The organism is Methylobacterium hispanicum (genome assembly GCF_022179285.1).
In the GTDB taxonomy this organism is placed as follows: domain Bacteria; phylum Pseudomonadota; class Alphaproteobacteria; order Rhizobiales; family Beijerinckiaceae; genus Methylobacterium; species Methylobacterium hispanicum.
Genome location: NZ_BPQO01000004.1, coordinates 1 through 57,671, shown reverse-complemented (window position 1 = coordinate 57,671; position 57,671 = coordinate 1). Strand labels below are relative to the sequence as shown.

Sequence of the window (57,671 nt, the reverse complement as noted above, 5' to 3'; positions counted from 1 at the left end):
GTCGAGGCCTCGCCGCCCCGGTACACGGGACGGAGCCGCCCGAGGAACTGCGACTGCTCCTCCTCCCGGTACTGCCGCTGCACCATCCTGGCCCACCGGCCCGGATAGCGCGGCACCTCGATCCTGACGTCGTGCCCGGAGCGCATGTGCACGAGCATGTCGTCGGGCGGCACGCGCAGCGCGTTGCCCTGGGCGTCGAGGCCGTTCCCGAAGCGGTCGAACGGCTCCTCGGGCGCGTCCTCGTCGTATGTGAGCGCCGCCACGACGCCGTCGACCACCCAGACGGGGGGCTCGAGGCGGCCGAACGAGATCGCGGCGTCGTGGTGCTTGGCGAAGTCGAGGCCGCGCACGGCGCCGTAGTGCATCCAGTCGACGTTCTCCGGCGACTTCCAGCCCGTGTTGATCAGGCGCCGCGCCTTCATGGTCGAGCCCGCCACGACGCGGCTGTGCCCGTACATGGCCGAGATCAGGGATATGGCCCGCCGGACCTTGGCGAGACGGCGCGCGCAGTCCTGCACGATCGCCGGAGCCGCTCCCCGCCCCGGCAGGAGCTTGGAGGTCGCATAGGTCGAGTCCGCGATCGCGACGACGCGCACGTTGAGGTCCCGGACGACGGCGACGTCCGTCTTCCGGTCCTCGGCGCCCGAGCGCGTCCAGATCCGGGCGATGATCTCGGGCTGGGCGGAGGCGTCCAGCAGGAGAAGCGGCTTGTCGATCCAGTTCGGCTCGGTCCGCCATGAGATGCGGACGTAGTAGCGGGGGCTGCCGTCGGAACCGGACTCCTCGATGCGTTGGATGCGCATGTCCCGAGCGCCCTTCGCCCTGTCGCGCCAGACGAGCATGCGCAGGTCCTTGTTCAGGCCTTCCTGCTCCTCCAGCAGGGCCCGCTCGGTCTCCGAGCCCGGCTCCGCCCGTCCCAGCTCCGCCTCGATCGCCGCGAGGCGTGCCTCCCAAGGGGCGCGACGCGCCTCGGTCAACTCGCGGTGCACCCTGTCGACCCGGGCAGCCTCCAGCCGCTCGGACACGATCTGCCAGAAGCGGTGCTCCTGCTTGATCCCGACGCCGGTCGGGCGCGAGCAGATCTCGGCGACCTGATCGAGGTCGAGGTCGGGGGTGATGAGCCGCCCGACGTCGAAGGCGGTGCTGCAGCAGCGCACCGCGCACTTCACCCACTCGTCGGCTTCGGGATGGCGCAGAAGGGCCGCGACCGGGTCCTCCGACCTGTGGGCGACCAGGGCGTCCATGACGACGTCCACGGCGCGCCGGCGCCCCTCCAGGATCGATTCCGGGTCGACCTCCTCCTCGCGCTCCTTTCTCGTCAGCTTCGGGGTCGGACGCTCCTTCTGGAGGATGCCGAGCTCGAAGCGGTCCGTGTGCAGGAAGAGATGGTGGACCCGCTCGTCCGCAATGACCGCCCGGACCTCCTTCAGCTCCTCCGGCAGGGGAAGCGCGAAGAAGGCGTGGGGCAGGAACACCACGTCCATCTGGCGGATGCGGAAGCGCTGCTCGATGGCCGGGCACGGCTCCTGGTGGTTCACGGCCGGATGGAAGTCGCAGTACTTCGTCGTGCGGTCGCCCGCCGGACCGCTCTCGGACGAGCAGAAGCCCGCCGTGCCGATCCCCGCCCTGGCCGCGAGTTCGACCTTGTCGCGCATCATGCAGCCGGCCTGGATCTTCCCCTTGTAGATCATGCACCGGAGCTTGAGGTTCCTGGCTTGGCCCATGAGCTCGGCAAGACGCGACTCCGCGGCGTCCTCCTCGATCAGGCCGAGATCCGACGCCTCCCGTCGCAGATCCGCGACCGAGGCCGAGGGGTCGAGCCCGAGGATGTGCGCACGCTGCCGGAGTTCTTCGATGTTGGCGTAGGTCGGCAGCATGAACACGATCGGGCAGCGCCCGACGACCTTGTCGCCGTTCTCGTCGACGTACTCGTAGTCCTCCGCCACGCGTGGCCCGAGAAAGCCGCCCGTGACGTCCGGATCCGGCCGCTCCGTGCCGTCCCGCGCGATGAATTCCAGCGTCTGCGAGGTCTTGCCGGCACCCGTGGGGGCCTGGATGAGCGTCAGGGGCGCGCGCCGCTGCTCGGGAGGCAGATAGATCGCGTCGAAGAATTGCCTCAGGGTTCCCTGGATGCCCTGCGTGACGGCCGCGCCGGTCTCGCTGCGGTCGGGGCGCAGGGCGCGCGCGGCGGCGGATCCCTCGACGCCTTCCGCGACGCTGATCGGCAGGGCCGTGCGGCCCTGGGCCTTCGACGGATCCAGGCTGGCCGCGGGCTTGGGGAGGAACGACAACGGGTCGCGGGAGGCTCGCGCGCCGCCCCGTGGGGCCACGGCCGAACGTCCGATCACGCGCCCCGGCCTCTTGCGCTCGGGCGTCCAGGGCTTGAGTTCGCCGCGACGCAGCTTCTCGATCGTGTAGCGGACCTTGCCGCGGGCTTCGAAGGTGAGGCGGGTGGCCCACTTCCCGTCCACGACGGCGTTCTGTTCGAACTGCTCGACCACGATGGCCGTCAGCCGCTCGAGGCCGCCCTCGGCGAGCGCGGCCTCGGCGTTCATGGGAACGATGGACCATGCGAGGTGGCGCAGATACTCCTCTCGGCCGTCGCTGATCCGGCCGTCGGAATCCTCGACCCAGTTGGCCGCCCCGTCCGCGCTGCGGCGCCGGCGGGGGACGGTGAGCTGCGTGGTCTCGTCGAATTCCAGGACCACCTCGCCCGCCTGGAATCCCGCGCCGCGCGCGAAGGGATGCAGCACGTCGACGGCGTCGATGAAACGCTGGACGTCCTCGGCGGTGACGGCCGGAAGATCCTCGGGCCGCGTCGTGAGCGGCGTGCCGGCCTCCCAGCTGAAATTGCGGCCTGTCCGGTGGTGGCGACCGTAGATCGTCACCGATTTCGCGTAGTTCAGGATGTCGAGGCCCTGCTCCCGCCCGCGGCCGGTGGCGTCGCGGAACTTGAAGGCCGTGCGGTGGAGCTTCTGCGCGTCCTCGGGCGAGGCCCATCGGAAGAACAGCGCGACCTTCGGCGCATTGCCCACGCGCCTGAGCGGCGTGGCGCCGAGGATGTCCTCCGCCAGCCGACGGATGTCGTAGCTGAGGAGTTCGTCGAGGACGTCGACGTCGACCGAGAACGCGTCGCCCGAGCCGCGGCCGAGCACGAGGGCCACGTTGTGGGCGGGGCACCAGCGGATCCAGTCCTCCAACGCGTCCGGCCGCGGCAGCCGCTCGTCGAGGCGGTGGTCCTCCCGCCACTTGATCACCTCGCGGCGGATGCGCCCCGGCAGGCGTCGGTCGCCGTAAATCTCCTGGGGATAGACCGCCCAGCCGTTCGCCACGAGATCGCGGGCGACGTCGCCGAAGATGGTTTCGCCAAGCGCGTAGGATTGCGAGACGGAGTCCGGCTGCGCGTCGTCCTCGGCCAAGCGGACGGCGCCGAGGGCGGCGAGGCGGCGCTGGACGATCGATCCCGAAGGCAGGCGCGAAGGTTCAGACACGGATGGCGGCGCAGGGTCTCGAAGGAATGAATCAGCGCGTGCATCGTGCACGCCGGGCCGCGAGGGTCAACCCGACGAGGGCGTAAGGGTAAACGAAGGAATGAATTTGACCCTTGAAGCGTTCGGATCCCCCGGCCGGCCGCGGCAACTCCTCCTGCCGGACAGCGGTCGTCGTCGGCCCGTCTCGGCCCAGGTCGACGCCCTTCGGTTCTTGCCGGCGAAAGGCTTCCTCGCCGACACGCCGTGGCGCATGCACGCACGCCTCGGCCCCGGGAGATTTCGGCGACGATGGCGCCCTGCGTGGCGGCAAGCCGTGCCGATGCGCTCGATCCCGCTCCCGCCCGGGGCGAGGCGGCGCGCGCGGAAAAGCCTTACCCGGACGGCTTCGGTACCGCCGCCAGCGCTATTGGCCTCCGTCTCGGTCTACAGGCTACGCGGTGCATGGTCCGTCTCCGCGCGCTCGACCGGCCGACCGCGCATCGCCGTCCGGGACGGGATGGCCCAGGGCGCGCACGCGACACTTCGTTCCTTGTCACGATCCTCATGGCCTGTCGCCGCCGGCGAACTTGACCGTTGCTTCGCTCGGACCGACAACGGCCGCATGCTTCCGAAGCCGCCGCCAGTCGCGATCCTTCGTCCGCCTCAGGCGACGGTCGCGCCGCGCCCCGCCGCGCCGCCCCGCGATCCCAACGCGCCGCAATCCCTGTCGGGGGCTGAGGCCAGTCTGATCTTGGACATCGACGGAGGTCCGCTGGGCGCTCCGGCGGAGTGGATCCTGCGCCGGGCCTTCTATCTCGCGAACGCCGCGCTCGGCGCGGCGCCCGCCTTCTTCCAGCAGGCCGTCGACGACTACGGTGCCTTCATCCGTTGCCGCCCCGTCGCGTGGTGCCACGGCGAGAGCCGCCTCGACCCGGCGCCACGCGTCTACCGCGCGCTGCTCGGCGACCCGCTGGGCTGGTGGGATCTCCAGGACAAGCTGCCCTTCGAGCCTGTGGCGACCGCCGCCGGCCGCCTTCTGTCGCTGCGCGGCTTCGACGACGACGATCCGGGGCTTCAGGCGGCCGTCGACCAGATCCTGGGCCGGATGACGCCCTGGCAGACGTTCGCGGCTGAGAACGCCTCCGACATCTACGAACGGCGGATCGAGATCTACGGGGCGCTCGGCGTCGACCCGCCGCAGGCGGGTTCGGTCGAGCGGGAGATCGTGGACGAGTTCTTCGTCGAGGTCGTCCGCGCCGTCGTCCGCCCCGCCAAATCGGCCTCGACGGAGCGGGCCTACGACGTCTCGGACGTTCGGCACATGGCGATCGGCGGCGTTATGCGCGCGCTGACCTGGGCCGGTACGCCGGTCCTGTCCGACCGGACGGATCTGGAAACCGAAACGGACGGGCAGACCGCGAAGGCGGAGGTCGAGGCCGAGCCCGAAGCCTCCTGGGCCGCCCCCTCCCCGGCGATCTGACGGGCGCGGATCCTTCAGTTCGTCAGCAGGATGCGCATCGACGTCGGCGAAAGCACCTCGACCGCTTTTGGATCGAGGGACAATCCGGACCCCCACCCCTTCGCGCTGAAGGGCTGACAGCTGAGCGGGTACTCGCCGTGGTTTGGCTTCTGGTCGGGCGCCGTCCACTGCCGGCATAGCATCAGATCGATCTTGGCGACGTCCTCCGGCTTCATCCAGGCCTTCCACGATTCGACCGGCGTCGTCTTGTCTACGAGACGGACCCAGACCGTGTTCGCCACCTTGGTGCGGACGTTCCTCGGGATAGGGCTCTCCTTATCCAGAACGTAGCGGTCCTCCAGCAACTCGGTGACGGAGCACTTCCAGAACTCATAGAGCTTGATCGTGGCGCCCGGCACGACGAAGGTACGCCCATCGGCGGTCCTGACCGTGGTCCGGCCCGACGAGCCGTGCCACTCCTCGTGCTTCACGATCTCGACCGCCTCGCCGTAGGGAACCAAGTCGTCCCCATGCACCCAGCGGTCCGGCCCGATCTGCTTCCAGGTGTGCGCCATTCCAATGCCCCGGGGGCCGTTGCGCATGACGATCTCGCTGTCGGCCCAGACCCACCCCTTCTTCCCGGGCAGGGCTGCGAGATCCTTCAGGGCGTTCGAGGGCTTGCACTCGCTCTCGGCGGCCGCAGGCGAGGCTGCAAATAGGATAGCCGCGGCAAACCCCGCCAATCCGGCAACTGTTCTGTTCATCGGTCTGCCTGACATCCGCATTCTGGCTTAGCGTAGGGCCGAGACATAAAGGAACAGGGGCGCCGATCATTAAACTTGCCTGCAATCGGCCCATGTGGGCCAAGCGCCGGCCGCGTCTCAGCCCAGGATCATGCCTACTGCCGGGCCGCTTCGGCAGGCGGACGGAGAATGCCCAGATCGATGCATTTCTGGCGGCCGATCAGGTCGATCACGGCGTCGGCCTGCCTGGACGACAGATGGAAGCTTTCGTCGGAGGGGTGTTCCGCCGCGATCAGCGATCCCAGTCCGCTCGTGACTATGTCGCAGCTGACGCCGTTTTCGATCAGTCCGTCTATTCCCTCGACGACGACCTTCCTGGGAATGATGCAATCGGCCCCCAGCAGAATCCCGTTCGAGGCGGCGGACGCCGAGATGGCGACGGCCTGCCTGACGGAAGCGTTCATCGATTTGTTCGGATAGCTTTGGGTCTGTCTTGCCACGAACTGCCTCGACGGCTTGATGACCACCGAGTTCATCCGGGATATGTTGTTGACGAACGCGTTGATGACTGCCCTTTCCGGATTGTCGCCGGGCGATCCGGAAAGCGTGGCCTGATGCTTCGCTCTGGAAGCAGGGGCGGGGCCGCGTTCCGAGCCGCCGCCGGGGGCTAGGTTCGTAAGCGGACCGCCCTCATGAAGGCGACCGATGGCCTTGATCAGTTGCGTCTCTCGTTCGTGCGCGGAAGCTTCCGTGCCGTGGCATGAATCGATCTCATAGGAGATGCCAAGGCCGGCGGATAGGATCGACCGAATGACGTTCAGTTTGTACGCGTTGCTTCTCCGGTCGTTGACGTGCCTCGCTTCGTTCTCGTGATTGAGGATCCGAGAGGTGCTGCCTTTCCCGACATAGAACGGGCGTCCGTCGGGTCGCCTCAGAACATAGACGTAGTAGCCGGTTCGCGATTTCAGGAAGACCTTGCACTCGGACTTCGAGCCGAGGAAAAGCTTTCCAGTCTCCATGGTATCGCCCCCCGCGCCCGGCCGAGCCTGCGGCACGGCCGCCGAGCCTGGCGACGCCGGCGCGGCGGCCGTCGTGCGTGCTCGGGAACCGCGCCAGACATAAGCCGCTAGGAGGGGATGCGCGAGAGGACGCTGCGGCTCACGGGCGCGGCGTCGTCGAGGCCTGCCGGGGCCTACGCTGGTCCGTCCAGCCGTGCCGGGCGGCCGCTTCGAGCAGGAGCACGCGGGCCGGCGGGTATTTCGCTGCGAACCGCGCCCGCATCCCCGAATCGAGCAGGGCGAGGCGTCCCGGGCTCGAGTCGTCCTCGATGTCGGAGATCTTGACCAGAATCGCCGGCAGGCTCGCGGTCGCGCAGAGCTGCTCGATCCATTCGAGGTACGGCACGCGCCCCTCGAGCTTGGCGAGGGCCACGAGTCCCTCGACCACGACCGGGGAGAACCCCTCCCGTGCCAGATCCGCTGCCGTGTAGGGTGTGTCCTCGAGAACGTCGTGCAGCCACGCGATCTGGGCCACGACGTCGACGATCCATTCGTCCGTTCCGTGGGGCAGCTTGTCGTCGGCCAGGATCGCCACCCGCTTCAGGTGGCGCCAGTAGGGCAACCCGTCCTTGTCCTGCCGTCCCTCGTGGACGATCCGGGCGAAGGCCTCGGCGTCGCGCGCCGTCCGCCGCAAGGGAGGCAGGACCAGCGGCCGCGGCGCTTCCCCCTCCCCGCCTCTTCCTTCGCTCGCGGCGCCGCCGGCCATTCGGTCTCCTCCCACGTCCGCCCGCCGCTCCCCGGAGTCAGGACGCTCTGGCGATCATCGCGTCGTCGATCTTGATCTGCACCCGCGGCTGGGCGTTGAACTCGTCCACGGCGACCCGGCCGAGAACGTCCACCGGCAGGCCCTCGCTCGCCGCCAGGGCGTCTCCGAGGCGGGTGCCGACGGCGTTGAACAGGATCGCCTCCGTCGAGCCCGCCGGGCCTTCCAGCAGCAGCTTCACGTGCCGCTCCTTGAGGATCCGCACGCGCCGCGCGACGCCGCCGACCACGGCGACGGACGGCTGCTGGTTGCCGGCGCCGTAGGGTGCGAGCGCCTCCAGAGGAGCGATCGCCTCGACGGAGGCCGTTCCCGCCTCGGCCACGACGTCGACCTCGGTCGGCGGCCGCTCGAAATCGAACGCTTCCGCGCAGACGAAGCGGCGCAGCTCGTCCAGACGTCCCGCCTCGATCGTGAGGCCGGCGGCCATGCGATGACCGCCGCCGGCGATCAGGATGCCCTGCTCCCGGGCGCGGATGATGGCCGTACCCACGTCGAAGCCGTCGACCGAGCGGCACGAGCCCTTGCCGAACTCGCCGACGACCACGGCGGGCTTGTCGGTGGCCTCGCGGACGCGTGCGGCTACCAAGCCGACGATGCCCGGATGCCAAGCGGCATCCTCGATGACGATCACGGGATCGGCCGCGAACTCGGCCGACGCCGCCCGGGCGACGGCGGCCTCGACCATCTCCTTCTGCATCGCCTGCCGCCGGGCGTTGAGTTCCCGCAGGCGCTTGGCGGTATCGCGCGTCTCGTCGGGATCGTCAGACGCGAGCAGCAGGGTACCCAGACGCGTGTCGTCGATCCGGCCGGCGGCGTTGATGCAGGGTCCGAAGACGAAGCCCGCCGTGCGGGGCGTGAACACCCTCTCTCCGGTCTCCTCGACGAGTGCCCGGATGCCGGGGTTGCGGTCGAGCTTGGGCAGTCCCTGGACCACGATGGCGCGGTTCAGGCCGGTGAGAGGGACCACGTCGGCCACGGTGCCGAGGGCGGCCAGTCCGACGAGATCCATGGGGTCCGGCGCCAGGATGCCGAGCTGCTCGAAATAGCCCTCCGCCCTGAGCAGGCGGTTCAACGAGACTGCGAGCAGGAAGGCGAGACCGGCGGTGCAAAGGTCGGTCTGGCCCGAGACGTCGTCCGGCCGCTTGGGATTCACCAAAACGGCGTCCGGCAGCGGAAGGGTGCGGCTCGGCTCGTGGTGGTCGACCACCACGACGTCCATCCCCCTCGCGCGGGCATGCGCGATCGGCCCGTGCGCGAGCGTGCCGCTGTCGAGCACCAGCAGGAGCGTCGCGCCCGCCTCCGCGATGGCGTCGACGGCGCCGGGATTGGGGCCGTACCCTTCGCGGATGCGGTCCGGGATGTAGTACACCGCGTTGGTATGGCCGGCCGCGCCGAGCCAGCGGAGCATGATCGCAGTCGATGTGGCGCCGTCGACGTCGTAGTCGCCGAGCACGCCGACGGTCTCTCCGCGCCGGACGGCCTGCGCGATCCGCGCCGTCGCCTCGTCCATGTCGGCGAGCGAGCTCGGGTCCGGCATGCTCGTGCGCAGCATCGGCTTGAAGAAGGTGTCGAGGTCCGATGGGGCGACGCCGCGCATCAGCGCGATCTGCTTGGGCAGGAACAGCGGATCGTCCGCCTCGACGTCCGCGAACTCGTTGGGCACGCTCCAGCGGTTTCCGCGCAGGGAAACCGCTGCCACGTAGGGATAGGGCGGCGCACCCTCCTCCGCCAAGGCGGGGCGAGCCGCCGACGGCGGAGGCGGCGAAGGGCGGCGGATCTGGGCTGCTGCGGTCATGGCCGTCGCGGACGTTCCGTTCATGGGTCTCAGACGCCCTCCGCGGGCAGCGGGGTCGGCCGGACCGGGCGGTTGCGCCAGCCGATCCGGTAGGCGGGATCGCACCGGTCGGCCATCTCGAAGAGGAAGGGCGAGGCGAACTGGGCCCGGGCGAAGCGCTCGTCGGCGTAGCTGACGAGGCATTGCCGCATGGCCCGCGTGACGGCCACGTAGAGGAGCCTGCGCTCCTCCTCGACGTCGGTGGACTTGTGATGGGGGAGCATGGCGAGCTCGGCGCCGACGACGAACACCGTCGGCCATTCGAGCCCCTTGGCCGCATGGATGGTCGAGAGGACGACGGCCTCCTCGTCGTCGCCTGCGGTCGAGGTGCCGGACGAGGCCTCCACGTGCTCGAAGAAGCGGGCGTAGGTGCCGCATTCCGCCGCCTCGATGGCGGCCTGTTGGGCCGCCTCGATCCAGAGCCCCGTCCGGTCGGGCGGGAGGCCTTCGGGCACGAGGTTCGCCACGAGGTTCGAGGCCGGCTCCGCGGCGGAGGCCAGCGGCGCCCCCTTCATCGTGTGGAGGAACGCGCCGATCCGGCGCTTCCGCGGATGCTTCTCCAGCGCATCCCGATCCTCGCCGGAGGCGGATCCCGATGCGACCCGGAGGACGGACACGAACAGCCGGACCTCGGGCAGCGACCAGAAGCTGCCGATCCCGGAAAGCCTGACCGGGATCTTCTCGCGCGACAGCGCGGCCTGGACCACCGGCGCGAGCGAGCCCGAGCGGAACAGCACGGCGACGTCGCGCGGTCGGACGCCGCCGCGCAGGCGACGGGCGATGGCCTTGGCCACCGCGGACGCCTCCTCGCGGTCGTCCCCGAACCCGGCGATGTGCACGCCGTCGCCGTCCTCGGGCTCGACCATGGGCAGGATCGTCTTCTCGACCCGCACCGTGTTCACCGTGACCACCGCATTCGCCGCCGCCGCCACCGCCGGGGTGCAGCGGTAGTTGCGCGCGAGCACGTAGCGTGTTCCCCCGCGGAAGCGGCGGCCGAAGTCGGTGGCGTAGCGGACGTCGGCGCCCCGCCAGCCGTAGAGCGCTTGGTCGTCGTCGCCGACGACCCAGAGGTTGCCGCCCTGCCCCACCAAGGCCTCGAGCAGCGCGATCTGCAGCCGATTGGTGTCCTGGAACTCGTCGACGAGGACGTGCCGGAACCGGCGCTGAAGGAACGAGCGGACGGCTTCGTCCGAGCTGGCCGCCCGAACGGTCGCGATGATGAGGCGTGGGAAGTCGCAGACGCCCCGCTCCGCCAGTTCGCGCTCGTAGGCGGCATAGATCTCGGCGGCCTGGACGAGATCGGGCGTCTGGCGCCGGGCGGCCTCGGCCGCGGCTTCCGCCGGAGAGACGAGACGATCCTTCCAGCGGGAGATCATGTCGGCGAGGTCGGCGTACTCGCCGTGCCACGTCAGGCCCGTATCCTTCAGGAGCGCGATCTGGGCGTCGCCGGCGACGATCTGGAAGTCCTTGGGCAGCCCGGCCCGCGCATGGAACCGCCGGAGCAGCCGGACGCAGAGCCCGTGGAACGTTCCCACGAACATGCGGGCGAGTTCGGTCTCCGCGATGTCGCCATGCGCCTCCACGAGCCGGGCGCGCACCTCCTGGGCGGCCTTCACCGTGAAGGTCGAGATCAGGATCGACTCGCGCGGAACCCCGATGCGGTGCAGGTGGAGGTGGCGTCCGATCAGCGTGCGCGTCTTGCCCGAGCCGGGGCCGGCGATGACGATGGCGGGACGCGGTCCCGCATGCGTCGCCGCGCGCATCTGATCGTCGTCGAGCTGCAAGGTTGATTCCTTCCAGAAGGAACGATCGGCCGATCCTCCGCATCCGTCAACGCCGGGGTGGACGGATGCTTAAGGAACGACCACTCGGAAAAGGCGGATGTTCGGTTCAGCCGGCGCGGGCTGCCTCGCGCACCGGCCTGCGGGGCGGTTCCGGCTGCGTCATGCCGCGGCTCGCCGCGGCCTCGGGCGACAGCTCGAGGACGATCCGGTCGATGATGCCGTTCTTGACCTCGTCGCCGATCTTGCCCTGCTCGAAGGCGTCCTTCAGCCGGCGGGCGATCTCGAGCTTGGCGCTGCCGGTCCTGAAGCGCGCCGCGAGGCGCCTGCGGGCCTCCTTCGGGCCCAGGATCGCGTAGAGCCGCTGCCTGAGCTCCGAGTCCTCCGCGGTCGTCGAGAAGGCCCAGGCCTCCACGGGCGAGAGCGTGTTGACGAGCATGTGCTCGTGCTGGCCGTCGCGGAGCTGGATCTTGACCAGGAACGGCGCGCCGCCGGGGCCGGGACCGTTGAGGTGGTGCTTGATGATCGTCTCGGCCGTCCGCGAGAGGTCGAAACGCTCGGCCACCTCGCGGGCGTTGCCGGCGTTGGCGACGCCCATGATCCAGATGCCGGTGGCGACGTTGATCATCTCCCGCGGGAAGTCGTCCAGCAGCTGCGACGCGAGCACGATGTGCACGCCCCATTTGCGGCCCTCGCGCATGTCGATCATCACCTGCTCGCGCACCTGAGGGGCGACGCTCGTGCGGTGGAACTCGTCGTAGACGAGCCGCTTGGGGGTCTCGCGGATGCGTCGGATCCGCGAGCGGTGATGCTCGCGGTACAGGTCGGGGATGAGGTTGACGATCTCCTCGTTGAGATAGAAGTCGCGGGCCGTGGCGTAGCGGGCCAGCATGTAGCTCATGGCCGTCGACTTCGCGGCGAAATCGCCGACGCTCGGTGCCACCTCGTCCAGGTCGAGGGACACCACGCGGGCCGCGCCGATGTCGAACCGCGTCGGCACCGTGAGAAGCGGATAGGCGGCCGAGACCGCGGTGATCATGCGGGCGAACACGTCGATGACCTTCTCGCCCGTCCCGATCATGGCCGTGCCGAAGTTGTTGACGATGCGGTCGTCGCGCAGGACGAGCTGCAGGTCCTCCAGGAGCGGCACCGCGCGCCGCTGGGCGAGAATGGCCTCGCGCTCGGCGTCGCGCTCGAAGAGGGCGTCGACCACGTCCCACCACGTGAACCCGCCGCCGGGCACGATGATGCCGCGGCTGCGCAGCGCCTCGTCGACCTCGAAGTCCTCGCCCTGGACGTATCGTTTGGGTGCCGAGTTCGCGATCTTCTTGTCGTCGAAGCGCGCGTAGACCTCGTCGACCACTCTGGCGGCGATGTCGGCGAGGCCTTCGGGCGAGTGGTCCGACCCCACGGGCGTGCCGAGCAGCGAGAGGAAGTTGACGAGGAACGCCTTCTCGTTGGGCAGGGGGTAGCGGCAGCCGAGCTGGGTGTCGAAGGGATTTATGGCGTAGTCCTTCGTCATCCGCAGGCGGTGGTAGGCGACCTCGTGGCGCCGTTCGATCGGCAGCGCCTCCTTGAGGAGCGAGATCAGGCCGGACGACGAGCGGCCGATGTCGATGATGGCCACCCGCGGCAGCATCTGGCCGCCCGTGCCGGTGGTCGCGGCCGGCGACAGGCAGGTCGCGAGGCCGGTCGTGTTCAGCCACACGCTCTTGCCTTTGCCGGGCGGCGCGAAGACGAGATCGATGAACGCGTCCTGCTTCTCCGTCCCCGGCTGATAGGCCCAGGGGCGGCCGTCGCCCGTCCGGAAGAGCACGGATCCGAAGGGCCAGGGCGAGGCGTCCCGGTTCCAGGGCAGCATCCGGATCACGTCCTGGAGCGGCGGGACGCCGGCGGGCGCGGTCGAGGCGATGTCGAGGCCGAGCGCGGAGGACATGACGCACGCCAGCGGATCGCCCGACAGCTGGGAGGCCTCGCAGTACCCCCAGCCTTCGACGGCCCGCTTCAGCCTGGACGAGCGGTCCTCGATCAGGCGGAGGTCGTCGGCCGGGGCCCAGGTCGCGAACGAGATGCGCATGCGGCAGACGACGAGGCCATCCTCGGCCACGAGCGCCTTGAGATCCTCGATCGCCTCGCGGATCGCCCGGTTCTCGCGGTTCGTGAAGGTGAAGATGGCCGCCAGGAAGCTTTTGACGCCCAGCATCGACAGGCCCTCGCCCTCGATCAGGGCCGAGAACCGCCAGGGCATCTCCTTCGAGACGTTGCCGTCGATCATGCGGCCGAGCAGGTAGGCGAAGTTCTGGACCTCTTGCGGACCGACCGCCATGTCGACGCCGGCGAAGTTGTAGGCGCCGACGCGCACGATGCGCGGGTTCACCCGTTCGGCCTCCCGATCGAAGATCTGATCGTCCAGTCGGGGCCAGAGATAGTGGCTGGCGTCGGTCGGGGAGAGGTCCGGACGCCTGCGCGGCACCGGCCCGCCGGGCAGGGAGGGGAGCCAGCCCGAATCCGTGAGATCGGGGTAGATGGAGGAGCGGACCGCCTCGATGGCCACGTCGGCATTCAGGGCCTCCGCGCGGATGCCGACGTTGCCGAGATCCGTCATGAGCGAGTCCACGAACGACTGATGGCGCGTCACGAGCGCCCGCACCGCCCGGTTGATGTCCTGGGCTTCGGCGAAGGTGGGCCATCCCTTTGGCGGCCGGGTGTCGATCTTGGCACGTTGGAGCTCCTGCTTCGTCAGGATCGAGAGCCTGGTCCAGAGGACGAAGTGGAAGCCCTCGGCCACGACGTAGTTCGGCAGGTGGTTCTCCTTGGCATCGAAGACGTCCTCGAAGTCGAGGCCGAGCGAGGAGGCCACGTTCCGCGGAGCGCGCATCAGGTTCCGGACTACGAGGCCCGACAGGTCCGGATCGCGCGCGAACCAGACCTGGAGCGCGTGCCCAGGCCTTCCGAAGTACGGGCTGAGCTGGACCGTCAGGCGCTCGATCAGGTGCTCCAGCTCTTCGTCGCCGAGGATCTGACGCACGCCGTCGATGCGCAGCACGGTTGCGAGGGAACCGTCCTTGGCGACGATCGTGTGGCCGCCCTCCGAGGTCTCCAGCTGGGAGAAGGCGGTGAGCGGCTTGCGCGCGTAGCTCGATGCGATCGAGCCGATGGTGCCGAGTACGCTGGTCAGACCCATCAGGGGCGCTCCGGATCGAATGTTCGCAGGTGCCCCGACCGTTCGAGCGCGAGGGACAGATCCATCGCGTCCAGGGCGTCGGGAAGAGCCCTGTGGTGGCGCCGGGGCGGACGGCCGAGAAGGCCTGCGCAGGCCTCGTCCAGGGCGAGATGCCCTCCCCCGCGCACGGCGGCCCCGGCCGCGGCCGAGGTGCAGGCGAACTCGCGGCCGGGCCCGAAGGGGTCGGGCGAGCCGAACGCGATCTCGATCGCCACCATCGTCGCGTCGAAGGGAACGAAGTGGATCGCGATGCGCCCCGCCCCGGCAAGGAACGCCCTGAGGCGTCCGAAAGCCTCCGCCGCCGGGATTCCTTGGCGGCGCGCGGCCGACACGGTGATGCCGTGAAGGTCTCGCATCTCCATCGGGATGGTGAATCCGTCCGGCCGCAGGAAGCTGCGGAAGGTGTCGACCACCTCGCCGTCGGGACGGTAGAGCACGCAGCCGATCTCGACGACCCGCGGCTGACGGGGATGTCGTAGCGGCAGGCCGGGCGCGGGCGTCCCCGTCGTCTCGGTGTCGAACGCGGCGAACATCAAGGAACGTGTTCCGGCCTCACGAAGGAATGACCGGAACGACCCTACCCCGATAAATCCGGTCGGCAAAGAGGATCCATGCCTTCAGCCGCCGAAGCCGGGGCCGGAGGGAGGTGCCGGACGCGGCAGGACGATGCGCGGGACGGCTGGGCGGACCGCGCGCGCCGGCTCGGGCCGGACGGCGGCGGCATCCGGAGCGGCTGCGGGCGCGGAGCCGGGCAAGGGATGGACCCTGACGCGCGGCGGTCCTCCCAGGGAGGCCGGCACGCCGGCCCCGGGCACGGACGGCGGGACCACCCTGGGCGGCGTCGAGCTCCCCGGCGTCACGGGGACGGCCTGGGCCGGGCGCGCGGCCTCCCGCCGGGCCGGCGCGAAACCGCACTCGAGCGCGGCCCGCTCCACGAACTCCGCGAGTCGCGTCCAGCGCAGATCGGATGCCCGCCGCGATACGGCGTCCTCGAGGGCGCTCCGCTCCCCCACGACGAAGAGCAACTCCTCGGGGCGCGTCCAGCCGGTATAGAGGATCGTACGGTCGAGCATGCCGGCATGCGCTCCCGATGCGACGATCACGGCCGCGGTCGCCTGCGAGCCCTGCATCTTGTGGATCGTGCAGGCGTAGGCGAGGATCAGCTCGCGCCAGCGCGAGACCGGGTGCTCGACGATCTTCGGACGCGCTCCGGCAGCGTCGGGGTCGAAGGCCACCTTGATCACCCGGCGCTGACGGCCCTCGGTCGAACGGTCCTCGACGCCGACGATGGTTCCGACGTCGCCGTTGAAGACGTCGTTCTCCTCGTCGTTCCGCGTCGCCATCACACGGTCGCCGACCCGCGGCAGGGGCATCTTGGGATCGTCCCGCGGCCCGTGGAAGACGCCCTCGATGGCGCGGCCCCCGGGATTGAGGGCCGCCGAAAGCCGGGCGTTCAGGTCCCACGTACCCGCCGGGCCGGGGGCCTGCGGGCTCATGACCGCGACGTCGCGCGCGGGATCGAGACCGAGCTGGGTCCGCATCGGCCCCGTCACGAGCCGGACGACCTCGTCGGCGATGCCGGACGCGTCGTGCTCGTAGAAGGCGAGACCGCCCCGGACCTTGTTGTCCATGAACGGCACCTTGCCGTCCTTCACCGTGCGGGATTCCCGGGCGATGCTGGACGTCTCCTCCTGGCGGTAGATGTTCGCGAGACCGACCGACGGAACGAGAGGACGGTTGCCGGTCCTGGCGGACAGCAGGTCCGCCAGGACGTTGCCGGCCCCGACGGAGGGCAACTGGTGCGGGTCGCCGATCAGGACGAGGCGCCCGTCGGGCGGAAGCGCGTCGACCACCGCGGCCATCGTCTGGGCGTCGATCATCGAGGTCTCGTCGACGAGCAGAACGGTGCCGGCCGGCAGCGGATTCTCGCGGTTCACGCCGAACATGCTGCCGCCCGTCCTCTTGTCCTCCCGGGCGAGCAGCCGCCTGTGCAGGGTCGAGGCCTTCCGCTTCGTGGCGGCGGAGGCCCGCTTGGCCGCCTTTCCGGTCGGTGCCACGAGATCGATCCGGCGGTGGCCGAGGTCCTCCAGGACGGCGATCAGCGCTTCGGTGACGGTCGTCTTGCCCGTGCCGGGCCCGCCGGTGAGGATGAAGACCTGGGACAGCGCGGCGCTGCGGACCGCCTCGCGCTGGACGGCGTCGAAACGGGCGAACTTCCGGTTTCCGGCGAAGACGCGCTCGATCGCCGCGGAGACGCGTTCCGGCGCGTGCGCGGGCGGGACCCGCAGCATGTCCACGATCCGGCGCGCGACGTAGGCCTCGGCCACGAGCATCTCGGGCAGGTGGACGACGAAGCCTTTCGGAGACCGGTCCACGCGTACCGGTCCATCCCTGCGGCCCGCGGCCGCCAGGAGCCAGTTCTCGACCTGCCCGGTCGTCCCGGCGTCCCGGCCGAGCAGGGCCGCGGCCTCCTCGCTCGCCCGGACGGCGGGCAGCCCCGTCGATCCCTCGCTCCGGGCCCGGTCGAGTGCGGAGAGGACGGCGGACTCGATGCGGCGCTCGTCCCCGGGCGGGATACCCATGTCGGAGCCGAGCTTGTCCGCGTTCGGAAAGCCGACGTCGGGGACCCGCGAGACGACGTAGGGGTTCTCGCGCAGCACCTTCCAGGTGTCGTCCTTGTAGGCCTCGAGGATGCGCCCGATCGCGTGGTCGTCGACGCCCGCCTTGGACATCGCCACCACCGCGCGGCGGTTCGAGAGCCGGCGTGCCCAGTCCGCCAGGATGAACCCGCGGAAGCGCGCCGGGTCGGACGTGATCCCGGTCAGGATCTCCGGGTTCTGCTCGGCCTTGCGGCAGGCGGCGGCGCCGTGCGCCTCGACGAACGCCCGGATCGAGGCCGGCGTCGCGCCGTGGCGGCCGGCCTCGAAGATGCGCGAGAGGAAGACGACCGCACCGTCCCGCGTGGCGGGCAGGTCCGGCTTCACCGATACGGCGTTGAAGATGTGCTCGGTCCTGCCCCTGAAGACGTTCGGCCGCCACTCCCCCCGGGCCAGGAACCAGTCGCCGACCTCAAGCGCGAGCGAGCGCGACGAGGCCTTCGCCTCGACCATGCCGCCGGCGGTCTCGTAGCGGACGACGTAGAGGCCGCTGCCGCCCTCCTCGGGCTTCTTGCGGACGTGCGTGACGATGCCGGCGATGGTTTCCATGCGGGTCCGGTCCTTCAGGGCTCGGCCGAAGGTTCGTTCCGTTCTGACAGCGGAGCACGAAAATCGAAAAGGTCGGCCTCAGACGACGCCGACCGCCCGCAGCACGGCCGCGCCGACCGCGCCCGACGCCAGCGCCGGCCCGTAGGGCGTCCAGTCCATCCCGGACCGGCGCATCGGGATTCCGTAGGCGAGGACGGCGCCCGCCGCGAGGATGAACATGCAGAGGGCCGGCATGGGACCGAACCACGCGGCCGCGGCAGCCGACAGCGCGACGTCCCCGCCCGACATGGCATCGACCTTGAAGACCCATCCGCTCAGCGCGAACACGCCTCCGACCAGAGCGAAGGCCAAGAACGCCCCTTGGACGCGCAACTGCAGGTCGGGCTCCAGGGGAGACGCGAGGAGGCCGCCCCAGAAGAGCGCGAGGCTCGCCCATTCGGGGATCTGCTGGGTGGTGAGGTCTACCCATCCGGCCACGACGCCGGTCCACAGGATCGCGAGCACCGCGGCGGTCGCCGGAGTCGGGCCCATGGACAGAACCAGGACCGCCGAGGCGAGGCCCACGGCGGCTTCCGCGAGCGGATAGACCGGATCGACCGCCGTCCTGCCGCAGGGGCAGCGCCCGCGCTGGGCGAGCCATCCGACCACGGGAAGCCAAGCGAGGGGCGGAAGCGGCTTGGAGCAGGCGTCGCAGAAGGACGGCGGGAAGGCGAGGCCCAGCGTCGGGTCGGCGTCCTCCACGAGCCCCCAGCGGTGCGGCAGGCGCCATGCGGCGAGGCCCGCGAAGGACGTCAGGGCGGCGCCGAAGACGGCGGCCAGGAGCGCGCTGAGAAGCGGGAACTCGGCGAAGAGCTGGACGAGGTCCGGCATGGTCATGCTGCCTGCGGCTGCTCGCCCGTCGGCGACTTGGCCGACTTCGCCGCCAAGGCCGTGCCCATGGCGACGAGGTGGCTCGCCCTCTCGCGGAAGTCCTTCACGATGTCGGCCACGGGATCCCTGGTCTCGAACCAGCGCTGCCGCGCCACCTCGTCCATGGCCGCCGCGCGCTGGACCATGAGATCGGTCTCGCGCTCGTAGACCGCGCGCATGAGCCTGGAGAAGTGCTTGACGAGCGATTGCAGCACGGTCCGCGCCTCCGCTTCGGGGCACTCCTCCACGACCATCCTCGGCAGGTTCTCCTGCGCGGCGTCCACGACGGCCTCGAGCAGGCGCCGCTGCAGAGCCGCGGGGTCGGCGGCGCGGAAGTCGTAGGGGAGCGTCTGGCAGGCCATCAGGGAAGAGGCGGCGACGAAGGTCAGCGCGACGGAGACGTTCGGAGAGGCCTGGGCGCCCCGCCCGTAGGGGCTGAAATCGAAGCGGCCGTCGGCGAGCCGCAGCACCGCCACGATGGCGCGCGCTTCGAGCGTCGCGTCGACGGGAGCGTCGAAACCGAGCCAGCGCTCCACGACGTACTCGACGACGTCGGGGCGGATCATCCGGATCGCCTGCTCGCTCGCCCGCTGGGGCGGAACGTCCTCCATCATGGCCACGACGAGCATCGCCACGTCCCTGGCGGTCTCGCCGATGCGTGCCGCATGGTCGTAGAAGTCGCGGTCGCCCGTGCCGATGCCGCGGCGCGCCATGGCCGAGAAGATCGCGGCGTTCTGGTTCAGGAACTGCTGCAGGCTGATGCGGAACTCGCGCGCCCGGCGCTCCGCCTCGTCGGCGTCGGCCTCTATGCCGCCCTTGTTGGAGAACCCCACGGCGGACCCCTCAGAAGTTGGTGGCCGCGCGCACGTCGGCGTCGTCGGCGATGCGGTGATCGAGATCGTTCCTGCGCAGGAAGCGGCGGAACAGGTTGTTGACCGCCTCGAGGGCGATCTCGTCGCCGGAGATCGTCCGGCGCACCGCTTCCGAGAGCGACAGCATCAGCACGAGGGGCGATTTCGAGGAAAGACGGGCCACGCGGTAGCCGAGCAGGGCCTCGTCACCGTCGCTGACCAGCTGGATCCGGAAGCCGCTCTTCCCGCGGGCGCGCGCCACGACCGGGGCCGCGATGTCGCTGGCCGCGACCAGGAAGGCGGGCAGGAAGAACTGCGGATGGGCGAGATCCGCAGGATCGACCGCGATCGAGCTGATCCGTGCCGGACGTCCTCCGGTGGCGTGTGAGACGACGGCGGCCGCGAAGCGCAGAAGCCTCTCGTCGTCGACCTTCGGAATGGGTGCCGGCGAGAGGTCCCTCTCGAAGGTCTCGAGGGACCTCTCGTCGCGCCATGCCTGCTGCTGCGGCGTGATGTCGTTCGGCACGTAGGGGGATCCGCCCGGAACCGGGGACAGACGATCCATGGCCGCCTGGACGCCGTGATCACCGATCGGGAGAACCGAGAGACGGCCGATCGCTTCCAGGAGGGCGTTGCCGAGATCGTCGCCCGAACCGGTGACGACGCGTTGGCCGGCGTCGCCGCGGGGGCGGCCCGGCGCGTGGACGATGCCGACGACGGAGTCCGGGCGCGCGCCGAGCTTGGCCGCCACGGACGCGGCCGCGGCCGCGGCGATCGCGTCGACGTCGCAGACGCCGCCGTCGGAGCGCACCCAGACCTCGCGCACGGGATCGTGGCGACGCCGCAAGCCCGGCAGCACGATCAGCGCGAACACGCCGCTCTCGGGATGGAGGATCACGCCGGGATCGTCGCCGCGCGGCTGCACGACGACGTGGATGTCGTCCAGGAAGTCCTCGGCGGCGAAGAGCGGCTCCCGCATCTCCTCCGCGAGATCGGGCAATGGGCGTGCGGGTACGAAGCGGGCCATATTCCGGTCTCCCCAGACGACTTGCCAGAAGGAACGAATGGAAGCAACTTCGCCCTGTTCCTTCGACAAGTGCAAGCGGAAAAGCCAATGAAGTCGGCAGCCATCGGACCCGAAGGCCGCATCGCGACCGCCAACGGCATCGAGGACTGCCATCCCTTCGAGCTCTGGGTCGCAGGGTGTCTGCGGGACGGTTCAGTCACGTTCCACGGAGACGACGTGGTGCTCGGCGAGAAGGCCGCAGCCCGCTTCGCGCCAGGCGTCGACCGCCAGAAGAAGATGGCCGTGCTCGGGGTCGTCGAGCGCGACGCGGAGCCGATGCGCGCCATGCCGTGGACGTCCGCGGCGCTCCTGGCGGGCATCGAGGGGCGCGAATGGATCGCCCTCTCGGCGAAGGACGCGCGGATCGGGAACGCGAAGGAGATGTCGCCCCGCCAGATCCGGCTCTTCATCCCGTTGGATCTCGTCGTCTACGAGGCCATCAAGGAACTTCCGGACGGCCGGATCGAGCTCGTTTCCCTGCCCGTCGCAGACGGCCGCGTGGTCGCGGAAGGCCGCCCGATCCTGACGCTGCCGTTCAAGAAGATCCGCGCCTGACGCCTGCTCGAAACCAAGAGGGCGGACGTCGCATCGACGTCCGCCCTCTTGGACTTTGGGTCGCATCTCGTTTCGTGTTCAGCTCATTCCGAGAGCCTGCATGTAAAGCTCGAGGATCGCTTCTTCTTCCTGGCGCTCGGCGTGATCCTTCTTGCGGATCCGCAGGATCTGACGCACCGCCTTCGAATCGAAGCCGCGGCCCTTCAACTCGGCGAACACGTCCTTGATGTCGCCTTGAAGGCCTGCCTTCTCTTCCTCCAGACGCTCGATGCGTTCGATGAACTGTTTCAGTTCGTCGGCGGCGACGCCCTCCGAGGACGACACGTCCCCTGCCTTCGGCATGCTGTGTGCGTTCATGATCTACTCCTTCGAGATCGGTCGATCCAGGTCGTCGCGCCGGCGCGCCGGCGCGGATTTCCGGTGTCCCGCGAAGAACTCGCCGGATCCGCGACGGGCCAGCCTGGGCGGATCCGTTCCTTCCCGGAGCGGTGGGGACACATGACGCCCTCGGCGGCGGCGTGTCAACATTGAATGAAGGAACGGATCCCGGATCACATGCGGGTCGGTCGCGGTACGAAGTCCGGCGCCGGCTCGATCGTGGGCTCCACCCCCTGGGGGGCGGCGGACGGCGCGGCGCCCGGCGCCGGGGCCGGCGTGAAGGCCGCCGCCATGCCGGGGCTCTTCAGGCGGACGGCCGCGACGTCGTGGGCGTCGGCGGGAAGCGCTCCGTCGATGAGCGTCGTGCCGCTCGCCGGCAGGACGCTGAGGGTCTGTGTGCGCACGGTTCATTCCTTCGCGAAGGGTTGACGGATGGCCATTTGCATGGTCGTCATCCAGGATGGCACGGGCCCACGAAAGGATCGAGGGCCCCGGGAGAATCCATGAGCGCCCTGCTTCTCGGCGACAAGGAAATGGCGCACTGGTTCGAGACCAGGCCGGACTTCGTTCGCTCGGCGTTGACCGAAGACTTCCGCAGCGGATCCGTCGACTACACCGCCCTGTCGGAGAAGATCGCGGCCACCCGCATCGAGGACGCCCACCGCCTCGTCGCCGCGGAGGCCGACCTCTTCCGCGAAATGGGGCGCGCGCGACGTCTCCGCTTTCTGGCCTGGGCCGCTCAGCGGTCCATCCCTGACCGCCCCTCGGCCTGGGCCCGCATCTTCGAGAAGGACGAGGAAGGCGAGGACGGATCGGGGGCCAACGACGTCGTCGATCTCTTCGTCGACGACATCCGGGCGATGCAGGGGCCGCTCGCCGCCCTCACGGTCAGGCTGATCGGCGACGTCGAGAACGTGAGGATCGTGTCCCGCGCCGCCCAGGACATCGTCGAAGCGCCCGCCCCCGCAGGAGGAACGCCGTGAGGAAGATCGCCGCCCTCGCCCTCGTCCTGAGCCTTCTCGCCGGTCCCGCCCTCGGCGAAGGCGGATGCGACGCCTCCGTCCGGCAGGCGCAGGATCAGGCCCGCCGTTCGTACATCCAATCGCGCGCCGCCATGGCCGATTCCATGTTCTCCCGACGGAGCGGGAGCTTCAAGGACATGAGCTGCATGGAGAAGCTCTTCTCCCTCGGCAACCAGAATCTCGACATCTTCTTCCAGCCGCCTTCCATGCAGTCGCTGCTGCAGTCCGTGATGACCATGGCCTGCCAAGCGGGGTCCCAATACATCAATCAAGCACTCGGCTCCTTCATGGGGCAGGTCGGCGGCGGCGGCGGCGGGATCGGCAACATCCTGGGCGGCGTCGCCGGCGGGGGGGGCGGGATCGGATCGCTCCTTTCGGGAGGCAGCATGAGCGGCATCACCGGCGGGGGCCTGAACCTGCGCATGGGCACCGGACCCGGCGACGGCGGTCTCTCGTCCGTCAACATGCTCCAGTACAGCGGCCTTGGAGGCGGCTACGGAGGAACGGGGTCGGCGACCGGCGGCTACCGGGATCTGCTCCGGTGAGACTCCCCGCGGCACTTCTCGCTCTGCCCGCGCTCCTGGCGGCACAGGCCGCGCTCGGCGCCCCCGAGCCGATCGCGCTCAAGGACGACCGGACGTCCCGGGAACGCCCGACCGCGGAGGTCCTGATGTCCCGCGAGATCGGCGCCGCCGTCGGCGCCCGGGTCGAGACGGCGATGGTGGACGTCGACGGCAACGGCGTCGCGGAAGTCGTGGTCCGGATCACGCATGCCTCGACCTGCGACCGCTCCCGCCTGCACTGCCGCACTGCGGTCTTCCGCCACGATGGCCGCGAATGGCGCCGCGTGCTCGACGTTCCCGCGCGCACGCTGTCGCTCGGTGACGCGAACGGGCGCGGGGAGCGCTCTCTCGTCGTCGACGAGGACGAGGTCCGCAGCCTGCAATCCGGGAGCTACCGCATCGACGCGAAGGCTTCGGGAGCCACCCGGATCCGCTTCGCCGCCGCCACGGGCGCGAAGGCGCGCGAGATCGCCGCGCTCTGGGGCCCCGGCGCCGTGCGCCTTCTCGACGCCAAGGCCGACCTGCAGGTCCTGGCGGGGACGGCCGACCTCGACGGGCGGAACGGCGCCCAGCCCGTATACCGCCTGGAGGGCGGCGCGGCCTGCGGACTGGTCGGCTGTCCCATCCGCGGAGTCGTGCGCAGGGACGGACGGGAAGGGATCGTCCTCGAAGGGTTCGCCAGCGGGGACGTCTGGGTCATGGGATCGGGCCGCGAAGGCGTGCGCGCGATGGTGCTCGAGAGCACGGGCGGAAGCGTCGCCTACGCCTTCGACGGGCGCCGCTACGTCGCGGACGGGCCGAGGAGGTAGGATGAGGCATTCCCTGGCGATCGTCGTCTTCGGGGCGGTTCAGGCCATCGTGCCGGCCGCCGCGGACGATTTCGGCACGCGGCTCTGCGCCAGCGTCGCCTGCAGAGGCGCGAGCGCCGAGAACGCCGCCGTGGCGCCGACCTGGAGCGCCCTCAAAGCCCTGGGGACGGACGGACTGCTCGGCTCCACCTTCTCCGGAACGAGAGTCGACGCCGCCGCGCTCGTCGCGGGTGCCCGCGTCATCGGTCCGCTCGAGATGGACCGGGTCATGCGGGGCGCGACGATGGATCCAGGTCTCGCGTCGGTCGTGAAGACCGCGATGGACTCGGTCTCCGGCACGGACATCGGCTCGGTCACGGGCCGGACGGGCGGAATCGCCGCGGTCGCCGCGGCGGCGGAAACCGCGGCGCCCGGCGCGTCGGGAACCTCGGCGATGAACGCGGACGGGGATTCCCCGCCAGGCTGCGACTCGAGGGTGTCGCAGATGATGGTCCAGGCCTCCTCGAAATACGTCGAGGACATGGATCAGATCGCGCGCTCCGACATGGGGTTCACCCGCAAGGACGGGAAGGGCGCCCAGCCCTCCTACGAGAGCGAGGTCGGCAACAAGAGGCCGTTCCAGGGCGGAGGAAGCATGGGCGGCCTCTCATGCCTCTCGAACCTGTTCTCGCAGGCACGCGTGCTCGACAACCTGTTCCGGCCGCCGACGATGCAGAGCCTGATGAACCAAGTCCAGAACATGACCTGCGGGCCCGCACTGGCCGCCATCGGACAGGTCAACCAGACCATCAACCGGGCCGTGTTCGGCACCGCGAGCATGGGCGGGTTCTACCCCGGCGCGTTCCTGAACTCCATGGGCGGCGGCCTGAACGGCGGCGGCATCGGGGGGATCAACATCCAGAGCCTCGCGGGCGCGGCCGGAGGTTCGGGCTTCGGCGGTCCAGGCTACGGCGGCACGGGCTACGGTTCGAACGGCGGCTACGCCGTCCTGTTCGGACGCTGATCGAGAGGCTGACGCGATGAGAAAGCACCTCACCCTGACGATCCTCGGCCTCCTGGCCGCGGCCGCCTCCATGGACGTCGGGCCCGCACGCGCCCAGGCCCGCTGCTGCGTCCAGTTCTACGACCATCAGAACGCCGACGGGAACCGGGACCAGATCATCGACAGCTTCACGAAGCAGATCAACGCGATGCAGCTGGCCATCATCGAGGCGATGCGCCTCGGCACCGGCCAGCTGACGGGCAACCTGCGCGAACAGTCCACGGCCCGCGCGAACATGGCTGACGTGCAGGACGACCGGGCGGTCGTTGGCAACATCGAGAAGGCGCGGCTCGACGCGATCCGCGAGGCGGCTTCGGGAGCCTCCAGCTGCAACGTGATCACGTCGGCTGCGGGCGGGACGCTCGGCGCCAAGCTCACCCAGGCGGTCGCAGCGCAGGCCCGGGACATCAAGGACTTCAACCTCGGCCGCAACGGCATGCCCAGCGCGCAGGGCACGGATATGGGCATCAAGGCCCGCATCGACCTGCACTGCTCGAAGTTCGCCTCGCCGATGGACGTCAGCTCGGGGCTCTGCCAATCCGGCGGCAACTCGCAGATGGCCGACGCCAACCAGAACATCGCCGAATCCCTCTGGTACTCGGAGGATGGAACCTCCCGCACGTTGTCGAAGGAACGGTCGGAAGCCGCCAGGGCCTACATCATCAACGCCGTCGCCCCCGTTCCGCTCGGCGGCCTGCCGGAGAACGCAGCCCGCTCGCAGGCCGGCCGCGAGGCGGCGGCCGCGCGCATGGAAGCCGCCGCGCGCGACTCCGTGCCCGCGGCCATCCTGTCCGAGCAGCTCGCGCGGCGCGAGGGCAACTACGGCGGCCAAGCGAACGGCACGGGCGGGAACATCGAGACTTGGGCGAAGGAGACGGCCAAGCGCGTCGTCGGCTACGGCAACACCGATTTCAAGAACGGCGTGTCCTGGCTCGACTACTTCGAACTGCGGTCGAAGGGGTTCTTCTTCGACACGACGCAGAACGTCGCCACCCAGGGGTCCTCCGCGGGGCAGGCGATCAAGGACATGGGCCTCGCCGTACAATGGATGGCCTATCAGAACTTCGAGATCTGGTCGCAGCTCGAGAAGACCAACGCGACTCTTGCGACGATGCTGTCTATCCAGCAGGAGCAGGCGACCGGAAGGTCGCGCGTGATCCGCTAACGAAGGAACGGCGCCATGGGCTTCGGCAAAAGCAACGCCCTCGCGGACGAGGCCCAGGACGACTACGTGGAGGAGCCTTTCGAGGCCCCACTCCCATCGCTCGCGACCGTGCCACCGGCCTTCGAAAGAACGGGCGTCGCGCCTGGGGAGGGGTCGAACGACGGCGAGATCGAGTTCGCTCCTTCGCTAGCCCCCGCTCGCCCCGACGATGCCGGCGGCGCCGTCATGAGTCTTGCCGATCCGGCGGCCGCCTCTCTGGAGGCCCGCCTCGGCGAGGCGTTCGCGGAGCAGGCCGAGGCCACGCTTCCTGCTGCCGCTCCGGTTCTGCCCCAGCCCCCCTCCCCCCGCATCCAGCCGCCGTCCACCGGCACGGCGCAGTCAACCGCACCCGCCGATTCCGCACCCCCCTCCCCTGCCCTGGCGGACGCCCAGGCTCCGGACGCTTCGGACGACCTGCCGCTCTCGGCAGACCAGCGACGGCTCTTGGACAGCCTCGGCGGCGAGGAGCGCGAGGAGCTTCGCTCGAAGCTCCGTCAGGAACGGGAACGGCTGGAGGCCGAGCGCAGGCGTCTCGATGCCGACCGCAAACGCATCGAGGCTGCCGGACCGGCCACCGGCCTCGCGGCCATCGCCCACATGGTCTTCGGCGCCCGCAACAAGCTCGACCGTCGGCAGGCGGACTTCCAGGCGCGCGAGGTCTTCCTGCAGACCGGTTTCGTCGGGGAGAACTACTTTCGGCTCAAGCAGCGCGGCTTCGTCCGCACCGCTGCCGAGGTCGCGACCAGGCAGGCCGAGCTCGGGGGAGCCGTACGGTCCTACAACGACGCCTTCGGCTCGACCGAGCCCGGTCGCCGTTACCTCGACAGGATCGAGCGCCTCGTCGCGGGCGGCATGCAGCGCGATGCGGCGCAGGCCTTCGTCGCGGAGGGCAACGTCGTGGGCGCCAAGGAGGACGCGGAGGCCGCCGCCCGCGATCCGCGCGTGGCAGCCGCTCGGAACGCCATGTACGAGACCGCCGGCAAACTCGAGAAGACCGCGGCCAAGTTCGGGACGGACTTCGAACTCCTGCAGCGGACCTTCCCCGACAAGCTCGACGCCGGCGGCACCGCGGATGTCGTCAAGGCGTTCGAGCGCATCGCCAGGGAAGCCCCGAAGCCCGTCGCCGAGCCCGGCGTGCCCTCCGACCGGACGCTCGAGAAGCGCCTCGCCAAGATGGCGGAGGGGATCAGGGAACTCGTCGAGGCCGTCACGAGGATGATCCAGTCGCTCATCCGGCCGAACGCCTGAGGAGCGATTCGTGGCAGACCTCTTCGTCATCGAGGCACCGTTCAAGGCCCAGCTCCTGGAGGGCATCCTCCGGGAACTGCGGATCGACGCGAAGGTCCAGGCCACGCGAGGTCACTTCATGGCCATGCCGGGCAAGCTGCGGCCCCTCGGCATCGACGCGCGCATGCGGGAGTTCATGCGGGTCCCGGCCAATCCCGAGGTCTTCATGCGCCTGCGCGACATGGCGCGTGCCGCCGACAACCTCTACATCGCGACCGACGCCGACCAGGAAGGCGACGTGATCGCCTGGGACGTCTACGAAGCGACCCGCGACATACACCCCTCCCCTGCCCGCGTCCGTCTGAGGTCCATGGACCACGCCTCGATCCGCGAGGCCATCGCGGGCGCCGGTCCGGTGGAGAAGGCGGCGGCGGTTCCGGGTCGCGCCAGAGGTATCGTCGACCGCCTGATCGGCAGCGTCTTCGGATCGCCCGAGGTGCCGGCCGGCCGGGTCTCGACGGCCATTCTGGGGCTCGTGGCCTCGACCCAGCCCTCGACGACGAAGGTGAGACTTGCAGCCCCGTCCAAGGATCGCGGCAGGCCATGGCTCGCCGAGTTCGATCTCGCCCCTCCCCTGGATCCGCGCACTGCCGAAAGGCTCGCGAAGCTCGCACTGCCGCCGCTCGGATCCCGGGGCAGCCCAGTCCTCCATCCGACCAGACCCTCGCATACCGGGGACATCCTCGTAAGGGCGGGCGACCGGCTCGACCTCTCGCCGACCGAAGCGGCCGCGAGTCTGCAGCGAAGCTACGAGGGCGGCCGCATGTCCTATCCCCGCGCGGGCTCGCGGGGCATGACGCCCGAGACCGCCAAACAGATCGCCGGCATTTTCCGCAAGAGCGGCTGGAACGCGGTCAAGACCGAGAACTACGCTCCGCGGGGCGAGGACGAGACCCACGAGGCGCCCCACCCCATCGGTCCGGTCGACCCGCGTCTCAACCCGGCCCGTCTCGGACAGGACGAAGGCGTCCGCACGCTGGTGGCCGCCGACCTCGTGAAGGCCGGCATGGAGCATCGGCGTGAGACGGCGTTCGCCCAGGATCTCGCTCCCTTTCTGCGGGCGCAGGGCATCCCGGGCGAGATCGCGGACTTCGTCGCCGGCCTGCGCCCGGATCGCAGCGGGGCCTCCGTATCGTGGCACCGCGAGCACGGCCCCGCCTACCCCGGCCAGGAGGTCTGGGCGGGGTCCGGCATCGAGCGCAGACGACCGGACACCGTTCTCCTGGAGGCGATCGTCGCTGCGGGCCTCGGCCGTCCGTCGACTTGGCCCCGGCACGTCGCGACCTTCATGGAGCGTGGTCTGGCGGACGCCGATCTCAAGCTGACGTCGAAGGGCCGCGCATGGGTCGAAGCCAGCTTCCCGCCCCTGCTCGATCCCAGGCTCTCGGCGGCGATCGAGGTCGCGTGCGAGCGCGTCGACCCGTCCTTGTTCGACGATCCCGACCGGGAGCCCTGGGAGGTGATGGTCGATCAGATCGTCAATCTGCTGCCCCCCTCCGTACGGGATCCGCTTCGCCAAGCCGTCGCGCACGAACCGCCGCGCCAGCGGATCGACTGGATCGAAAAGCTCGACGCGAGGCCCGACCTCGTCGAACGCCTCACGCAGTACGTGAACCGGCCCGAATACGCTCCCGAGGCCTGATCGGTGGAGGGCAGGCCCACGGCCGGCTGGACAGCTGTCCAGTGTCCGGGGCGTGACCGCTTTCCTTTCGGGGTTCGTCGAATCCCGCGTTTCGCTCCCATCCGCCCTTAAGCGGGTCCCCCTATCCTGGGATGCGGGCGAAAGAACCGAGCCACATGTGTCGAATGTCGCGTATCCTGGCCGGGGGTTGCATGCTTCTGCTGGCTCTGCCAGCCGCAGCCGAAGCTCCGCCCGACGGACCTGAAACTCCCGCCTGGGCGGCTGAGGCGTGCCGCTATGCGGCAGCCATCCCTCCGGAAAGGATCCGGGACTTCACCATCCGGGATGGAGTCCTCGACGTGGACGGAGACGGGCGTTTCGAGCGCCTGACTGGCACCTCCGCTCTCGGCACGATGGGAGGCGAGGCCTGGGAGGCCGCCGACGACGCCGATCGGCCCTTGCAGTGGGAGGATGCGGACGACGTCGGTCCCGATTTCGGCCAGCGCTGGCTGCCCTTCCGGGGAAGGGCCTTCCTGCTCGGGTTCGTAGAGGAGGCGGCCGGATATCTGAAGCGCCTGTCCTACGTCGGGTCCGACGGCCGGTTGCACGCCGGATGCTCCTTCCTGACCAAGGTCGAGAGCCTGCTCGTGGCGACGACCCCCGGCTTCGAAGCGACGTGCGACGCGATCGAATCCGGCAAGGCTGCGAGTCTGGAGATTCGGTCTCTGGAAGCCGATGGGGCAGGCGTTCCCAACGCCGGCCGTCCCGAAACCGCGGTGACCGGAAAGCTCGCGGTGGACTTCGCCAACATGGGAAGAGAGGTCGACCTCTACCGGCTCGAGATCTCATCAGGGGCGGGGAGAGGTTGCGACATCTCATATTTCGAGACCGCGGCGGCGATCGACAAACCGGGTTCAGATCCCTACGGCCAGCTCCTGGCGAGCCTTCAACGGATCCCGCGCGGAGAGCGCTTCCTCAACGGAGAATGTGGGGGGCTCGCCAAGCGCTGGCTCCTGCACGATGGGAAGGCGTATCTCGAGACCCGCTACCCCGGAGAACGTCCCGACAGCGTCAGCCGAGAGGTCCATCACGTGGATGGGGTCGTCGACGGCGCGCCCACGCGGATATGCGCGGCTATGTTCACTCGCCGCTGGGAACTCGACTCAATCCGCTGATGCAGCCGCCGTCGCGGGCTGGACAGCTGTCCAGCTTGGCTTCGCCGATCCCTACCCGGAGGGATCAGCCGCATCCGCACTCCTGGCGCTGATCGGTGTCTCGATGGTCGCGCCGACAGCCGCCCTGCCCCGGGCAGCGTCGAGTCCCGCAAGAGGTCCTCCGCAGTCCACTGGACAGCTGTCCAGTCCGAGGCAGCCGCTCATCCGGCCCCGGGTGGGCGCGAGGCTGGACAGCTGTCCAGTCTGAGGCAGCCGCCCATCCGGCCCCGGGTGCGCGCGGGGCTGGACAGCTGTCCAGTCTGAGTCAGCCGCTCATCCGGCCCCGGGTGGGCGCGAGGCTGGACAGCTGTCCAGCCTGAGGCCGCCTCTCATCCGATACCGAACGCCGGCCGATCTACCGTCACCCGCTGCCGCCCCTATTCGCCGGGCGCCGGGTCTGCGGCTACGGGCGCGTCGCGCCCTGCGCGATAGCGACGGTGAAGTTCCGGCAGCATCTCCAGCAAGTGCTCGAGGAAGCCGTGGTCATTGAGCTTGAGGTTCGCACCGGTCGCCGTTTTCACGACCTTGCCGAGACGTTCGCCACCGTCGACGCTCAGTTCGAGGACTTCCTTCGTGTTGACGTCGACGAAGACCTCGAAGACGGCCTCGAACCGCATATGGGGTTTGAGCTCGTCGGTCTTGACCCTCGCGGCCTCGATGGCGGCCTGACCCTCGGCAACGATCTCCTCATCGGTGGTGCCGGCCTTCCTGAGTTTCGCGACGGCTTCCGACAGCTTCATCCAACGAGGACGCCCGATCCGGTCGGCCCGGCCGATCGACTGGATGAGCGCCTCCGGCAGAGCGCTGACGACGCCGACCATCTTGTGCATGAGGGACTCGTCGATGCCGAGTTCGCGCTGCACCTCGATGGCGGGGTGGACCTTGCGAAGGTTGGCGACGAAACGAGCCTGCTCGATGAAGGTGAGATCCTTACGGGCGGCGTTCTCCTGTCCCTGGGCGACGACCATCTCGGCGTCGCTGAGGTCCATCACCACGGCTCGGACCGGCCGTCTCAACTCGTGGCAGACGGCGTGGCGGCGGTTGCCGTAGGCGATCTGGTAGCGGCCGTTCACTCCGGGGTGAGGTCGGACGAGGATCGGGACGAGCTGCCCCCGCGCCAGAATCGCCTTCGCGAGATCCGACACATCGTAATCCAGCCGCTCGCGGAACGCCGAGGGATCCACGAGTTCGGTGTCCAGCTCGACGATCGTGCCGCCGGAGGCGAGGAGCGCCTTCACGTGTTCGAGTTCGGCTGCCTCGCGTTCGAGGATGCCGATCGACACGTCCATGTCCCTCACCGCCCCTACCCGGCGTGGCTGGCGATCGACGACGGCAGCGGAAGGCTCGTCGAAGCCGACGCTCTCGTCCGGTAGGACGAGGCTCTCGTCGACGTCGAGGAGGCCTCGGCGGGCGCGGCTCATCAGCTCCTCCCCCACACGGCCTTGACCAGACCTTCGATCTCGCTGTTGACGGACGTGAAGCTGTCCATGGCCCGATCGTAGGTCGACCGCGTGAAGGCTTCGCGCCCCACCTCGTAGAGGGTCTGCTTGGAGAGGTAGGCGTCCGCCACCGCGGTACTCTTCAGCACCGGGTTCTGAAGTACGTGGTCGCCGAAGAGGGTGCGCAGCATCTTGACCATGTCGGCTTGGGGCGCATCCCCGGGCTCGAAGCGCGTGACCAGATAGCGTGCGAAGTTCAGCTGCAGCTTGACGCCGCGGTCCGCGATGACGCGCATGTAGTCCGCCGTCATGTGGAGGAACTGGGACATCGACATCACGTCCACCATTGCTGGATGGATTGTGATGATCAGGGAAGTCGATGCCGCGAGGGCGGCCATGGTCAGGTAGCCCATCTGCGGCGGGCAATCGATGACCACGAGATCGTAGTCGCTCTCGACCTGATCGATCGCCCTCTTCAGACGCAGGTAGAACTGAGCTTCCCCGGTCTGGCGGCCGCTCTGGCGTGCCATGAGTTCCTTCGGGACGTCGTGCTCGAAATCCTGGATGTCGATGTTGCCGGGTACGATGTCCAAGCCTTCGAAGTAGGTCTTCAGCACCAGATCGGCCATCTCGCGCCGCTCTTGACCATAGCGGATCGCGCTGAAGAGGGACGCATCTTCTCCCACGTCGAGCTCGGGCTGGAGGCCATGAAGTGCGGTGAACGAGGCTTGCGGATCGAGGTCTAGCCCGAGAACCCGATAGCCTCTGAGCGCGAGGTACTGCGCGAGGTGGGAAGCCGTCGTGGTCTTGCCGCTGCCCCCCTTGAAGTTGATGACGCTCAGAACCTGGAGCTTCTCGCCGGCCCTCCTGTGGCGCACGTACCGGCGCCCGCCCCGCTCCCTCTGGTCGAGGAAGGTCCGGATCTGATTCATCTCCGCAACGGTGTACTGCCGACGGCCCAGCTTGTCCGTCGCCGGCTTGGGCATCGGCCCGTCGATATCGAGCTTGCGCAAGTAGCTGGGATCGACCCCGACGAACTGGGCCACCTCGCCCGGCGAGAAGGTCCGCAAACTCTTCGCCGTTCCCGGCTTGTAGAGCTTCTGGCGGTGCAGCTTCATACGCTGCGTCAGTTGCGAGGCCTGTCCGGCGAAGAGTGCGTCGAGCGTCTGTTCCTCAAGCAGCGTCGTACCTGCAGCTGCAAGGACGCCGGCATCCTGGCTGCCGGCAAGATTATGCTCCGCACCCTGGGCTGAGACGGTTTCCATCGAATGATCCCCATTCACGCCGAATCGGCCCAAAAGCCCACTTTCGGCGTGAATGAACATCGGCTCGGGTGGTTAACAAATTCCTAACGCCTAAAATTATTACCCCGAAAGAAATTCGGGACGATCGCTATCCTGCATCTCCCATGTCGCAAGACGTGGGGCGGGAACGGTGGTCGGGACCGCCAATCGCCTCCGGCCAAGCTGGACAGCTGTCCAGCTTGGCTCAGGCCGCGCACGGATCGGCCGAGGCCCTCGACTGGACAGCTGTCCAGCCTCGCTCGGACCGCGCACGGATCGGCCGAGGTCCTCGACTGGACAGCTGTCCAGTCGAAGGCTCCGGTATGGATCTGCCGTGTCCGGCCGAGTTCGTCCTCATGCCGGTGACGGATCCTCTACAAGGAAGCGGCCTCGCGGGATTGGCAGTGTTCACGGGCCGACCGATACGCCCATCTCGCCAAGCCTGAACCGGGGCTGGGACCGCTGGCAGGCACGGGCAGCCTTCGGCCCTGTCGAAGAGGGGAGGGTGCGTTATTTCGAGATGGCCCCGGCATCGCACGGACGTGCCTCGCATGCGGCATCGTCCGACTTGAGAGCCGGCCGTTTCCGCCTTCGTCGCTAGCGAACTTATGGAGTGGGGATCGCGGTCCCACCGGGTTCAGGTGGTGGGACCGCCGATCGGGGCCGGCAGGCGTACGAAAGGCCGCGGTCGAAGACTGGACAGCTGTCCAGTGCCGTTCACGGCGACGCGATCCGATGTGGCTGTCCGGCTCAGGAGGCGACGGACGTCAGCCCGATGGTTTCCTCGGGGGCGTCCATGCCGAAGACTGCCGCATCGACGTCGAGAGGGGTGGCGTCGGAGAGAAGCCATTCCGGGTCGTCGTACCGGATGGCGACCGTGGCGAGCTTGAACCCGGGAGAGCCATCCGGAAGAACGTAGGGCACGTTGAGCCGATCGGCGGACATGCGGTTCGCCCTCAACCGGTCCGTCTTCATCTCTACGTAGGGGATGGCCTTCCAGGCCCCGCCGGCATGCCGGGCGTGCCTGTACAGGTTCTCCAGCCTCTGCCTGGCAAGGACCCTCATCACGGCCTGGACCGATGCCTCCTCGGGAGGAGGCATGAAGTGGTGGAGCACGTTGCCCTTGCGGTCGGGCCCGCGGAGGAGGAGGCCGCAGCGGCCGTAGAGGAAGCCTTCCTCCAAGGCGAGGCTGATCGCTTGGTAGCTCATCGTGATCCCCGTGAAGGAGACCGCCGACGAAGCGAGCAGAATCGCGGCGCGTTCCACGAGCGCGGTGCCTTCGCGGGGAGGAAAGATCGTGACCGGGGTGCGCCGGAAGATGCGGACGTCGTGCACGTCGGGCTTCTCGCGCAGTGTGTCGATCCCGCGCCAGACCAAGCCTCCCACCGCTTCGGCCGCCTTGAGGAGAACCACGACACCTCCGATGCGGAGCCCGTGACGCTTCTTCTGGATCTCGACGTCGCTCTGACCGCGCTTCGGGGTCGCCGGACGGGCGAGCAACTCCGTCTCGGTATCCAAGCCGGCAAGCGGCTCGATGAGTCTGACCCGGAGACCCTCGTCGCCCTCCCAACCGACGACGATCGCCGGCACGTTAGCCGCCATGAACTCTGTTCCTCTCGATTCCAGGGAGTAAACGCGCGCCGCCGTTGACCCTTGCACGGACCGCGGCGAACCTTGACCGTTCTTCTGACGGAGACGGTCCGGTGGCCGCTACCTCGAACTGCGACGTAATCTGCTGGGATACGGAGACGTCGGATACCGACGTCCGCCATGGCCAGATCTTCGATTTTGCAGCGGTGACGTCCAACTTGGCGGACCTCGTGGAGACCGGCACCCGCACGGTCCGAATCAGGCGGCTGTCATACTGCATACCTGCTTACGGGGCCCTCAGCACCAACAAGCTGGATCCCTACGCCCTGGAAGCGTCTGACAGATTGGATGAATTCGCGGCCGCCGCCAGCATCCACGGGATCCTCAGCCCGAAGCCTGGTCGGCCCCTCGTCGTTCTCGGGTACAACATCCTGTCGTTCGACGAGGAGATCGTGCGGACCACGTTCTTCCGTAACCTCCTCGATCCGTACGCGACGTCGGCGAAGGGCGTCCGCCGCTTCGATCTTCTGCCCGCCGCCCGTCTCGCCCACGCGTTGGATCCCGAATCCTTCAGGGCCGGCAGGGACGATGCCGGCACCCCGTCCTTCCGCCTCGAGAAGATCGCGCCGGCGAACGGGATCGGGCTCAACGCGCACGAGGCGCTGGAGGACGCCAGGGCTACGCTCGCGTTGGCCCGACGCCTCCGGACGGCGGTACCCGCCGCCTGGGAGACCTGCCTTCGGGCATCCGACCGATACGAAGCGGAGCGCGTGTTCGAGGCGGCGCTGGCGCGGGACGAGCCGATATGGGTGCTAGCCGGCGGGAATTCGCCCGTCCTGGAGCCGGTCCTGCCCGTGGCGAAAGTCGGCCGCCTGCTCGTGCACCTGAAGACTTCGCAGCTCGCCGAAAGCATGCGGGTGGGCCCATGGGCTCTCGATCTCGACGACTGGCGCGAGAGCCCTCTCGTCCGATGCAGAACGAACCGCATGCCGATCGTGCTTTCCGCCGCCGCGGCCGCGGTGCTGTGCGAGATGCATCCCGACACCTTTCGGATCCATCCCGAAGACGTCCCCGAACCGGACCGAGGGTGGGCGGAATTCAGGCGCGTCCTCGCCTCCCGCGTGGCCGATGCCGATCCATGGAGCCAGCCGGCCGACCCGTCCGCCGAGGAGAGGATCTACGACGGCTTCGTCGATTGGAGCGAGAAGGACCGAATGCGGGAGTTTCGCCGTCTCGAGACCTGGGAGGAGCGGGCGGCCGCGTTCGGACGCTTCCGGGACCCTCGCATCCGGGAGTTCGCCGCGCGGGCGATCGTCGAGCACGGCGGCATGACCCACGCGGGGATCGTCGCCGCGGCCGGCGAGCTGGCGGCGGACGAGATCGCCGACCTCGCGGGCGTCGCGTTCGAGAGGCCTTTCACGGGAGACGACTCCAGGTGGATGACGCTGGCCAAGGGCAGGCTCGAAGGGGAGGGGGACCTGCGCTACCGCAATTGGCTCGAGGCCGTGGCAACGCCCGAGACGGCTACGCCGCCACCCATCGTTCCCGTTGAAGCCGACCGCCGCGGGCAGTTCGGATGGTCCTTCTGATCGGGGCGTCCCCGGTCCCGCCGATTCGAACGCCGACCCCGGCGGGGTAGGGCAGGGCACCCGGAGACGATTCCGCCGGCGGCCTCGTTCAGCGGGCGCGGGCCGCGAGATGCCCGCAGATCCGCACGAAGGCCCATCGCATTCCCGCCGCGGTCAGCACCGCGCACCCGCACGCTCCGACGAACCACGCCCAGGCAGCCAGCCAGTGTGGAAGGCGCAACGGCAGTGCTCCGTCCGCCAGGAGAAGCGGCAGCGTTTCGAGAGAGATCGCGGGTCTGCCCGCGATCCCCATATGTCGTGCATGCTGGCCCCAGCACACGAGCGTTCCGATCCCGAAGATCACGACGAGCATGGCGCCGAACGAGTCGGCGATACGGCGCAGCGTCCGCGGCGCGACAGGGCTTCCCGCCTTCAACGTCCAGCGTCCTCAAGCTCACACCGCGATGCGTCGCGGCGGTAGTCGTCCGGGTAGTAGACGATACGACCGTCCGCATCCGGCCACGCGGTGAAGTAGCCGAAGACGACGGCGACGGGCGCGACCGCCGTACGCACGACGGTCGCGCCCGTCGCCACCAGATCCGGGACCTCTCCGTTCCGTGCGTCCAGGACCCATGCGGCGAGTTCGAGCGCGAGCTCGACGCGCACGCAGCCATGGGAGCCCGGCTCCTCCGGGTCTCCGAAGGTCTCGGGGGCGTTTGTGTCGTGCAGGTAGATCGAGCCGGCGTTGCGCATCGAAATCTTCATGCGGCCGAGCGCGTTGTCTGCGCCCGCCCTCTGAACCAGCGTCGCCTTGGCGAGCTGCACGGGAACTGCGCCATCCGGGGCGATGCGCCGACCGTCGAGGACGACGTCGAAGCCGTTGCGATCCGCCCAGGTGGGATCGGAGGAGATGGCGGTGCGCCACCCTTCATCCCGGACGATGCTCTCCGGAACCGTCCAGGTGGGGTTGAGGGTCACCGAAGCGACGGACGTGACGAGATCCGGCGTGTGCCAGCCCTCGCGCCCGACGACCACCCGGCTCTCCAGTTCGGGGTCGCCGTCGCGGTATGCAGCGAGGAAGCGGCCGGCGACGTTGACCACCAGAACTCTGCCGGAGGAGGGGAGGGCGAGTTTGCCGAGCCGCGCCAGCGTCCCGCGGATGGCGGACCGGGAGGTGCAATCCGAAACCTTCTCCAGCTCGCGGGCAAGTCGCGCCGCGATCGGATGGACCGAGTCGGAACGAGCTCGGAAAGGCATCGCGGCTGCCGCCGCCGCAGCAAGGAACAAGCGCCTAGTCGGGTGCATCGAAGGAACATATGGAAGTCGTTCCTTGCAACCTTCCGCCTAAGGAACGAAAGGTCAAGTCTCACCTCGACATCTGACGCCTGATGAGGCGATCGCATCGTTCGGCGAGATCGTCCGAGAGGCCGCCGGCGGCGTGGCGCCACTCTATGCGGTGTACGGCGGCGTAGGACTCGAGAAGGAGCCACGCGGTCTCCTCCGAAGGCAGCCTGGACGTCGAGGAGCGGCGTTCCGGGGGGGCCATCCCCGCCTGAAGGAAGGCTGCGGAAGACGAGAGCCGGACGACCAGCGTACCGGCGCATTCGCACGCCGCCCTGATTCCTTCTATGGCCGCGGTCAGCACCGCCTTCCTGACCGATGCCTCGCCACAAGGAGCGACGATGTCGCGGCGTTCCCGCCGCCCCCCCTTTTCGGTGATCTCGATCGCGACGGCGAAGGCTCCGGCTCCGGCGTCCACCTCGGCCTCGACCCGCATGTCGACGTGCCTGTCGCCGGCGGTCCTGGGAGCGGGAAGGGGAGGGCCGGTCTCGGCCCGGAACTCCGGTCGGCGAGGCTCGCATGCCTGCGACGGAGCCTCTTCCGGTTCGGAGGGATGCACGACCACCTCCCGGCCGGCGTTGAAGGCTATCCACTGGTCGCCGATCGCCTTGCGGGCATGGAAGGGTCCCCAGAGGCGGACCAGGGTCGACGCCGTCACGTCGACGAGCGTTTCCGCATAGAGATGCTCGAGGCCCGCATCGACCGCATCCTCGTACGCGCGGTCGATGGCTTCGACGAACTCCTTGGCCGCCGCGGCGGTCTCTTCCAAGACCAGGAGCTCCGTCTCGGGCGTCATGGCGACGCAAGGCGCGTCGGCGTTGCCGCCATGACCCTGGATGGACTTGGCGCGTGCCGCGAGCAGCTTGGCCGCGGCGGTCGGGCCCACTCCATGCAACAGGGAACTCATAGCCGCATGCCACAGACCGAGGGCCGTCCGCGCTTCCAGGCCTCGTTCCCTCAGGAGGGGAGCGACCGCGCGGAGGTGACGGGACACGGCTTCCTCGACCTGTCTCCGCGTAGCGTCGCCGGCAGGAGGTGGAGCTGCGGTATTCATGATGGGCCCCGATGATCCCGGCGAGACTGTCGCGGAACCACGATACGGGCAATAGATCGGCGGAGCCGCATCCGCACAAAGTAAAAGGGCGCCCGTCGGGCGCCCTCTACCATTCGACTGGACCTTGGATCAGGCGGCTTCCTTCGTGGACCGGCGGGCAGCCCGCTCGGCCCGCTGACGCTCCTTGACGTTCGGCTCCTCGAAGTCGACTGCTTCGCCGCGCTTCGCGCGGACGGTGCGTCGCTGTTCCCAGAGACCCGCTGTCTTGATCTGGTTCGCACGGGACTCGGAGAACGCCGGGTGGACCAGCGGGAAGTCGGCCGGGAGGCCCCACTTCGCGAGGTACTCCGCCGGGGGGATCTCCAAAAACTTGAGATGTTTCTTCAGCATCCGGCGGGTCTGGCCATCCTCGAGGCAGCGGACGAAGCCGCCCGTCTTGCCATCGTAGTCGTTCACGAAGACCGCCTTGCGGATCTTCTCGACCTCCTTGGCGCTCCGGGGAGCGTATGTGGGCTCGAGACCCAGTTCGGTCACCGCCCACGGCTTCTCGGGCAGCTTCGCCGAGGTGGCTGCAGCCGGGACGGGCTGGGGAGCCGGAGCCGGGGCGGAAGCCTGGGACGAGCCGACGGCCCGCAGACGGGGCTGACGGCGGACACGTCCACCATCAGCCAGAGGTGCGGGAACGCTCACGGCGGAAGCGCGGCGTCCCTTGGCGCTCCTCGGAGCGGCGGCTGCGGCTCGACGCCCTTTGTGGCCCTGCTGAGCAGCGGAGGCGGCGACATCGGCCGCCGGCTCGGCCTCCTCGGGCGCCAGTTCGGCGACGTCCGCTTCCGCGGCCGTCGGGAGAGCGACCTCGGCTGCCGGCGCATGGACCTCTGCGGTCTCGGAGCGCGGCGCCTCGACGGCCGCGGCCGGCTGGGAAGCCGGGGTGGCGATCGCCGCCACGGTGCCGGCCACGTGCTCCTTGAGGGTGATTTCGCGCCCTGCGGTCTGATGGACTTCGCGCAGAGCGTCGTGGATCGACAGGATGACGTCCTTCACGCGCTCGGGGGCGATCGGGTTGTTGCCGAGGTACGAAGTAGCGATGTCGGCCGTCATCTTCACGTGGGTGGAGGGTGAAAGCGGCGGAGCCGAAGGGTCGGTTTCGGCTGCTGGGATCGAGGTCACTGGACGCTCCTTCGAGGATGGCCGGATCGTACTGTCTGTCTGGACCTAGGCACGTTGGCCGTGCGTCGCAACCGGACCATCCTTCGGGATCGTTTCCTTCGTGATGGGACCGTCGAAGATCCTGTGTGCGAAAAGTTGCAAAAAAGTTGGTCCGTGTAAAGGGATCACTTCACCAGAAGCGCATTTTTCGCGGGTAGCCGCGTGTGGACGGCTCCATCCCGAGAACGTACCTTCAATCCCCGGGGTTCCCGTTGCATCCGCGAAGGCTCGGGCGACCTGGCGAAATGGGGCACTGCCCTGGACCGGAAAGCGGTCTGCCCGGGCGGGCCAGGTGCCGATGCCGATTATCGTTTCCGGTTCCCTGCCGCAATCGGTCCACGTCTTCGTTTACGCTGCCGCGGGGAGGCCCCTCTCCCGGATCTCGGCCATGCTCGACCACATAGGTTTCCCGGGCTATGTCCTGAACGGATCCGAAGGAACGGATCAGGACCGGATCCCATGATCGGCATCTTCATCCTCGCCGTCGTCGTCGTGGCGATCGCCTCAGCCGTCGGCTACAGCCTCGTGACGGAAATCCGGACCGGCGAGATGATCTCGATGGCCGGCCGCAACGCCCCGAGAATGGATGCGGCCGTGTCCGCCGTCGCCGCGTCGGCGAGGCCTCTGGCAGGGGGGCAGCCCGTCGTCCCGGCGCCGTCCTCCGACGCGTCCGGCCGTTCGGTCCTGCCGACCTGGGTGTCGACCGAAGGTGCGTCGCCGTGGGGCGTGCCCTACGGCTACTGTCCCTACGCCGTTCCGGACCGTCCGGACTTGGCGGCCCAGCCGTCCGAGGCGGTGGGCGGCCAGGGCGAGAAGCGACCGATCGCCACCGTTCCCATGCGGGCGGAAGGGACGGAGCGACCCTTCGTCGTGGTCGGTGCGCGTGCGCCGCGCGCGGACGACGAGGCGGATGCGCCGACCGTCGCCGCGTTCGTCCTCTCGCCCATTCCCGGATCTCAAAGCGTCCCCGACTGCGGCTCCGTGGTGTGGAAGGGCGGGCGCTACCGGGTCGTCGGCGAAGTCCCCGGCATCGTCTCCGTCCTCTCGATCGAACGATTGCGGGACTCGGCCACCGGGCTCGGCGCAGTGACCCGCTGGGCCGCCGCTGGCGGAAGCGGCGACGGCCGCACCCGCGGCGAGCCGGCTCCGCTCTCGGCCGTTCTGGCGGAGTGGCGATCGGTCCGGCCCACGCGGACCGTCGTCCGCCTCGTCGGCCAAGGGCCGCACGTCCTTTCGGCGGACGACCTCGACCTCCTGCCCCGCAACGGCGGCAGGGAAGGCAGCCTGAGCCTCGTGTCCGACAAGGAGGGGAGGGCGCTTCTCGCCGGGCCTCCGGGGGGCGCACGCGTCGACGTGGGCATCGACCTCTCGCTGGCAGGCGTGACGGTCTCGAACGCCCTGGGTTTGACCGTCCGTGGCGGCGGGCGCCTCGTCGCCGTCTCCAGCACCCTTCGCCACCTGCTGCTGGACGGTGGCGATGCGGTCCTCGGCGCAGGAGCCGACATTCTCCTGGACCCCCTCCTCGACCCCGGAGCCGCGGCGCGCGTCAGGGGCGGAACGCTGGCCCTGGAGGAGGCTCAAGGCAGCCGCAAGATCCTCTCGGCAGGTGCAGGGCGCCCGGCCGTCGCCCTGCAGGGTGGAACGCTGATCGTCAACGGATCCGATCTCAAGGTCGATGCCGCGGCGAACTGGGCCGCCGTCGAGAACGGCGGCCGGATCTCGGCATTGCCCCGCTACGTCGGCGGCGCGGCCGTCACGCCGACGGTCCTGACGGGCGCAGGAGAGATCGCGCCCATCCGCTCGCGCCTCTCCTTCGGGCCCGAGGGCGGCGCGATCGACGATGCCGGCATCGAGGCCGGAATCGTCCAGGTGTCCGAAACCTGCGAGGCGGCGAGCTGCTCCGCGACGTGCCCAGCGGACCGCCGCATCCTCTCCGGCGACTGCGAAGGCTCGGCCGGAGGATGGGCGCTCAGGTCCTTCGGCACGGGAGGCTCCACATCCTCCTGGTCCTGCGCATGGATCCCGCTCTCGGCCAACGCTCCGGTTCAGCAATCCACGGCCCGGGCCACCTGCGCACGCCTGAGATAATTCGCTCGGCGCACAGGAAATCCGGCACGGCGACCCGCTTCCGAAACCCTGGGACGGAGCCGACCCGAGCACCCCCTGCCGGAGAAGTCGGCCTTGGCCGGGATTTGCAGGGGCGGTAGCGGGTCGCAGCCCCGCACCTCGGCCGAGGGCCACCTCCCGGAGGCCAAGTGCGCTCGACGCCGTCGCTCGCGGGCCGCCATGACGTTCCGGACGTCCGCTCCCGAGCCGGCACCGACCGCCTCCCGTGCCGTCTCGAGAGCCCCGCCGTGGCCACCGCTCCGCGAGCTCGGAGGCGCCTTCACAGGTCTGCCGATCGGGCTTGCCGCCTGAATGGCGACGGCGCCGAGTCGCCCGGTCCGCCATCGGCACCGTCGGAAACGAGAAGAGCCTCCCCGGCGGCGGGGAGGCTCTTCTCGTTCTAGTGTGTTTTTTGGTGGAGCGCTCGGGGGAGCGATCAAAGGTTCTTGCAGGCCGGCCACTGCTTGAACTGGTCGTCGGTGCAGACGGGGCAGCCCGTGCGGTCCGGAACGAGCGTCACGTCGTAGCCCGCGACCTTGTTCACTCCGGCGCACATGTCGGGCCCCTCGATCGCGCGGATCAGCATGCCCTTGCCGACGACCCAATCACCCTGGGGAACGAAGCTGAGATAGTTGTCTTTCACCAGCTCGGTCATGATCTGCTCGCTGGTGCCCGACGGATAGTAGCCGTTGTCGGCCTGATACATTTTGAGCGCGCCTTCGATCTGCTGCGCTGCGTTGATCGATTGCGCATAGACCTGTTTGTCGCGCGTGTCCGTGAAGGCCTCGCCCAGATAGAACATGCCCATGAGGGAGATGAAGCCCGCAAGCGCCATGGCCATGCCGGAAACCAGAAGATTGTACATGACGTGTGACTCCTTCCGAGGCCGCCTCCTTCGAGAGCCGCCGCCAGTGTATCGGGTCCAGGATAATGCAATGAACGGGCGCCTGCAAACCCGTTCCTTCCGTTTGCGGCTCATTCCTTGAGCCGAGGCGGGATCGATTAACGACGGCGCCTCATGCGAGTGCGGTCCATCGACCCTGAGGCGCTGCCGCATCCAAACCGCCGAACCCAGCTTGCTCCTTGGGAGAGGTGCGGGAACAGCCGGCTCGGAAGCGACGATGATGGGTGCGCCGGATCTTTTGCCTGCCGACAGAAAAAGCGCCGGGCCGTCGCACGCGCCGGGGGGCATGTTGGAAGCCCGCCGAGGATGCAGGGCCTTGGGCGGACACGAGCTTCATTCTGACGGAACTATCGGCGTGTTTCCGAGCATTCCGGCGCCGAACGGCGCAGCCAAAGAGCATAGAGTCTCAGATGATAGTACTAAGGCAATAAAAAATGGGACGGATTGCTCCGCCCCATCCTTGCTTGCGTCCCTCTCCAGAGCTGTTACGCTTTGGAGAGGAATGTGGTCCTAGATCACATCTTGAACGCGAAGTAGCTGGCGGCCGGATCCGAGCCCTGGCAGGCGAACTGCGCCGAGGCGGAGTTCAGACGGCCGGCGGCGTCGACGATCGACCACGGCTGGGCGCTGTTCTGCACCAGCGAGCCGTTCTGCTTCTCGACCTCGAGGCAGAGGTTGGTCACCGCGGTCGCCTTGATCTGGACGTAGGCGACCGAGCCGTTGGTCTCCCACGCGCCCTGCGCGAACACCGGAGCCACCGGGGCGGCCTGCAGGTAGTTCACCACGCCGGCGGCGGCGTTGTCGGGCTGGGTCAGGTCGGCGAGCGAGGCCGGGGCCGTGCCGGCATTGTCGACCTTGTAGAGCGCGCTGGCGCCGGCGATCTGCTGGCCCTGGTTCACCAGGGTGGTCACGTTCGCCTTGGCGGTCGAGTTCGTGAAGGCGGTGCCGCCATAGTAGATGCTCGCGGCGGCCAGGGCGGCGGAGAGGGCGATGGCGATGACGGAGACGATCAGGTTGAACATCGGTGCGGATCTCTCGGTGACGTGTGCTTCGTGGGGAACGAACCCCGCGGGGGGAGCCGCTTCCGGGGCCCCACGAAGGAACCGTTTCGGTTGCGACAAGGGTGAGATTTCTGCAAGGAGCGGCCGCCGTCAATAGATTGTTAAGGAAAAAAGCTCAGTTAGATCAAAGATTTACTTGTAGCCAGACACTGTCTATCCCCCTACAGAAACGAGCCTGCCTCAGCTAAGTGCCTGCAGGATCGAAGGAATGGAGAAGAAAAGGCCCCGGGCTTCCGCCGCGGGGCCTTCGTTCCTTCGGTGCGAGGGCGTCTATTGCGACAGGGATTGAGAGAGCGACGAGGACAGCTGGAGCATGGGGAGCACCGTCAGACCGAACATGATGATCGACGAGAGGCCCATGGCCACCGCCGCGGCGACGTTGAGGGCGGGCCCGAAGTTCTCCACCCGGCTCGTGTAGATGTCGCGGGTCGTGCTCGCGAGGATGTCGAGCGTCTGCGCCACGTCCTTCTTGTCCAGCGCGAAGGCCAGCGCCGCGCGGTCCGTGGGTGGCAGTCTCGTCATCGCCGGCGCCCATTCCCGGCCGACGTTCACGGCTTCCAGCGCGGCCTTGAGATCCTCCTTGATGATTCCCTTCTTCGTCGATCCGACCAGGATATGGAGCGCCTCCGCGACCGGCACGCCGAACTCCACGAGCTTGGCGAAGCGGTAGTAGGCTATGTACTGGTCCTGTCCCATCACGAGTTCGCGGTAGTAGGGGATCTGGATCACCGCCTCTTCGCAGAAGAGCGGTGCAAGGAAGCGCCCCACCGTGCCCAACACGAACAGGACGAAGAAACCGGCGAAGACGATGCCGATCCCCCAGGTCGAGATGCTCGCCGCCACCTTGATCCAGCCGACGTCGATCTCCTTGTTCTGCTTGAACAGATTGCTCTCCAGCACCCACGGGGCGAAGATCTCCGTCGTCGAGATCATGACGCCCATGGCGAGCGCGAACGAGAACATCGCCGTCCAGACGTCCTTCGTGGAGGTGCGCTTGATGCGCGTCATCTGGATCTCGAACTCGGCCGCGCCGCGCAGCGCCTCCGCGCTCGACTTGCCCGCGCCGCCCGCCCTTACGAGGGCAATCAGGGCCGGCGGGAAGTTGCGCCGGTCGAACTCCATCGCCTCCACGTAGGACATGCCCCCGCGGATGCGCTCCAACATGTCCCTGGCGGCTTGACCGATCTTGCCGCCGAACGAACCGGCCATGTTCTCCAGGGCCTTGTCCGTCGGCATCCGGCTGGAGAGCATCCCCGAGAGACGCACCAGGAAGGTGTGGCGGTCGGATGCGCTCATGCCGCGCCGCAGGGGCGAGGGGCGCTCCCTCTTCACCTCGATCACCGTGCCGCTGCGCCGGCAGAGCGCCTCGGCCGCATGCGGATCGGCGGCGTCCACGTCGAGGGTGCGCACGCCCTCCGACGTGGACACCTTAACGCGGTAGTGTGCCATGCCTCAGCTCCCGATCGGTCTGTACGTTGCGGCCACCGCCTCCGCGCCGCCTTCGCCCGCGCAGGCTCCGCCGACCGACACCGCGCCATGGGGAAACATGGCGGCCGCCTTGCGGAGGGCCTGCAGCCGGCCCTCTACGGCGTCGGCGGATATGCAGAACCAGGGGCCGGCCGCATCCTGGCCGAAGGACCACGCGTAGCCCTTCGGGGCCAGCGGCGAGCCTCCGGGGAGGTAGGGGGCGAGTTCCTCGCGCCAGACGGCGGGGGAGGGCAGCGTCCGGTTCGAGATCCGGTAGGCGGTCAGAGCGCCTCCGTAGGCGCGGAAGCCGGCCGTGGCGGCCGCCGTGGCCTCCGTGCGCGTCGCCGCCCCCGGCGAGACGTAGCCGATCCCCGAGACGGCCACGAAGGCCGCCACGGCGAGGGCCAGGACGGAGATGACGAGCTCCCTCACGGTTCGGTCCGCCCGCTCGCGCCCTCGGGAGCCGCGAGCATGGCCGGCATCGCGCCGCCGCGCGGCGGAACGGGGCCGTGGCGTTCCTCCCAGATGTCGACCTGGGCTCCGAAGTAGCGTCGGACCTCCGCGACGTCGGTCACGCCGGATACGGTCTTGCCGATCGCATCGTCGATCTGACGCGGCCACCAGACCTGCCCTTCGATGGCGCGCTCGATCTCCCGGTCGTCGGAGAAGGCCACGCATTCGGAGACGACCGTGCGGCCGGCGTAGCCGCTGTCGTGGCAATGGTGGCAGCCGGATCCGCCGCACTTCGTGCAGAGCGTCCGGACGAGGGACTGCACCATCACGCCGCGGCAGAGGCCCTTCAGGTTCGTCTTGCTGACTCCGAGATCCTCCATGCGCGAGAAGACGCCGCGCACGTCCGTCGCGTGCAGGGTGATGAAGACCATGTGGCCGGTCTCGGCCGCCCGGACCGCCATCCGCGCCGTCTCCTCGTCGCGCACCTCGCCGAGGATGATGACGTCGGGGTCCATGCGGAGGAACGACCGGATCGCGTTCTTGAAGTCCATGCCCTTGTCCAGGTTGACCTGGACCTGGGAGATGAACGGCAACTGGTACTCGACCGGATCCTCGACGCTGTAGACCGCGAGGTCGAGGCGGTCGAGCTCGCGCTCCGTGGCGTGCAGGGTCGTCGATTTGCCGGAGCCGGTGGGGCCCGAGACGATGACGATGCCGTTGGGCTGGTCGTAGGCCCGGCGCCACTGGTCGAGCCGCGTGATCCCGAGCTTGCCGAGCACCGGATTGATCCGCTCGGTGTCGAGGACGCGGATGACGACCTTCTCCCGGCTGTTGGCGCTCTTGATCGGCAGGCACTCGACGCGGAAGTCGATGAACTTGCCTTGGAACGGCATGTTGAAGCTGCCGCTCTGGGGCCGCTGCCGCTCGGCGATGTCGAGGGCGGCCCGCGTCTTGATGAGCGTGACGAGCTTGTCGTACTCGCCGGGATTGCCCTCGTACACGACCTCGCGGCGCCCCAGGCGTCGGAAGAGCACCGAGTAGCTCAGCCGCTTGGGCTCGATGTGGATGTCCGACGCGGCCGTGGTGATGGCGTCGAACAGGAGCCCGTCGAGCATGTCCTCCTCCCGGCGCTGATTGAGGAGCGAGGAGTTGCGGGCGATCTGCTCGACGAAGGCGTCCTGGTTCGCCGCGATGTAGTCGGCGAACTCGATCTCCATGCCCGGATAGTGGTCCTCGACCACGAACCGCGCCACGTCCTCGGGACCGCCGGTGGAGACGTAGACGGCCTCGTCGGTCTCCGCGATGACGATGATCTGATGCTGCCGCAGCAGCTCCGGGGGGATCGGACAGCGGTTGACGAACTCGGTCGCGAGGCTCGTCGGATCGAGTTCGATCAAGGCGTCGATCAGGACCCGTCGGGTCACCATGTCGTTGGCGACGAGGATCTGCCCCAGCCGCTGCTTGGTGACCGTCTGCTCCATCAGCGCGACGCGGAGGGTCTCGGGGGCGAGAAGGCCCTTCTCGACGAGGTACCCTCCCAGGCGCCCGCGGATGGGCGCGTGCGGCTGGGAGAGGGCGGGCGCGCTCTGCGCCCAGTCCGCTGCGGGACGGGTGAACCCGACCGTCGCCGGCAGCAGGACCGGCGCTTCGTCGCCGAGGGCCGCGGTCTCCATGCGCCGCCCCTCAGTTCCGGGCCCGGCGGCGCATCGCGCCTTGGACGCCGCGCACGATGCGGGCGTTGAGGCCCCACCATGTGGCGGCCGCTCCCGCGGCGCCCGCGACGACCACGAGCGGGGAACCGACGTGAAGGCCGTAGCCGACCGTCGCTATGGAGAGGGCGTAGTCGAAGGCCTTGAGCTTGGGCGAATTCCAGTCGGTCGCGGCATAACGGCTGGCGATGGTGCGGATGTTCATCTCGGCTCACTTCCTCGGGATCAGCCGCATCGTCATGACCACGGGCCCTTTCTCGGGCACGGGCGCGTTCCGGTCGGCGCTGGCGCATCCCTGGCCGAGGCAGAAGCCCCGCTCCGGCGCCAGGGTGCGCGTCGGACATTGGATGAGAAGGGTGCTGGCGTCCGCCAGCGCTTGGCGGGGGTCGGCGACGGCGTTGACCCGGATGTCGATGGCTTGTCCCTCGGCCTTGACCTGGCCGAGAGCCTGGGCCGCGGTCCGGCAGGCGCGATCGGTCTGGACGCGCTGCTCCTCCGCGAGGGCGGCCGCCTCCACCGCGCTCCGGGCGACCATGAAGGCCGTCCCCGTGGAGACCAGCGCGAGCAGGCCCAAAATGGAACCCGCGACGATGCGGACGCGCCTCATGGCCGGATTCCCGGGACTGCGGAGGGGGAGGGGGACGGAACCGATGCCGGCACGACCGCCGCTTCGGCGGGCGACGCGGTCGCCGCCCGACGGGGAGCGTCGCGCCACAGGACCGACCAGCGCCCGTTCGTGTACTCGAGCCGCTGGACCCAGCGCGTGTCGCCGGCCTCGCGGACCAACCCCCACTGGCGGTGCGGCAGCTGCTCCTGCGCCACCGGCGGATTGATCGAGACGACTTCGGCCGCGTAGAGCCAGAACAGGCCCGACGCGCCGAGGACGAGGACGCCGCCGAGAAGGGCGGCCGCGCCGGCGTAGACGGCCGGCATCCCCGATTTCACGACCCGGTTCATCCGCCCGCTCGCGGACACGGGCGCGATGCCGGAGGACGCTACGGCGGCGCTGCGGTTCTCCGTCAGGAGCGCGCAGACAGGACGCCCGTTGCGCACCACGATCTCCAGGGCCCGGCCGTCCGACGGGATCCAGACCTTGCCGGGCTCCGGGACGTTCAGGGCGTCGATGATCCCGGGAAGGAAGGAGAGGCCGGCGCCCCCCTGGTGCACCTCCCAGAAATGGCCGTCGGCGAACTTCCGGGTCGCGTACCACGCACGGTCGTTGGGACCGAACTTGCGGAGGGCGAAGGCGCGGGCCGCCGCCTGCGCGTCGCGCGTCTGGCGGATCGGCTCCCAGGCGACGTGGGCGGAGGACGGGGGCTCGACGGCCGCCGGGACGAGGATCTCGACCTTCGGCTTGCGCCTGCGGAACAGCCGGATCATTTGCGCACCGCCGCAGGCTTGGCGAGACGCACGGGAGACCCGTCCTCGGGCACGAAGACCGTGACCGCGGGCCGGAGTATGATGAAGAGGGCGTTGCGTTTGACCTTCTGGCTCCGGTTTCCGAACACGCCGGAACCGCCCGCACGGGTCGCGGTGGCGTTGCGCAGGGCCGTGGGCTCCGTTCCGTTGTAGCTCTCGGAATCGCTCTGGAGGCCGCCGATCACCACGGTCCGGCCGGCCTGCATGCGGACGATGTTGGTCAGCTCCTGATCCTGGGTCAGGGGCTGGGTGAACGTCCCGATCTGGTTGCCGGCGTTCAGCTCGACGAAGCTCAGGATCTCCTTGAGCTTGACGCCGACCTCCATGGTCACGACCTCGGCATCGGAGTCGAAGTACGGGGTCACCTCCATCGTGAGCCCGGTCTCCACCTTGTCGGTGAGGCTCGATCCGAGGCCGCCGAAGCCGCCCAGGCCGCCGCCGTAGCCGTTGCCGAGGCCGCCCGCGCCGAGGCCCGCGAGCTGGACGCCGCGGACGTAGGGGACCTGCTGGCCGGAGCGGAGCTTCACCTCCGTGCCCGAGAGGGTCTTCATCTGGACGTTCTGGTCGACCTTGGTCGTTCCGAACGTCGAGAGGAAGTCGATGGCGCCGGTGATGCTCGTGGCGCCGAAGGCCCCGCCCAGGCGCCCGAGGCTCGTCTGGCCGATGACGAGGCCGTCCTTGGTCAGGTCCATGACGCGGCCGGGATCGATCTGGTTGAGGCCGATCCCGCTCGACGTTCCGGCCGCGGTGGCGAGTGCGCTGCCCGCGGTGCCGAGGCCGGTCCCGAGTCCGGTCCCGAGTCCGGTGCCGACGCCCAGGCCCGTCCCCAATCCGTTCGCCAGCGTGGATCCGACGGTCGTCGTGGTGGTCGCCGTCGACGTGGCGGTGGTGGTCGTGCCGCCGGCGAGCGCGTTCAGCTTGGAGGCGCGTCCGTCGAAGGCGACCTTGAGCTTGCTCCAGTCGAATCCGGTCGCGCTTTCGTCGTTGATCGAGACCGAGACCAGGGCCGCCTGGATCGTGACGAGCGCCATGTTGCGGGCGTAGCGGTCGAGATAGGGAGCTATCACGTCCCGCTGGACGGCGGCCGAGGCCGAGTAGACGACGCGACCGCCCCGCACCGAAGCCACGATGTCGTCGGCCCCGAGATCCTTCAATTCCTTCGTGAGGGTGTCGAGCATCTCCTCGTTCTGAGGGACGATGACGGAGTACTGCTCGCGGTCCGAGACGTAGACCAGCCCGTTCTCGTGGAAGACGACGACGCCCATGGCGGTCCGCAGGGAGTCGAGCAGGTTGCCGAGGGTCCCCTCGTAGCGGACGAAGGGGATCCTGCGCTTGAGGATGTCCTCGCTCTTGTCCTTCGTGAAGCGGAAGGCGATCTGCACCTGAGGAGCGGAAGCCGTGATCGCGGCCACGAGATCGCGCAGCGTCGCGTCCTGCGGGAAGCGGACTTCGAGCGGGATGGCTCTCAGCGAAGCGGGCACCGGAGTGGCGTTGCGCTGGGGCCTGAAGGAACCGCGCGGCACTCCCACGCGCTCGACGGCGATCGGCTCCGCGTTCGCCAGCGCATGCGCTCCTTCGAGGCGCAGCGATTTCCCGTCGGGCAGGGCGCCGACCTGGGGCAGGGCGCAAGCCGAGACGAGACCGCTAACCGCAAGGATCGATGCCAGACGGAGAGCGGGCCTCGGAAAAGAACTCGGTTCCACTTGTCTGCTCCCGGTAGAGGGGCTTGCCCTTGACGCAGGCCACGAACTTGACCCCGGCAGGCAGCTTGGAGGCCGACTTGTCGGCCGTCTGTTGAGAAGGTGCGGCCGCAGGCGCCGGGGCCGCCTGCGGACCCGGAACGGCCGCGGACGGCACCTGGAAAGGCGCCGACGGCCCAGGCAGGGGCGCCCTGGCCTCCTGCTGCTCGGAGGGCTTTATCGCTTTGAGCTGCTCGTCGAGCATCTTCAGCATCGTATCGCCGAAGCGGGCGTCGATCTTGTCGAGGAGGGAGTTCTCGTACTGGTGCAGCATCTGCCTGACGACGCCGCGGGTGCGCTCCTCCGCTTCGAGCTGCCGCTCGTAGTCGGTGGGAGGCGGGACGAACGGGTTGGCACGCTCCTGCGCCGCCGACGGGAGGACGACGAGACCGGCCAGCAGCACGGACACTCCTCCCATGCAGAGGCGGCGAAGGAATGACATCCAGGAGCTCCATGCCGCGTCGCAAAGGAACGGCACGACGATGTTTGGCCAGAAAAGAAGGAGAGGTCAAGCTGGGCCGTGGGTGCCGCCAACGAATCGAAGCGGCGTATTTCGCTCTTGCGTCTCCTTCGTGCAGGGTCGGGCCGAGAAAGCGATGACCGGCCCCACCGAAATAGACGTCGCCTTCGACCGTGCGGCCGCCATGCTGCGCACGGCCACGGCGAGGATCGGCTCCGACGAGCGGGAGATCCGCGCCCGGGCCCGGGGCCTCGTCGCGGAATACAACGCCCTGGCGGACCTGCGCCGGGCGTCGGCTCGGAAGGTGGCGAGGTTCCGGTTCCTTCGTCCCGTCCCGCTCGTCGGCGACGCCGTTCTGGCGCCGCTCGAGTTCGATCTCGGCGAGGCCGCACGCTCCGCGGCCGCGGCGCGCGCCAAGGCGCAGCGTCAGCTGCGGCGCCTCGAGGAGGCCGCCTGCATCCGCCGCGGGCTGGCGGAGATCATGAGGCGTACCGAGGAAGCCCGGTCGGCATGCAGGCATCTGGGAACGCCCCCGCCCTTCGTCCTGCGGGCGTTCGGAAGCCTCGGCATGCGGATCGCCTCCCTCTCGCGCAGAAGCGAGACCCGCGGGGTCGACGACGTGCGCAAAGCCGCGACCGATCTGGCGGCCTTCTCGGAGTGGTGGTGCGAGGCCTCCCGGCGCATCGCGCGCGAATCCTCCGAAACGCCGCGGGCGCGTCCGCTCTCGACGCTCAACCCCGAGCGCATCTGGCTGCCGATTCCCTGGAGCCGCCGCAGCGAGGCGGTTGCCCTGGGCGCAGTCGCCGACCTCTCGGCCGGACGCGGCAGCGACGTCTTCGTCCCGGCCGGGCGCGATCTGGCTCCCTTCGAGCGCATGCTCCCGCTCGCCTACCGGTCGAGACGCGGAGCACCGTTCGAGTTCCCCCCGATCGCCGCGCGGGCCGCGGGCCAGAACCTGTGGAGCCTCTTCGACGCCGCCACCTGGAACCAGATCCGCAAGACGAACTATGCCCGTTCGGGATGCCGCTGCATGATCTGCGGCGAACAGAGACCGCGGAGCGCCGGAGGAGGCGCAGGCTCGCGCGGTCCCGTCGACGCCCACGAGGTCTGGAGCTGGACGATGCCCGACGACGACCCTTCGCGCGGCGTCGGCATACAGCGCCTGGAGCGCATCATGGTCCTCTGTCCGACCTGCCACGCCTGCTTCCATGCCGGACATGCCCTGACGGCAGCCCGCCGCGATGCCCGGCATGAGGAGGCCGCGGCGTTCATACGGGCCCGCCAGTCCGACATCACCGGCCTCGAAGGGGCCGCGCTCGACGCCCACCTCGGCCGATCGGCCGACGCGTGGAACAGAACCCGCGGCGTCGAGCGCTGGGTCCTCGATCTCTCGCATCTCGCAGCCCAGGACTACATGGCGGACGTGGACCCCGTCTTCCTCGCGGAGAATCCCGCCGGGTTCGCGCCGGAGCACGTCGCGGGCTTGTCCTTCGTGGCCGACGACGGCCGACGCTTTCCGGTGCGGGACGCGCCCACCATCCAGGCGGCACTCCTCGACGATGCGCCGAGGCTCCGCTTGGCATGGTCGCGCGCATAGTGCAGGATCCGCCATTCCTTCGACAGGAGCGATCCCGGATGGCGAAGACACCGGCCGGAAGGAGCGGGGCTAAGAGGCCTTGGCGGCCCAGGACCAGGAAGTCGCGTCGTCCCCGCAAGGGAGTGTCTCCGTTGCGCGTGGCGATCGCGATGGCGGCGGCAGTCGGCGCCGGCGTCTGGATCGGACATTTCGCACAGGAATACTTCAACGAAGGCGTCGAGACCGTCGCCGGCGTCCAGAAGATGCCGGACCTGCCGCCCCACCCCTCGACCGGCCCGATCTCGTTCCAGTGAGCCATGGCAGTGGGAAGCCTCCGATGAGTTTCGCCCGAACTCTCCTGCTCGCCGTGGCCGCAGGGGCCACGCTCGCCGCGGCTCCCTGCGGCGCCGCCGGATCGCGCACGGGTCGTCCCGCCTGCGACGCTCTGGTCGTCCACGAGCCGCGTCAGATCCGCGACGGACTTCTCGAGATGTCCGGCCCCGTACTCGGGAAGGGACCGCTCGCATGGACCGAGGAGGATTTCGAGCGGATCTACCGCACCGTGGACTTCTGCGACGGCGTGCGCGATCCGTCCACGAACTCGATCATCCGCGCTTCGACCTGGCGGTCGAACCTGGACCCGGCCCGCGAGGCGGTCCTTTCGGCGGCTGCCGTCCTGAAGGACGCCGAGACCTTGCGCAGGGACGCGCGGACGAAGGCCGTCGTGCTCCCGCCTTGCGAGACGCTTCTCGAGTGGTCTCACGATCCTCGCGATTTCCGGAACAACTCGGCGGCGATCTTCGGACGCGACGTTCTCGACACGCCGCCCGGCGACTTCCCTCTCGTGATGGGATACGTGAAGTCATGCGCTCCGGCGCTGTTTCAGATCGCCAAGGGACGCCTGAAGCAGCGCGAGGAGGACACCCAGCGCCGGTTGCAATCCGTCCTCGACGTCTACGCGGCGGTCGATGCCGCCCATGCCGAGCGGCGGGCGGGCGGCAACCGCCCTACGGACATGCTGGCCTACATGGACGGGCGTCCGGTTCCCGCCGCGCTCGCGTCGCGTCGAACCCAGAGCCTCGTGCGCGACCTCGATCGATACGCGGCCGCGCGCCAACGGCTGCCGCCGGATCAGATCGAGAGCATGAACCGCGAGGCAACGGTCATCGCGGCCGAGGCCAAGACCCGCATCGAGACCGTATGGGCCGAGGCCGTGAAGGAGCGGATCTCGCGGGACATCTTCTCCGAACAGCCCTGACGCATCGCCGCGGCTCGCGGCCCTCTGGAGACGGAACGTGCCAGCCTCGACCACCGCCTACATGATCGCGGCCCTCCAGCTGATCGCCGGCATCGAAGCGACCGGCGGCGTGCCGATCGCCATCCTCGAGCGGACGGGCGACGATACGGAAGCGTTCTGGATGCGGAGCGCCGAGATACTGTGCGCGAAGACGGGCGACAACTTCTGCGACTCCGACATGATGGTGATGCGGGACAACACGAACCCGCTGGGTTTCATGAGGATGATCGTCTACGCCGGGCCCAAGGGCGAGCGGAAACGCGTCTGCGCGGTGCTGCCGCCCGCCGACGACGTCTCGCCCGCGCTGACGGCCACCGGCGTCAGCGCGGGCAACACATACGCCTGGGAGGACCTCCCGACCTCGCAGGCCGCCTGGGTCTGGCTGATGCTGCAGAACGCGGCCCACTGCCTGGACGGCAACGGCGGCGTCTCGGACGACAAGCGGGCCGATGCCTTCGCCACCCTCGGGACGACGCTGATCCTCGGGGATCCAGGCTTCACCGCTCCGGGCGGGAAGAGCCCATCGAGAGTGTTCGGCTACTACCGCAACTCCGAGGCCAACCGCTGGGCGGCGAATCTGGGAGAGCGCATCCTGCTCGACGCCTGGAAGACGGACGCCGTCGCCGTCGCACAGGTCCGCACGGGCTGCACCCTGACCTCCGACGCCTCGTCCCGTCTGGACGTGGATCAGATCCCCCGCGATCCTCAGATCGCCGCGGCCGACGTATGCGTCCCGGCCGGCCAGACCGGCCCGAAGCCGGGTCGCGTCACGGATTCGAACCTGTGGGCCTGGATGTACCAGTCGCCCATCGGCACGCCGCCCACTCCCTGGACTCCCCTGAAGACCTTCCAGTCGCCTCAGGCCGCCGCGACCTACGTCTGGCAGCAGGCCGGTACGCTGTCGCAGCGCTGACGGACCCCGGTCGGATCGAACGACGCGATGGACGGCCGGATTTCCGGCCCGCGATCTGCACCTGTCCGAACGATCGACCGATGCGATGCGCCCGGCGCTTCCTCGGCTGGTCAGGTGGACTCGGCGCCGCCGGCGGCGGGGGCGGATCGCCGGCGCGACGTCGATCGGACGTGATAGCCCGCCGCTCCCGATGCTTCCTCGAAACGAAACGACCCGCTCGGGAGGAGCGGGTCGAGAAGGAGCCGGTCGGGGATGGACGACCTGCGGTGCTACCAGCGGTAGCTCAAGCCACCCTGCACCTTCGAATAGCTGCCGCCGGCATCGACGCCGCCCGATAGCCGCTGGAAATACCGGGCCTGCGAAAGATCGGTGTACAGATACTCGACGCGGGCCCTGATGTTGTCCGTGAACGCATAGTCGAGGCCGCCGCCCACGGCGTAGCCGAGGTTGGTGCGCGAATCCCGCAGGTTCTGATTGAGGGCGGCCCCGGTCGCCGGGTCGGTGCCGACGAGACGGAAGTTGCCGAAGCCGTTGCCGAGCGCGAGGCCGCCGGTGACGTAGGGGAGGATCGGCATGTCGAGGCCGGCGAAGCCCAACCGGGCGCGCACCGTGCCGTCGATCTCCAGTCCTGCCGTTCCGGTGACGTTGTAGATGGTCGCGCGCCCGTTCTGGACGAGGCTGACGGGGCCGGAGACCCTGTCGCGCAGATCGACGTAGTTGATGTCGCCGATGCCGCCGAACACGACGGAGCCTACCTGATAGTCGAAGCCGACGTGACCTCCGCCGGTGAAGCCGCTGTACTCGCGGCCGTTGGTCAGGAGGCTGCGGGTGATCGGGTCGTTGCCGATGTCGGGCTTGGCCGCGAAGGCGCCGCCGACCTGGAAGCCAATGTAGGCTCCCGACCAGTCGATCAGGCCGGAGACGCGCGGCGCGACGCGTTCGACGACCGGCGGCGCGACGGCCACGGTCGGCGCATCCATCGGCACTTCCGGAACGGGCGTGCCGAGGTCGGCCGCGAAAGCGGGGAGTGTGGCCGCGAAGGCGGCGGCGGCGGTCACTGAACGAAGGAACGCCTTCATCGGTTCGGTCTCCTGAGGGTGCACTTGAAGGAACGCACTACCCTTTCATGGGCACCATTCCTTCGAATTGGCAAGTGACGATCCGGACACGTGCGCCATTTCCTTGGTGGGTCGCTATGATCGCGTGGGGGAGACGATCGCCCGTACCGCATCACCGATACGAGAAGTCGAGGCGGCGAAGCGAGGCCTGAAGGAACCAGTCTCCGCAGATGTCTCCGAAGGCCTGGGTATCGTGATAGCCGTACGCCTTCATGAAAGCGGTCGTCACGGCTTTCACGTCGTCGAACCGCATCATCTCCTTGGAGTCCATGCCGGCCCGTTGCCCCGCGAACATGCTGGGCGTCGCCTGCCGCAGCATGGCGAGGTGCTTGTACCCCGCGGGCGATTTGGTGAAGACGTCCGCCCTCCTGTCCCCGTCCTGCCCGCTCGCGTCGTGGTCGCCCTTGCCGGTCACCGCGAGGATCGGACACCTGACGCCGTTCCAGGATTCCGTATCCAGCCCGAACGCTCCTTCCCCGTATGGAGAGAGCAGGGCCGCCCCGTAGAAGCGCTGCTCGGCCATGGCCAGCGTGGCGCCGTCCTTCGATCTGGCCGTGGCGCCCGCGAGAAGCATAGCGGTGAATGCACCGAAACCGTGACCGACGATCAGGGGTCTTTCCGACAAGGCGACCATGTTGATCGCGTTCGAGATCGTGGCGACGTCGTCGAGCGCCGAGATGCATGCCTGAGCGCGCGTCCGCCAAGTCTCGGCATCGCCCGCGACGCCGCCGAGGTCCCATGCCGCTCCCCCCGCGGCCGCCGCGGTGCGCAGTCGGAGTCCCCGCTCCATCAGACTGTCGTCGTGGATCGGACAGGCGATCACGAAGCCATGCGACGCCCAATGACAGATGAGCGCCCTGTAGACCTGGGGCTCGGACAGCAGCCCGTGGGAGAACACGACGAAGCGGCCCGATGGAGCGGCGACCGGATGGAAGACGAGCACCCTGGTCCTGCTGCGCGGCAGCACCATCGCCAGTGGCGTCTCCGTGGCCGCGTACGGCCCCTGGAGGGAGTAGCCCGCATACCTCGGGTCCGTGCTTGAGGGAGGTGGGCGTAGGAAGCCGTCCGTCGCAACCGCCCCGGAGGGGAGGGTGGCGCCAAAGGTGGCGGCCACGAAGGCACGGCGCGTCAGCTGCATTGCGGGAAACCGGAAGGGAAAACCTCGCTTCAGTTGCGCATTGCTTCGATCCACCGTCAACGCCCTCTTGACGCGGCGGGAGCGCCGGTCAGGATCGGGCGGTTCGGAGATGACTGCCGTGACGATCCCCCTCGACGAGTTTCTGGAGACGTCCCAAGCCCCCCAGGGCTTCGGTCCGGGACGGAGCGTCGACTGGATCCTCGACGACGAAGGCGGCGGCGCCAGGGCCAACATGGCCTGGGACGCGGAGGCCGACGTCATCTCGGGGGGTGTGCAGGAGCGCGGCGCGGAAGATCCCGTGCTCCACTTCGTTGCCCGGATCAGTTCCGCCGAAGTCGAGCTCGTCGGGCTCGACGGCACGGGCGAGACCTCGGCGCCGGAGGACCCCCGCGGCATCCTCTCGGGATTCCGCAGGCAGGTCCGCATGATGACGGCCTCCGCGCGCTGCAGGATCGTGTTGACCTAGCCGAGATCAACCGCGGCCGGCGAATTCCACCCGACGTCCACGGTCCCAGCCGCGGACGGCAGGCTCCTCAAGCGCGACGGCCGCGACGTGTTCTGCGGCGTCCAGCACCTCGCCGATGGCTCCCGCTGCATCGGCGATCACGCCGGCGAGGAAGATCGAGGTGCCGAGGCGCCGGCGCGAGGCGCCATCGTCCTCAGAGCCTGTTTGAGGTCCTCCGCCGGCCGTCCCCATCTGTCTCGTGTCACCAATACACGATCCGTCTGGCAGGACGGAGGAGAGAGCAGATGTGGACGGACCGGCATCGGA

The 57,671-nt window shown here is 69.1% G+C and carries 50 protein-coding genes and 1 pseudogene (1 of these 51 running past the window's edge); 17 read left to right on the top strand and 34 right to left on the bottom strand.

What is annotated here, in order from left to right:
* Window positions 1–3,491: the 5' portion of a bifunctional DNA primase/polymerase gene (locus MFF56_RS05865; RefSeq protein WP_238229671.1), read on the bottom strand. Its footprint begins 838 nt before the window's first position; the window shows 3,491 of its 4,329 coding nt (coding positions 1–3,491); its start codon is at window positions 3,489–3,491; its stop codon lies off the left edge, out of view.
* A 730-nt stretch (window positions 3,492–4,221) separates the two neighbouring features.
* Between MFF56_RS05865 and MFF56_RS05860 the strand changes: the two genes are divergently transcribed.
* Complete coding sequence (locus MFF56_RS05860; RefSeq protein ID WP_238229670.1) at window positions 4,222–4,950, top strand: hypothetical protein; 729 nt, start codon at window positions 4,222–4,224, stop codon at window positions 4,948–4,950.
* Between the two features lie 14 nt (window positions 4,951–4,964).
* On the opposite strand, the gene MFF56_RS05855 is transcribed toward MFF56_RS05860, so the two are convergent.
* The 11 genes from MFF56_RS05855 to MFF56_RS05805 form a co-directional block, all read right to left on the bottom strand.
* Window positions 4,965–5,693, bottom strand: coding sequence for a hypothetical protein (locus MFF56_RS05855; protein ID WP_238229669.1), 729 nt, complete (start codon window positions 5,691–5,693; stop codon window positions 4,965–4,967).
* A 134-nt stretch (window positions 5,694–5,827) separates the two neighbouring features.
* On the bottom strand, window positions 5,828–6,691 hold the full coding sequence (locus tag MFF56_RS05850) for a GIY-YIG nuclease family protein (protein ID WP_238229668.1): 864 nt from the start codon (window positions 6,689–6,691) through the stop codon (window positions 5,828–5,830).
* 139 nt (window positions 6,692–6,830) lie between these two features.
* On the bottom strand, window positions 6,831–7,436 hold the full coding sequence (locus MFF56_RS05845; protein ID WP_238229667.1) for a metal-dependent phosphohydrolase: 606 nt from the start codon (window positions 7,434–7,436) through the stop codon (window positions 6,831–6,833).
* Between the two features lie 37 nt (window positions 7,437–7,473).
* The gene (gene recJ / locus MFF56_RS05840) at window positions 7,474–9,156 is read right to left on the bottom strand and encodes a single-stranded-DNA-specific exonuclease RecJ (RefSeq protein WP_238229666.1); all 1,683 of its coding nucleotides are present in this window, start codon (window positions 9,154–9,156) and stop codon (window positions 7,474–7,476) included.
* Between the two features lie 161 nt (window positions 9,157–9,317).
* The gene (locus MFF56_RS05835; RefSeq protein ID WP_238229665.1) at window positions 9,318–11,111 is read right to left on the bottom strand and encodes an ATP-dependent helicase; all 1,794 of its coding nucleotides are present in this window, start codon (window positions 11,109–11,111) and stop codon (window positions 9,318–9,320) included.
* A 106-nt stretch (window positions 11,112–11,217) separates the two neighbouring features.
* Window positions 11,218–14,292 (bottom strand): putative type IV secretion/conjugal transfer ATPase, encoded by a 3,075-nt coding sequence (locus tag MFF56_RS05830; RefSeq protein ID WP_238229664.1) that lies wholly within the window; start codon window positions 14,290–14,292, stop codon window positions 11,218–11,220.
* Entirely contained in the window at window positions 14,292–14,864 is a 573-nt protein-coding gene (locus MFF56_RS05825) for a 3'-5' exonuclease (RefSeq protein WP_238229663.1), read from the bottom strand. Before MFF56_RS05825 ends, MFF56_RS05830 begins: the two co-directional genes overlap by 1 nt.
* A gap of 84 nt (window positions 14,865–14,948) precedes the next feature.
* Window positions 14,949–17,537 (bottom strand): AAA family ATPase, encoded by a 2,589-nt coding sequence (locus tag MFF56_RS05820; RefSeq protein ID WP_238229662.1) that lies wholly within the window; start codon window positions 17,535–17,537, stop codon window positions 14,949–14,951.
* A gap of 78 nt (window positions 17,538–17,615) precedes the next feature.
* Window positions 17,616–18,413 (bottom strand): prepilin peptidase, encoded by a 798-nt coding sequence (locus MFF56_RS05815; RefSeq protein WP_238229661.1) that lies wholly within the window; start codon window positions 18,411–18,413, stop codon window positions 17,616–17,618.
* Window positions 18,410–19,279 (bottom strand): hypothetical protein, encoded by an 870-nt coding sequence (locus MFF56_RS05810; RefSeq protein WP_238229660.1) that lies wholly within the window; start codon window positions 19,277–19,279, stop codon window positions 18,410–18,412. The genes MFF56_RS05815 and MFF56_RS05810 overlap by 4 nt, the downstream gene beginning before the upstream one ends.
* A 10-nt stretch (window positions 19,280–19,289) precedes the next feature.
* On the bottom strand, window positions 19,290–20,276 hold the full coding sequence (locus MFF56_RS05805; protein ID WP_238229659.1) for a hypothetical protein: 987 nt from the start codon (window positions 20,274–20,276) through the stop codon (window positions 19,290–19,292).
* Between MFF56_RS05805 and MFF56_RS05800 the strand changes: the two genes are divergently transcribed.
* A complete protein-coding gene (locus tag MFF56_RS05800; RefSeq protein WP_238229658.1) occupies window positions 20,229–20,918 on the top strand; it encodes a hypothetical protein in 690 nt (229 codons plus the stop codon). The two genes, MFF56_RS05805 and MFF56_RS05800, sit on opposite strands and share 48 nt — an antisense overlap.
* Window positions 20,919–20,996: 78 nt before the next feature.
* On the opposite strand, the gene MFF56_RS05795 is transcribed toward MFF56_RS05800, so the two are convergent.
* Window positions 20,997–21,260, bottom strand: a complete 264-nt coding sequence (locus tag MFF56_RS05795; protein WP_238229878.1) for a DUF2312 domain-containing protein — start codon at window positions 21,258–21,260, stop codon at window positions 20,997–20,999.
* A gap of 209 nt (window positions 21,261–21,469) precedes the next feature.
* Window positions 21,470–21,700: a hypothetical protein gene (locus MFF56_RS05790; RefSeq protein ID WP_238229657.1), complete on the bottom strand. Its 231-nt coding sequence runs from the start codon at window positions 21,698–21,700 to the stop codon at window positions 21,470–21,472.
* Between the two features lie 99 nt (window positions 21,701–21,799).
* Between MFF56_RS05790 and MFF56_RS05785 the strand changes: the two genes are divergently transcribed.
* From MFF56_RS05785 to MFF56_RS05750, 8 genes are all read left to right on the top strand, one after another.
* Window positions 21,800–22,279 carry a hypothetical protein gene (locus tag MFF56_RS05785; protein WP_238229656.1) on the top strand — a complete coding sequence of 160 codons (480 nt, stop codon included), beginning with the start codon at window positions 21,800–21,802 and terminating at the stop codon, window positions 22,277–22,279.
* The gene (locus tag MFF56_RS05780; RefSeq protein ID WP_238229655.1) at window positions 22,276–22,863 is read left to right on the top strand and encodes a hypothetical protein; all 588 of its coding nucleotides are present in this window, start codon (window positions 22,276–22,278) and stop codon (window positions 22,861–22,863) included. The genes MFF56_RS05785 and MFF56_RS05780 overlap by 4 nt, the downstream gene beginning before the upstream one ends.
* The gene (locus MFF56_RS05775; protein WP_238229654.1) at window positions 22,860–23,690 is read left to right on the top strand and encodes a hypothetical protein; all 831 of its coding nucleotides are present in this window, start codon (window positions 22,860–22,862) and stop codon (window positions 23,688–23,690) included. Before MFF56_RS05780 ends, MFF56_RS05775 begins: the two co-directional genes overlap by 4 nt.
* Before the next feature lies 1 nt (window position 23,691).
* Entirely contained in the window at window positions 23,692–24,693 is a 1,002-nt protein-coding gene (locus tag MFF56_RS05770) for a hypothetical protein (RefSeq protein ID WP_238229653.1), read from the top strand.
* Window positions 24,694–24,709: 16 nt separating this feature from the next.
* The gene (locus MFF56_RS05765; RefSeq protein ID WP_238229652.1) at window positions 24,710–25,897 is read left to right on the top strand and encodes a conjugal transfer protein TraW family protein; all 1,188 of its coding nucleotides are present in this window, start codon (window positions 24,710–24,712) and stop codon (window positions 25,895–25,897) included.
* A gap of 15 nt (window positions 25,898–25,912) precedes the next feature.
* A complete protein-coding gene (locus MFF56_RS05760) occupies window positions 25,913–27,184 on the top strand; it encodes a hypothetical protein (protein ID WP_238229651.1) in 1,272 nt (423 codons plus the stop codon).
* A 10-nt stretch (window positions 27,185–27,194) separates the two neighbouring features.
* Entirely contained in the window at window positions 27,195–28,865 is a 1,671-nt protein-coding gene (locus tag MFF56_RS05755) for a toprim domain-containing protein (RefSeq protein WP_238229650.1), read from the top strand.
* 191 nt (window positions 28,866–29,056) lie between these two features.
* Entirely contained in the window at window positions 29,057–30,019 is a 963-nt protein-coding gene (locus tag MFF56_RS05750) for a hypothetical protein (protein ID WP_238229649.1), read from the top strand.
* 416 nt (window positions 30,020–30,435) lie between these two features.
* Here MFF56_RS05750 and repB read toward each other — a convergent pair whose 3' ends face one another.
* From repB to MFF56_RS05735, 3 genes are all read right to left on the bottom strand, one after another.
* The gene (repB, locus tag MFF56_RS05745; protein ID WP_238229648.1) at window positions 30,436–31,479 is read right to left on the bottom strand and encodes a plasmid partitioning protein RepB; all 1,044 of its coding nucleotides are present in this window, start codon (window positions 31,477–31,479) and stop codon (window positions 30,436–30,438) included.
* Window positions 31,479–32,762, bottom strand: a complete 1,284-nt coding sequence (gene repA / locus MFF56_RS05740; protein ID WP_373324034.1) for a plasmid partitioning protein RepA — start codon at window positions 32,760–32,762, stop codon at window positions 31,479–31,481. The genes repB and repA overlap by 1 nt, the downstream gene beginning before the upstream one ends.
* Before the next feature lie 768 nt (window positions 32,763–33,530).
* Window positions 33,531–34,382, bottom strand: coding sequence for a hypothetical protein (locus MFF56_RS05735; RefSeq protein ID WP_238229646.1), 852 nt, complete (start codon window positions 34,380–34,382; stop codon window positions 33,531–33,533).
* 194 nt (window positions 34,383–34,576) lie between these two features.
* Between MFF56_RS05735 and MFF56_RS05730 the strand changes: the two genes are divergently transcribed.
* Window positions 34,577–35,959, top strand: coding sequence for an exodeoxyribonuclease I (locus tag MFF56_RS05730; protein ID WP_238229645.1), 1,383 nt, complete (start codon window positions 34,577–34,579; stop codon window positions 35,957–35,959).
* 88 nt (window positions 35,960–36,047) lie between these two features.
* On the opposite strand, the gene MFF56_RS05725 is transcribed toward MFF56_RS05730, so the two are convergent.
* The 4 genes from MFF56_RS05725 to MFF56_RS05710 all read right to left on the bottom strand — a co-directional run bounded on the left by MFF56_RS05725 (window position 36,048) and on the right by MFF56_RS05710 (window position 39,500).
* On the bottom strand, window positions 36,048–36,374 hold the full coding sequence (locus MFF56_RS05725) for a hypothetical protein (RefSeq protein WP_238229644.1): 327 nt from the start codon (window positions 36,372–36,374) through the stop codon (window positions 36,048–36,050).
* Window positions 36,371–37,195 carry a L,D-transpeptidase family protein gene (locus MFF56_RS05720; RefSeq protein ID WP_238229643.1) on the bottom strand — a complete coding sequence of 275 codons (825 nt, stop codon included), beginning with the start codon at window positions 37,193–37,195 and terminating at the stop codon, window positions 36,371–36,373. The genes MFF56_RS05725 and MFF56_RS05720 overlap by 4 nt, the downstream gene beginning before the upstream one ends.
* Before the next feature lie 109 nt (window positions 37,196–37,304).
* Window positions 37,305–38,186, bottom strand: coding sequence for a hypothetical protein (locus MFF56_RS05715; protein ID WP_238229642.1), 882 nt, complete (start codon window positions 38,184–38,186; stop codon window positions 37,305–37,307).
* A gap of 276 nt (window positions 38,187–38,462) precedes the next feature.
* Entirely contained in the window at window positions 38,463–39,500 is a 1,038-nt protein-coding gene (locus tag MFF56_RS05710; RefSeq protein ID WP_238229641.1) for a MucR family transcriptional regulator, read from the bottom strand.
* A gap of 498 nt (window positions 39,501–39,998) precedes the next feature.
* Here MFF56_RS05710 and MFF56_RS05705 point away from each other — a divergent pair, with 498 nt between their 5' ends.
* Window positions 39,999–41,627: a hypothetical protein gene (locus MFF56_RS05705; RefSeq protein WP_238229640.1), complete on the top strand. Its 1,629-nt coding sequence runs from the start codon at window positions 39,999–40,001 to the stop codon at window positions 41,625–41,627.
* Window positions 41,628–42,081: 454 nt separating this feature from the next.
* Here the strand turns inward: MFF56_RS05705 and MFF56_RS05700 are convergent, their stop codons facing one another.
* From MFF56_RS05700 to MFF56_RS05655, 10 genes are all read right to left on the bottom strand, one after another.
* A complete protein-coding gene (locus MFF56_RS05700; protein ID WP_238229639.1) occupies window positions 42,082–42,510 on the bottom strand; it encodes a type II secretion system protein in 429 nt (142 codons plus the stop codon).
* Between the two features lie 554 nt (window positions 42,511–43,064).
* Window positions 43,065–43,571 (bottom strand): hypothetical protein, encoded by a 507-nt coding sequence (locus MFF56_RS05695; protein ID WP_238229638.1) that lies wholly within the window; start codon window positions 43,569–43,571, stop codon window positions 43,065–43,067.
* Between the two features lie 309 nt (window positions 43,572–43,880).
* Entirely contained in the window at window positions 43,881–45,059 is a 1,179-nt protein-coding gene (locus MFF56_RS05690; protein WP_238229637.1) for a type II secretion system F family protein, read from the bottom strand.
* A 3-nt stretch (window positions 45,060–45,062) separates the two neighbouring features.
* Window positions 45,063–45,509 carry a hypothetical protein gene (locus MFF56_RS05685; protein WP_238229636.1) on the bottom strand — a complete coding sequence of 149 codons (447 nt, stop codon included), beginning with the start codon at window positions 45,507–45,509 and terminating at the stop codon, window positions 45,063–45,065.
* Window positions 45,506–47,203, bottom strand: a complete 1,698-nt coding sequence (locus MFF56_RS05680; protein WP_238229635.1) for a GspE/PulE family protein — start codon at window positions 47,201–47,203, stop codon at window positions 45,506–45,508. Before MFF56_RS05680 ends, MFF56_RS05685 begins: the two co-directional genes overlap by 4 nt.
* Before the next feature lie 10 nt (window positions 47,204–47,213).
* Window positions 47,214–47,444 (bottom strand): hypothetical protein, encoded by a 231-nt coding sequence (locus MFF56_RS05675; RefSeq protein WP_238229634.1) that lies wholly within the window; start codon window positions 47,442–47,444, stop codon window positions 47,214–47,216.
* Between the two features lie 6 nt (window positions 47,445–47,450).
* A complete protein-coding gene (locus tag MFF56_RS05670) occupies window positions 47,451–47,846 on the bottom strand; it encodes a hypothetical protein (protein WP_238229633.1) in 396 nt (131 codons plus the stop codon).
* The gene (locus tag MFF56_RS05665; protein ID WP_238229632.1) at window positions 47,843–48,619 is read right to left on the bottom strand and encodes a hypothetical protein; all 777 of its coding nucleotides are present in this window, start codon (window positions 48,617–48,619) and stop codon (window positions 47,843–47,845) included. The genes MFF56_RS05670 and MFF56_RS05665 overlap by 4 nt, the downstream gene beginning before the upstream one ends.
* Window positions 48,616–50,181 carry a secretin GspD/PilQ domain-containing protein gene (locus MFF56_RS05660; protein WP_238229631.1) on the bottom strand — a complete coding sequence of 522 codons (1,566 nt, stop codon included), beginning with the start codon at window positions 50,179–50,181 and terminating at the stop codon, window positions 48,616–48,618. The genes MFF56_RS05665 and MFF56_RS05660 overlap by 4 nt, the downstream gene beginning before the upstream one ends.
* Window positions 50,182–50,302: 121 nt before the next feature.
* Complete coding sequence (locus MFF56_RS05655; RefSeq protein ID WP_238229630.1) at window positions 50,303–50,800, bottom strand: hypothetical protein; 498 nt, start codon at window positions 50,798–50,800, stop codon at window positions 50,303–50,305.
* Window positions 50,801–50,993: 193 nt separating this feature from the next.
* Here MFF56_RS05655 and MFF56_RS05650 point away from each other — a divergent pair, with 193 nt between their 5' ends.
* From MFF56_RS05650 to MFF56_RS05635, 4 genes are all read left to right on the top strand, one after another.
* Window positions 50,994–52,454 carry a hypothetical protein gene (locus MFF56_RS05650; protein ID WP_238229629.1) on the top strand — a complete coding sequence of 487 codons (1,461 nt, stop codon included), beginning with the start codon at window positions 50,994–50,996 and terminating at the stop codon, window positions 52,452–52,454.
* Window positions 52,455–52,585: 131 nt separating this feature from the next.
* Window positions 52,586–52,747 carry a hypothetical protein gene (locus MFF56_RS05645; RefSeq protein ID WP_238229628.1) on the top strand — a complete coding sequence of 54 codons (162 nt, stop codon included), beginning with the start codon at window positions 52,586–52,588 and terminating at the stop codon, window positions 52,745–52,747.
* Window positions 52,748–52,770: 23 nt separating this feature from the next.
* Complete coding sequence (locus tag MFF56_RS05640) at window positions 52,771–53,691, top strand: hypothetical protein (RefSeq protein ID WP_238229627.1); 921 nt, start codon at window positions 52,771–52,773, stop codon at window positions 53,689–53,691.
* Window positions 53,692–53,728: 37 nt separating this feature from the next.
* A complete protein-coding gene (locus tag MFF56_RS05635; RefSeq protein WP_238229626.1) occupies window positions 53,729–54,643 on the top strand; it encodes a hypothetical protein in 915 nt (304 codons plus the stop codon).
* Between the two features lie 269 nt (window positions 54,644–54,912).
* Here MFF56_RS05635 and MFF56_RS05630 read toward each other — a convergent pair whose 3' ends face one another.
* Complete coding sequence (locus MFF56_RS05630; RefSeq protein ID WP_238229625.1) at window positions 54,913–55,722, bottom strand: outer membrane protein; 810 nt, start codon at window positions 55,720–55,722, stop codon at window positions 54,913–54,915.
* 151 nt (window positions 55,723–55,873) lie between these two features.
* The gene (locus tag MFF56_RS05625; RefSeq protein WP_238229624.1) at window positions 55,874–56,731 is read right to left on the bottom strand and encodes an alpha/beta hydrolase family protein; all 858 of its coding nucleotides are present in this window, start codon (window positions 56,729–56,731) and stop codon (window positions 55,874–55,876) included.
* A gap of 286 nt (window positions 56,732–57,017) precedes the next feature.
* Here MFF56_RS05625 and MFF56_RS05620 point away from each other — a divergent pair, with 286 nt between their 5' ends.
* Window positions 57,018–57,365, top strand: a complete 348-nt coding sequence (locus MFF56_RS05620) for a hypothetical protein (RefSeq protein ID WP_238229623.1) — start codon at window positions 57,018–57,020, stop codon at window positions 57,363–57,365.
* 6 nt (window positions 57,366–57,371) lie between these two features.
* On the opposite strand, the pseudogene MFF56_RS05615 reads toward MFF56_RS05620, so the two are convergent.
* A pseudogene (locus MFF56_RS05615) lies at window positions 57,372–57,671 on the bottom strand (hypothetical protein); the annotation flags it as partial.

Coding starts and splice junctions, on each gene's coding strand:
- MFF56_RS05855 (WP_238229669.1), bottom strand. CDS start 5,693: ATGAACAGAACAGTTGCCGGATTGGCGGGGTTTGCCGCGGCTATCCTA.
- MFF56_RS05850 (WP_238229668.1), bottom strand. CDS start 6,691: ATGGAGACTGGAAAGCTTTTCCTCGGCTCGAAGTCCGAGTGCAAGGTC.
- MFF56_RS05845 (WP_238229667.1), bottom strand. CDS start 7,436: ATGGCCGGCGGCGCCGCGAGCGAAGGAAGAGGCGGGGAGGGGGAAGCG.
- MFF56_RS05830 (WP_238229664.1), bottom strand. CDS start 14,292: ATGGGTCTGACCAGCGTACTCGGCACCATCGGCTCGATCGCATCGAGC.
- MFF56_RS05825 (WP_238229663.1), bottom strand. CDS start 14,864: ATGTTCGCCGCGTTCGACACCGAGACGACGGGGACGCCCGCGCCCGGC.
- MFF56_RS05820 (WP_238229662.1), bottom strand. CDS start 17,537: ATGGAAACCATCGCCGGCATCGTCACGCACGTCCGCAAGAAGCCCGAG.
- MFF56_RS05815 (WP_238229661.1), bottom strand. CDS start 18,413: ATGACCATGCCGGACCTCGTCCAGCTCTTCGCCGAGTTCCCGCTTCTC.
- MFF56_RS05805 (WP_238229659.1), bottom strand. CDS start 20,276: ATGCGGGAGCCGCTCTTCGCCGCCGAGGACTTCCTGGACGACATCCAC.
- MFF56_RS05795 (WP_238229878.1), bottom strand. CDS start 21,260: ATGCCGAAGGCAGGGGACGTGTCGTCCTCGGAGGGCGTCGCCGCCGAC.
- MFF56_RS05785 (WP_238229656.1), top strand. CDS start 21,800: ATGAGCGCCCTGCTTCTCGGCGACAAGGAAATGGCGCACTGGTTCGAG.
- MFF56_RS05770 (WP_238229653.1), top strand. CDS start 23,692: ATGAGGCATTCCCTGGCGATCGTCGTCTTCGGGGCGGTTCAGGCCATC.
- MFF56_RS05765 (WP_238229652.1), top strand. CDS start 24,710: ATGAGAAAGCACCTCACCCTGACGATCCTCGGCCTCCTGGCCGCGGCC.
- MFF56_RS05760 (WP_238229651.1), top strand. CDS start 25,913: ATGGGCTTCGGCAAAAGCAACGCCCTCGCGGACGAGGCCCAGGACGAC.
- MFF56_RS05750 (WP_238229649.1), top strand. CDS start 29,057: ATGCTTCTGCTGGCTCTGCCAGCCGCAGCCGAAGCTCCGCCCGACGGA.
- repB (WP_238229648.1), bottom strand. CDS start 31,479: ATGAGCCGCGCCCGCCGAGGCCTCCTCGACGTCGACGAGAGCCTCGTC.
- repA (WP_373324034.1), bottom strand. CDS start 32,762: ATGGAAACCGTCTCAGCCCAGGGTGCGGAGCATAATCTTGCCGGCAGC.
- MFF56_RS05735 (WP_238229646.1), bottom strand. CDS start 34,382: ATGGCGGCTAACGTGCCGGCGATCGTCGTCGGTTGGGAGGGCGACGAG.
- MFF56_RS05720 (WP_238229643.1), bottom strand. CDS start 37,195: ATGCCTTTCCGAGCTCGTTCCGACTCGGTCCATCCGATCGCGGCGCGA.
- MFF56_RS05715 (WP_238229642.1), bottom strand. CDS start 38,186: ATGAGTTCCCTGTTGCATGGAGTGGGCCCGACCGCCGCGGCCAAGCTG.
- MFF56_RS05705 (WP_238229640.1), top strand. CDS start 39,999: ATGATCGGCATCTTCATCCTCGCCGTCGTCGTCGTGGCGATCGCCTCA.
- MFF56_RS05700 (WP_238229639.1), bottom strand. CDS start 42,510: ATGTACAATCTTCTGGTTTCCGGCATGGCCATGGCGCTTGCGGGCTTC.
- MFF56_RS05695 (WP_238229638.1), bottom strand. CDS start 43,571: ATGTTCAACCTGATCGTCTCCGTCATCGCCATCGCCCTCTCCGCCGCC.
- MFF56_RS05690 (WP_238229637.1), bottom strand. CDS start 45,059: ATGGCACACTACCGCGTTAAGGTGTCCACGTCGGAGGGCGTGCGCACC.
- MFF56_RS05680 (WP_238229635.1), bottom strand. CDS start 47,203: ATGGAGACCGCGGCCCTCGGCGACGAAGCGCCGGTCCTGCTGCCGGCG.
- MFF56_RS05675 (WP_238229634.1), bottom strand. CDS start 47,444: ATGAACATCCGCACCATCGCCAGCCGTTATGCCGCGACCGACTGGAAT.
- MFF56_RS05670 (WP_238229633.1), bottom strand. CDS start 47,846: ATGAGGCGCGTCCGCATCGTCGCGGGTTCCATTTTGGGCCTGCTCGCG.
- MFF56_RS05665 (WP_238229632.1), bottom strand. CDS start 48,619: ATGATCCGGCTGTTCCGCAGGCGCAAGCCGAAGGTCGAGATCCTCGTC.
- MFF56_RS05650 (WP_238229629.1), top strand. CDS start 50,994: ATGACCGGCCCCACCGAAATAGACGTCGCCTTCGACCGTGCGGCCGCC.
- MFF56_RS05640 (WP_238229627.1), top strand. CDS start 52,771: ATGAGTTTCGCCCGAACTCTCCTGCTCGCCGTGGCCGCAGGGGCCACG.
- MFF56_RS05630 (WP_238229625.1), bottom strand. CDS start 55,722: ATGAAGGCGTTCCTTCGTTCAGTGACCGCCGCCGCCGCCTTCGCGGCC.
- MFF56_RS05625 (WP_238229624.1), bottom strand. CDS start 56,731: ATGGTGCTGCCGCGCAGCAGGACCAGGGTGCTCGTCTTCCATCCGGTC.